The organism is Stenotrophomonas koreensis (assembly GCF_001431525.1).
Classification (GTDB): domain Bacteria; phylum Pseudomonadota; class Gammaproteobacteria; order Xanthomonadales; family Xanthomonadaceae; genus Stenotrophomonas; species Stenotrophomonas koreensis.
Genome location: NZ_LDJH01000026.1, coordinates 1 through 56,804 on the forward strand (window position 1 = coordinate 1; position 56,804 = coordinate 56,804).

At 63.7% G+C, this 56,804-nt stretch carries 50 protein-coding genes, 12 tRNA genes and 1 pseudogene (1 of these 63 running past the window's edge); 48 read left to right on the forward strand and 15 right to left on the reverse strand.

The window, feature by feature from the left end:
• Positions 1-1,182: 2,4-dienoyl-CoA reductase FMN-binding domain-containing protein (locus ABB25_RS12020; RefSeq protein ID WP_484600286.1), on the reverse strand; the 1,182-nt coding region annotated here is incomplete at its 3' end.
• Between the two features lie 495 nt (positions 1,183-1,677).
• Positions 1,678-2,700 (reverse strand): zinc-binding alcohol dehydrogenase family protein, encoded by a 1,023-nt coding sequence (locus tag ABB25_RS12025; RefSeq protein WP_057667151.1) that lies wholly within the window; start codon positions 2,698-2,700, stop codon positions 1,678-1,680.
• 303 nt (positions 2,701-3,003) lie between these two features.
• Between ABB25_RS12025 and ABB25_RS12030 the strand changes: the two genes are divergently transcribed.
• From ABB25_RS12030 to ABB25_RS12045, 4 genes are all read left to right on the forward strand, one after another.
• Complete coding sequence (locus ABB25_RS12030) at positions 3,004-4,107, forward strand: OmpA family protein (RefSeq protein ID WP_057667154.1); 1,104 nt, start codon at positions 3,004-3,006, stop codon at positions 4,105-4,107.
• A gap of 181 nt (positions 4,108-4,288) precedes the next feature.
• Positions 4,289-4,780, forward strand: coding sequence for a hypothetical protein (locus ABB25_RS12035; protein ID WP_057667156.1), 492 nt, complete (start codon positions 4,289-4,291; stop codon positions 4,778-4,780).
• A gap of 28 nt (positions 4,781-4,808) precedes the next feature.
• Complete coding sequence (locus ABB25_RS12040) at positions 4,809-5,663, forward strand: pseudouridine synthase (RefSeq protein ID WP_057667157.1); 855 nt, start codon at positions 4,809-4,811, stop codon at positions 5,661-5,663.
• 88 nt (positions 5,664-5,751) lie between these two features.
• Positions 5,752-6,069 carry a hypothetical protein gene (locus ABB25_RS12045; RefSeq protein WP_057667159.1) on the forward strand — a complete coding sequence of 106 codons (318 nt, stop codon included), beginning with the start codon at positions 5,752-5,754 and terminating at the stop codon, positions 6,067-6,069.
• Between the two features lie 419 nt (positions 6,070-6,488).
• On the opposite strand, the gene kbl is transcribed toward ABB25_RS12045, so the two are convergent.
• A complete protein-coding gene (kbl, locus tag ABB25_RS12050; RefSeq protein ID WP_057667161.1) occupies positions 6,489-7,703 on the reverse strand; it encodes a glycine C-acetyltransferase in 1,215 nt (404 codons plus the stop codon).
• Between the two features lie 230 nt (positions 7,704-7,933).
• Between kbl and ABB25_RS12055 the strand changes: the two genes are divergently transcribed.
• The 3 genes from ABB25_RS12055 (at position 7,934) to ABB25_RS14605 (ending at position 10,334) form a co-directional block, all read left to right on the forward strand.
• Positions 7,934-8,620: a TorF family putative porin gene (locus tag ABB25_RS12055; RefSeq protein WP_057667163.1), complete on the forward strand. Its 687-nt coding sequence runs from the start codon at positions 7,934-7,936 to the stop codon at positions 8,618-8,620.
• Positions 8,621-8,907: 287 nt separating this feature from the next.
• Entirely contained in the window at positions 8,908-9,315 is a 408-nt protein-coding gene (locus tag ABB25_RS14600; protein WP_152981208.1) for a hypothetical protein, read from the forward strand.
• 188 nt (positions 9,316-9,503) lie between these two features.
• On the forward strand, positions 9,504-10,334 hold the full coding sequence (locus ABB25_RS14605) for a zinc metalloprotease (protein WP_160319440.1): 831 nt from the start codon (positions 9,504-9,506) through the stop codon (positions 10,332-10,334).
• Between the two features lie 136 nt (positions 10,335-10,470).
• Here the strand turns inward: ABB25_RS14605 and ABB25_RS14610 are convergent.
• A pseudogene (locus tag ABB25_RS14610) lies at positions 10,471-10,644 on the reverse strand (L-threonine 3-dehydrogenase); the annotation flags it as partial.
• 82 nt (positions 10,645-10,726) lie between these two features.
• On the opposite strand from ABB25_RS14610, the gene ABB25_RS14615 reads away from it, so the two are divergent.
• Both ABB25_RS14615 and ABB25_RS14620 read left to right on the forward strand, forming a co-directional pair.
• Positions 10,727-11,311 (forward strand): hypothetical protein, encoded by a 585-nt coding sequence (locus ABB25_RS14615; RefSeq protein WP_152981210.1) that lies wholly within the window; start codon positions 10,727-10,729, stop codon positions 11,309-11,311.
• Between the two features lie 34 nt (positions 11,312-11,345).
• Positions 11,346-12,332, forward strand: coding sequence for a hypothetical protein (locus ABB25_RS14620; RefSeq protein ID WP_152981211.1), 987 nt, complete (start codon positions 11,346-11,348; stop codon positions 12,330-12,332).
• 140 nt (positions 12,333-12,472) lie between these two features.
• Here ABB25_RS14620 and tdh read toward each other — a convergent pair whose 3' ends face one another.
• Positions 12,473-13,507, reverse strand: a complete 1,035-nt coding sequence (gene tdh, locus ABB25_RS12075; RefSeq protein ID WP_057667172.1) for an L-threonine 3-dehydrogenase — start codon at positions 13,505-13,507, stop codon at positions 12,473-12,475.
• Between the two features lie 161 nt (positions 13,508-13,668).
• Here tdh and ABB25_RS12080 point away from each other — a divergent pair, with 161 nt between their 5' ends.
• From ABB25_RS12080 to ABB25_RS12125, 10 genes are all read left to right on the forward strand, one after another.
• Entirely contained in the window at positions 13,669-15,834 is a 2,166-nt protein-coding gene (locus ABB25_RS12080) for a S46 family peptidase (RefSeq protein ID WP_057667173.1), read from the forward strand.
• 188 nt (positions 15,835-16,022) lie between these two features.
• Positions 16,023-16,667: a histidine phosphatase family protein gene (locus tag ABB25_RS12085; RefSeq protein ID WP_057667174.1), complete on the forward strand. Its 645-nt coding sequence runs from the start codon at positions 16,023-16,025 to the stop codon at positions 16,665-16,667.
• A 106-nt stretch (positions 16,668-16,773) separates the two neighbouring features.
• Positions 16,774-17,013: a TonB family protein gene (locus tag ABB25_RS14785; protein WP_160319441.1), complete on the forward strand. Its 240-nt coding sequence runs from the start codon at positions 16,774-16,776 to the stop codon at positions 17,011-17,013.
• Between the two features lie 138 nt (positions 17,014-17,151).
• Positions 17,152-18,423, forward strand: a complete 1,272-nt coding sequence (gene folC / locus ABB25_RS12095) for a bifunctional tetrahydrofolate synthase/dihydrofolate synthase (RefSeq protein WP_057667178.1) — start codon at positions 17,152-17,154, stop codon at positions 18,421-18,423.
• A gap of 61 nt (positions 18,424-18,484) precedes the next feature.
• A complete protein-coding gene (locus ABB25_RS12100) occupies positions 18,485-19,483 on the forward strand; it encodes an SPOR domain-containing protein (protein WP_057667179.1) in 999 nt (332 codons plus the stop codon).
• A gap of 66 nt (positions 19,484-19,549) precedes the next feature.
• Positions 19,550-20,314, forward strand: a complete 765-nt coding sequence (locus tag ABB25_RS12105; protein ID WP_057667180.1) for a CvpA family protein — start codon at positions 19,550-19,552, stop codon at positions 20,312-20,314.
• A 45-nt stretch (positions 20,315-20,359) separates the two neighbouring features.
• Complete coding sequence (purF, locus tag ABB25_RS12110) at positions 20,360-21,826, forward strand: amidophosphoribosyltransferase (RefSeq protein WP_057667181.1); 1,467 nt, start codon at positions 20,360-20,362, stop codon at positions 21,824-21,826.
• A 20-nt stretch (positions 21,827-21,846) separates the two neighbouring features.
• Entirely contained in the window at positions 21,847-22,674 is an 828-nt protein-coding gene (locus ABB25_RS12115) for a ferritin-like domain-containing protein (RefSeq protein ID WP_057667244.1), read from the forward strand.
• Positions 22,675-22,773: 99 nt separating this feature from the next.
• Entirely contained in the window at positions 22,774-22,989 is a 216-nt protein-coding gene (locus ABB25_RS12120; RefSeq protein ID WP_057667246.1) for a DUF3565 domain-containing protein, read from the forward strand.
• A 405-nt stretch (positions 22,990-23,394) separates the two neighbouring features.
• The gene (locus tag ABB25_RS12125; protein ID WP_152981212.1) at positions 23,395-23,814 is read left to right on the forward strand and encodes a COG3650 family protein; all 420 of its coding nucleotides are present in this window, start codon (positions 23,395-23,397) and stop codon (positions 23,812-23,814) included.
• Positions 23,815-23,879: 65 nt separating this feature from the next.
• Here the strand turns inward: ABB25_RS12125 and lpxH are convergent, their stop codons facing one another.
• The 6 genes from lpxH to ABB25_RS12155 all read right to left on the reverse strand — a co-directional run bounded on the left by lpxH (position 23,880) and on the right by ABB25_RS12155 (position 32,191).
• Complete coding sequence (lpxH, locus tag ABB25_RS12130; RefSeq protein ID WP_057667183.1) at positions 23,880-24,629, reverse strand: UDP-2,3-diacylglucosamine diphosphatase; 750 nt, start codon at positions 24,627-24,629, stop codon at positions 23,880-23,882.
• 59 nt (positions 24,630-24,688) lie between these two features.
• The gene (ppx, locus tag ABB25_RS12135; protein WP_057667185.1) at positions 24,689-26,215 is read right to left on the reverse strand and encodes an exopolyphosphatase; all 1,527 of its coding nucleotides are present in this window, start codon (positions 26,213-26,215) and stop codon (positions 24,689-24,691) included.
• Between the two features lie 52 nt (positions 26,216-26,267).
• Positions 26,268-28,352, reverse strand: a complete 2,085-nt coding sequence (gene ppk1, locus ABB25_RS12140; protein WP_057667186.1) for a polyphosphate kinase 1 — start codon at positions 28,350-28,352, stop codon at positions 26,268-26,270.
• A complete protein-coding gene (gene phoR, locus ABB25_RS12145) occupies positions 28,349-29,686 on the reverse strand; it encodes a phosphate regulon sensor histidine kinase PhoR (RefSeq protein ID WP_057667187.1) in 1,338 nt (445 codons plus the stop codon). The genes ppk1 and phoR overlap by 4 nt, the downstream gene beginning before the upstream one ends.
• A gap of 98 nt (positions 29,687-29,784) precedes the next feature.
• The gene (gene phoB / locus ABB25_RS12150) at positions 29,785-30,474 is read right to left on the reverse strand and encodes a phosphate regulon transcriptional regulator PhoB (protein WP_057667188.1); all 690 of its coding nucleotides are present in this window, start codon (positions 30,472-30,474) and stop codon (positions 29,785-29,787) included.
• Between the two features lie 70 nt (positions 30,475-30,544).
• Complete coding sequence (locus tag ABB25_RS12155) at positions 30,545-32,191, reverse strand: M48 family metalloprotease (protein ID WP_057667189.1); 1,647 nt, start codon at positions 32,189-32,191, stop codon at positions 30,545-30,547.
• Positions 32,192-32,343: 152 nt separating this feature from the next.
• Here ABB25_RS12155 and grxC point away from each other — a divergent pair, with 152 nt between their 5' ends.
• The 3 genes from grxC (at position 32,344) to ABB25_RS12170 (ending at position 34,155) form a co-directional block, all read left to right on the forward strand.
• Positions 32,344-32,619, forward strand: coding sequence for a glutaredoxin 3 (grxC, locus tag ABB25_RS12160; protein WP_057667190.1), 276 nt, complete (start codon positions 32,344-32,346; stop codon positions 32,617-32,619).
• Positions 32,616-33,014: a carboxymuconolactone decarboxylase family protein gene (locus ABB25_RS12165; RefSeq protein WP_057667191.1), complete on the forward strand. Its 399-nt coding sequence runs from the start codon at positions 32,616-32,618 to the stop codon at positions 33,012-33,014. The genes grxC and ABB25_RS12165 overlap by 4 nt, the downstream gene beginning before the upstream one ends.
• A 136-nt stretch (positions 33,015-33,150) precedes the next feature.
• Positions 33,151-34,155, forward strand: a complete 1,005-nt coding sequence (locus ABB25_RS12170; protein ID WP_057667192.1) for an isocitrate dehydrogenase — start codon at positions 33,151-33,153, stop codon at positions 34,153-34,155.
• 263 nt (positions 34,156-34,418) lie between these two features.
• Here ABB25_RS12170 and ABB25_RS12175 read toward each other — a convergent pair whose 3' ends face one another.
• Positions 34,419-35,180, reverse strand: coding sequence for a Bax inhibitor-1/YccA family protein (locus tag ABB25_RS12175; RefSeq protein ID WP_057667194.1), 762 nt, complete (start codon positions 35,178-35,180; stop codon positions 34,419-34,421).
• Between the two features lie 150 nt (positions 35,181-35,330).
• On the opposite strand from ABB25_RS12175, the gene ABB25_RS12180 reads away from it, so the two are divergent.
• The 17 genes from ABB25_RS12180 (at position 35,331) to ABB25_RS12260 (ending at position 45,491) form a co-directional block, all read left to right on the forward strand.
• Positions 35,331-35,407 (forward strand) — tRNA-Pro (locus ABB25_RS12180).
• A gap of 45 nt (positions 35,408-35,452) precedes the next feature.
• Positions 35,453-35,529 (forward strand) — tRNA-Arg (locus ABB25_RS12185).
• A gap of 36 nt (positions 35,530-35,565) precedes the next feature.
• Positions 35,566-35,642: transfer RNA gene (locus tag ABB25_RS12190), tRNA-His, on the forward strand.
• A gap of 82 nt (positions 35,643-35,724) precedes the next feature.
• A tRNA-Lys gene (locus ABB25_RS12195) sits at positions 35,725-35,800 on the forward strand.
• A gap of 112 nt (positions 35,801-35,912) precedes the next feature.
• Positions 35,913-35,988: transfer RNA gene (locus ABB25_RS12200), tRNA-Lys, on the forward strand.
• Positions 35,989-36,063: 75 nt separating this feature from the next.
• Positions 36,064-36,148, forward strand: a tRNA-Leu gene (locus ABB25_RS12205).
• Positions 36,149-36,321: 173 nt separating this feature from the next.
• Positions 36,322-37,617, forward strand: a complete 1,296-nt coding sequence (tig, locus tag ABB25_RS12210; protein WP_057667196.1) for a trigger factor — start codon at positions 36,322-36,324, stop codon at positions 37,615-37,617.
• A 76-nt stretch (positions 37,618-37,693) separates the two neighbouring features.
• A complete protein-coding gene (gene clpP, locus ABB25_RS12215) occupies positions 37,694-38,320 on the forward strand; it encodes an ATP-dependent Clp endopeptidase proteolytic subunit ClpP (RefSeq protein ID WP_057667198.1) in 627 nt (208 codons plus the stop codon).
• Between the two features lie 129 nt (positions 38,321-38,449).
• Complete coding sequence (clpX, locus tag ABB25_RS12220; RefSeq protein WP_057667201.1) at positions 38,450-39,736, forward strand: ATP-dependent Clp protease ATP-binding subunit ClpX; 1,287 nt, start codon at positions 38,450-38,452, stop codon at positions 39,734-39,736.
• A gap of 89 nt (positions 39,737-39,825) precedes the next feature.
• Entirely contained in the window at positions 39,826-42,309 is a 2,484-nt protein-coding gene (gene lon, locus ABB25_RS12225) for an endopeptidase La (RefSeq protein ID WP_057667203.1), read from the forward strand.
• A 202-nt stretch (positions 42,310-42,511) separates the two neighbouring features.
• Complete coding sequence (locus ABB25_RS12230) at positions 42,512-42,784, forward strand: HU family DNA-binding protein (protein ID WP_057636485.1); 273 nt, start codon at positions 42,512-42,514, stop codon at positions 42,782-42,784.
• Between the two features lie 12 nt (positions 42,785-42,796).
• Positions 42,797-42,871 (forward strand) — tRNA-Val (locus tag ABB25_RS12235).
• Between the two features lie 31 nt (positions 42,872-42,902).
• Positions 42,903-42,979: transfer RNA gene (locus tag ABB25_RS12240), tRNA-Asp, on the forward strand.
• Positions 42,980-43,054: 75 nt separating this feature from the next.
• Positions 43,055-43,131: transfer RNA gene (locus tag ABB25_RS12245), tRNA-Asp, on the forward strand.
• A gap of 67 nt (positions 43,132-43,198) precedes the next feature.
• A tRNA-Asp gene (locus ABB25_RS12250) sits at positions 43,199-43,275 on the forward strand.
• Between the two features lie 58 nt (positions 43,276-43,333).
• Positions 43,334-43,410: transfer RNA gene (locus ABB25_RS12255), tRNA-Asp, on the forward strand.
• A gap of 119 nt (positions 43,411-43,529) precedes the next feature.
• The gene (locus ABB25_RS12260; protein WP_057667204.1) at positions 43,530-45,491 is read left to right on the forward strand and encodes a peptidyl-prolyl cis-trans isomerase; all 1,962 of its coding nucleotides are present in this window, start codon (positions 43,530-43,532) and stop codon (positions 45,489-45,491) included.
• A 328-nt stretch (positions 45,492-45,819) separates the two neighbouring features.
• Here ABB25_RS12260 and ABB25_RS12265 read toward each other — a convergent pair whose 3' ends face one another.
• A complete protein-coding gene (locus ABB25_RS12265; RefSeq protein WP_057667206.1) occupies positions 45,820-47,037 on the reverse strand; it encodes a lytic transglycosylase domain-containing protein in 1,218 nt (405 codons plus the stop codon).
• Positions 47,034-47,795, reverse strand: coding sequence for a hydroxyacylglutathione hydrolase (gloB, locus tag ABB25_RS12270; protein ID WP_057667207.1), 762 nt, complete (start codon positions 47,793-47,795; stop codon positions 47,034-47,036). Before gloB ends, ABB25_RS12265 begins: the two co-directional genes overlap by 4 nt.
• Before the next feature lie 198 nt (positions 47,796-47,993).
• On the opposite strand from gloB, the gene ABB25_RS12275 reads away from it, so the two are divergent.
• From ABB25_RS12275 to dnaQ, 3 genes are read left to right on the forward strand one after another with little or no spacing between them, the layout of a single operon-like run.
• The gene (locus tag ABB25_RS12275; RefSeq protein WP_057667208.1) at positions 47,994-48,437 is read left to right on the forward strand and encodes a hypothetical protein; all 444 of its coding nucleotides are present in this window, start codon (positions 47,994-47,996) and stop codon (positions 48,435-48,437) included.
• Entirely contained in the window at positions 48,434-48,883 is a 450-nt protein-coding gene (rnhA, locus tag ABB25_RS12280) for a ribonuclease HI (RefSeq protein ID WP_057667210.1), read from the forward strand. Before ABB25_RS12275 ends, rnhA begins: the two co-directional genes overlap by 4 nt.
• A gap of 5 nt (positions 48,884-48,888) precedes the next feature.
• On the forward strand, positions 48,889-49,611 hold the full coding sequence (dnaQ, locus tag ABB25_RS12285; RefSeq protein WP_057667248.1) for a DNA polymerase III subunit epsilon: 723 nt from the start codon (positions 48,889-48,891) through the stop codon (positions 49,609-49,611).
• 9 nt (positions 49,612-49,620) lie between these two features.
• On the opposite strand, the gene ABB25_RS12290 is transcribed toward dnaQ, so the two are convergent.
• Positions 49,621-50,325 (reverse strand): PP2C family protein-serine/threonine phosphatase, encoded by a 705-nt coding sequence (locus ABB25_RS12290; protein WP_057667212.1) that lies wholly within the window; start codon positions 50,323-50,325, stop codon positions 49,621-49,623.
• 158 nt (positions 50,326-50,483) lie between these two features.
• Here ABB25_RS12290 and ABB25_RS12295 point away from each other — a divergent pair.
• The 6 genes from ABB25_RS12295 to ABB25_RS12320 all read left to right on the forward strand — a co-directional run.
• Positions 50,484-50,574 (forward strand) — tRNA-Ser (locus ABB25_RS12295).
• Between the two features lie 722 nt (positions 50,575-51,296).
• Entirely contained in the window at positions 51,297-51,512 is a 216-nt protein-coding gene (locus ABB25_RS12300; RefSeq protein ID WP_244477819.1) for a DUF4258 domain-containing protein, read from the forward strand.
• 2 nt (positions 51,513-51,514) lie between these two features.
• On the forward strand, positions 51,515-53,356 hold the full coding sequence (locus ABB25_RS14385; RefSeq protein ID WP_083488322.1) for an N-6 DNA methylase: 1,842 nt from the start codon (positions 51,515-51,517) through the stop codon (positions 53,354-53,356).
• A gap of 125 nt (positions 53,357-53,481) precedes the next feature.
• Positions 53,482-54,978, forward strand: a complete 1,497-nt coding sequence (locus ABB25_RS12310; RefSeq protein ID WP_057667216.1) for a type I restriction-modification system subunit M — start codon at positions 53,482-53,484, stop codon at positions 54,976-54,978.
• On the forward strand, positions 54,966-55,328 hold the full coding sequence (locus tag ABB25_RS12315; protein ID WP_152981213.1) for a hypothetical protein: 363 nt from the start codon (positions 54,966-54,968) through the stop codon (positions 55,326-55,328). The genes ABB25_RS12310 and ABB25_RS12315 overlap by 13 nt, the downstream gene beginning before the upstream one ends.
• Positions 55,325-56,804 carry the 5' portion of a type I restriction-modification system subunit M gene (locus ABB25_RS12320; RefSeq protein WP_057667221.1) on the forward strand. It continues 32 nt past the right edge of the window, so only the first 1,480 of its 1,512 coding nucleotides appear in the window; the start codon lies at positions 55,325-55,327; its stop codon lies beyond the right edge, outside the window. Before ABB25_RS12315 ends, ABB25_RS12320 begins: the two co-directional genes overlap by 4 nt.

Genomic DNA, 56,804 nt, shown 5'->3' on the forward strand with positions numbered 1-56,804 from the left:
GGCCAGCCCGGCCGGGCCGGCACCGACCACGGCAATCCGCTTCGGGGCGCTGGTCGGCAGGTAGTTCAATTCGGTTTCGTGGGCCGCGCGTGGGTTGACCAGGCAGCTGACGGCCTTGTTCTCGAACACGTGGTCCAGGCAGGCCTGGTTGCAGGCAATGCAGGTGTTGATCCGGTCCGCCCGGCCGGCGCGCGCCTTGTTGGGCCATTGCGGGTCAGCCAGCAACGGGCGGGCCAGCGAGACCAGGTCGGCCTGGTTGCTGGCCAGCACCTGTTCGGCCACGTCCGGCGTATTGAGCCGGTTGACCGCGATCACCGGGATGCCGACCAGCGGCCGCAGCTTGGCGGTGGCGCCGACAAAGGCCGCGCGCGGTACCGAAGTGGCGATGGTCGGCACGCGCGACTCGTGCCAGCCGATCCCGGTATTGATGAGCGTCGCCCCGGCCGCTTCCACGGCCCGGGCCTGGGCCACGATCTCCTCCCAGTTGTTGCCGCCTTCCACCAGGTCGGCCAGCGACAGCCGGTAGATGATGATGAAGTCCTCGCCGCAGGCCTGGCGTACCTGGCGTACGACCTCCACTGCAAAGCGCATCCGCCGGGCGGCATCGCCACCCCAGGCATCGTCGCGGCCATTGGTGCGCGCGGCGGTGAACTGGTTGATCAGGTAGCCTTCCGAGCCCATCACCTCGACCCCGTCATAACCGGCCTGGCGGGCCAGCCGGGCGGCGCGGGCGAAGGCCTTGATCTGGCGCTGGACACCGGCGGCAGTCAGCTCGCGCGGGGTGAACGGGTTGATCGGCGCCTTGCGCTTGCTCGGTGCCACCTGCAGCGGGTGGTAGCCATAGCGCCCGGCATGCAGCAGCTGCATGCAGATCTTCGCCCCGTGCGCGTGCACCGCTTCGGTGACCTGGCGGTGGCGGCCGACTTCCCAGGGCATGGACATCTTCGAGCCGAACGGGGTCAGCCAGCCGGCCACATTCGGGGCAAAGCCGCCGGTGATGATCAGGCCGACGCCGCCGGCGGCGCGTTCGGCGAAATACGCCGCCAGCTTCGGAAAATCACGCGCGCGGTCTTCCAGCCCGGTGTGCATGGAGCCCATCACGATACGGTTGCGCAGCTGGGTAAAGCCCAGGTCCAGCGGAGCAAACAGGTGGGGGTAGGCAGCAGCGGCAGTGGTGGTCATTGGCATGCGGATACGGATACGTATGGATTGGCGCAGGGTGCCTGCTTGGCTGGCCAAGGGCAAGGGATATGTCCGCTGGCAGCGGGCGCATCGGCCTCCAGGCAATGGCCGGGCTGCCGATCATGGCAGCTCCCTTTGCCTTGGCGGTGTCTTCTGTCCTGGAAACTGGCGCGGCCATCGGTGTTGCATCGGCCGGTCCGAGCATTGGCACTTGGCAGGGAAGGCGCGTGCGGTGACAGCTGTCGCACGCTGCTGATCATCTGCACGCCCGCGGCAGCGCGCCCCGGCAGCGATGCTGCTCCGTGCCCTGGCTGTCTGCCGGATGGCGGGGTGCACCTGCCGGAACGGATGCCTGCGGGCCTTGTCAACGCCGGCCGGTGGGAGTGGGGGCGGCAGTGTCCTGGGGCGTGATCGCTGGTCTGCCGGAGGTGAGCCACCATCCGGGCCTGGATGGTGGCCAAGGCCCGGCACGAGGCACCTGCCCCGGACGCCGGCTCAGTCCCAGCCGGCCAGGGTCAGTTTGCCGATCGTGGTGCCACTTTCCACCGCTGCGTGGGCCTGCTGCAGGTTGGCCAGATTGATCGTGCCCAGCGTGCGGGTATGCGGCGTCAGCAGGACCCCGGCATCGACCATGCTGGCGGCGCGCTTGAGGATGCGGTGTTGCTCGGCCATATCGGCGGTGGCAAAGCGCGAACGGGTGAACATGAATTCCCAGTGGATGGAGACGCTCTTGGCCTTGTAGGGGTCACCGATGCGCAAGGCGCCGGTTGGCTCGACGATCAGCCCGACATGCCCCTGCGGCGCGATCAACTGCCCGATTTGATCCCAGTAACCGTCCGTGTCGGCCAGGTTCAGCACCACCTCGACCTGTTCCACCCCCAGGGCGGCCAGCTGCGGGGCCAGTGGCTGGTGATGGTTGATGACCGCCTCGGCTCCCAGCTGCAGGCACCATTGCCGGGAGTCTGTACGCGAGGCGGTGGCAATCACCCGGAAGCCGGCATGCCGGGCCAGCTGGATGGCCATCGAGCCGACCCCACCGGCGCCGCCAATCACCAGCAGGTGCTTGCCGCGGGCACGGCTGCAATCCACCTGGAACGGCATCCGGCAAAACAGCAGCTCCCAGGCGGTCAGGGTGACCAGCGGCAGCGCGGCGGCCTGCGCAAAATCCAGGGTGGTCGGCATCGGCGCGACCAGGCGGCTGTCCACCAGCTGCAGCTGCGCGTTGCTGCCGGGCTGGGTGATGTCGCCAGCGTAGTAAACCCGGTCGCCGATCTCGAAATCCTCGGCCAGCGGGCCAACGGCCAGGACGGTGCCAGCGGCGTCAAAACCGAGAATGCGTGCTGGCGCATCGGCCGGATGGTTGCGGCGCAATTTGGTATCCACCGGGTTGACCGAGACCGCCTGCACCGCGATACACAGCTGATGGCCCTGCGGTGACGGTGGCGCCGGTGCGCTCTGTTCCAGCAACGAGGGCCCCGCGGCACCGTGCTGAGGGTGATGCACGACAATCGTTTTCATGTGCTGGGCCCTTCAATGCGATCGGACCTGAATGATGGCCCATCCGGCTGGGGACTTGCCAGACAAGCGTGCTCTGACGCTAAAATAGGGAGCGAGGTCATAAACCTGAACGCTCTATTTATTCAGCAGGCCCGGAAGGTGGCGTTGGCTGTACATGTTATGGTCGAGTTAACATCGCCTTCACATTTGCGCGCATAATCTGCGCGGCGATGGCAACACGGTAAGGCGGTTCAGTCTGACAGGAACCTCTGTGCTGGATATCGCCGTACCGGTTTCCAAACCCCGACACAAGGAGTTGTACCGATGAACAAGAAGCTTCTCGCAGCAGCACTGCTGGGTGGTCTGGCTGTTGCCCAGGCGGCCAGCGCACAGGATTTCGATGACCGTTGGTACCTGACCGGCGCCACCGGCTTTAACTTCCAGGACAGCGACCGTGGCACCGATGACGCTCCGTTCGTTTCGGTTGGCCTGGGCAAGTTCATCAGCCCGGTGTGGTCGCTGGACTTCGATCTGAACTATCAGAACCCGAACATGGACGCCAACCAGGACATGAACTGGTCGCAGTACGGCGCTTCGCTGGACCTGCGTCGTCACTTCGTGACCGAAGGCCGTGGCTGGAACCCGTACATGTTGATGGGTCTGGGCTACCAGAAGTCGGAAGAAGAGTTTGACGCTTCGCCGAGCCCGAATTCCCCGGGCCAGCGTGAAGACGGCAACTTTGCTGCCAAGGTTGGCGTTGGCATGCAGACCACCTTCGACAAGGCGGTTGCCGTGCGTGCCGAACTGGCTTACCGCGCTGACTTCGACGATCAGAGCTACAACTCCCCGAACGAAGACATGTTCGGCGACCTGCTGGCCTCGGTTGGCGTGGTGATCCCGCTGGGCCCGAAGGCTGTTGCCGCCCCGGCCCCGGCTCCGGCCCCGGCTCCGGTTGCTCCGAGCTGCGCCGACCTGGATGACGACGGTGACGGCGTCAACAACTGTGACGACAAGTGCCCGAACTCGCAGCCGGGCCAGACCATTGGTCCGGACGGTTGCCCGGTGCCGATCTCGATCGACCTGAAGGGTGTCAACTTCGACTACGACAAGTCGACCCTGCGTCCGGATGCGGTCTCGATCCTGGGCGAAGCGGCTGAAATCCTGAAGCGTTACCCGGATCTGCGCGTCGAAGTGGCTGGCCACACCGACTCCAAGGGTACCGATGCCTACAACCAGAAGCTGTCCGAGCGTCGTGCCACTGCCGTGTACGACTACCTGACCTCGCAGGGTGTGGCTGCTTCGCGTCTGACCGGCCCGATCGGCTACGGTGAGTCGCGTCCGATTGCTCCGAACACCAATGCCGATGGTTCGGACAACCCGGAAGGCCGTGCCAAGAACCGTCGTACCGAGCTGAACGTCCAGAACTGATCCTTCCCGGTCGGTTTACTGGAAAAGGCCCAGCGCAAGCTGGGCCTTTCTTGTTGCCGCAGGTCCACGAAGCCGTCGACTTGACCGATATGGGCAGGAGCAGGCCGGCAGCCGCAATGGCGGGCTTTGGCCGCCCGGCACCACTGTTACACTGCACCTTCCCTATCGCGAGCACTTGCCCATGCTGCGTCCTGACTGTCTTTTTGTGCTGGCTCTGGTCGGCATCAGTCCCTGGGCACAGGCCGCAGTGGATTGCTCGGCAGCGGTGGGCAGGCAGCCGCTGGTCTTGCCGGCAACAGTCAGTGCGCCTGTGGCTGCGGAGTTGTACCTGCGCAATGCCCAGCTGGGGATGCCTTCTGGTGGTCTGGCGGCGCCCTTTACTTTCGAACAGTCCGCCGAGCGGGTGTTGCAGCGCCTGCATATCGAGGGGTGCGACAGCACGGCCGCAGCCATGGTTGCACCCAGCGTCAGTGCGCTGGCTGCCGCAGCGGATCCGGCGGCCTATCGGCCGCAGACCGCGCATGACAACACCCCGTGGCGGTTTGACATGACCCAGGGCGGCAAGCAGATGACGGCAGAAGAATTTGATGCCTGGATGAAGGCCCGCGGGGTTCGCGTTGTGCGCCCGCGCGCTGAAGCGGCTCCGGCTGCTGTCGAGCCCTTGGTCAAGTAAGCCGCCGTTGGCGGTTGTGAATCGTTGTATGCCCAGACACCCGCCAAAACCCAGCAAGCCCACCAGCAGATCAAGCAGGCCAGGCCAGGCACCGGTGGGCCGGCCGGCTCGTGACCTGCGCCAGGCAAAGGCAGGCCTGGGAGATGCCGGCCCGCGCCATGGCGTGGCCCGGGTGCTGTCCAAGGCCGGTGTCTGCTCACGTACCGAGGCGGCGCGCTGGGTGCAGGCCGGACGGGTCAGTGTGGATGGCAGGAAAGTGCTGGACCCGGAGTTTCCGGTGCGCAGTGGGCACAGCAAGGTTCGCGTCGATGGCCAGCTGCTGGGGCAGCGCGAACACCTGTATCTGATGCTCAACAAGCCACGCGGCCTGGTTACCACCACGGTCGATGAGCGCGGGCGCGATACGGTGTATCGCTGCTTTGAGGCGGCCCAGCTGCCGTGGCTGGCCCCGGTGGGGCGTCTGGACAAGGCCAGTGAAGGCCTGCTGCTCTTCAGTAGTGATCCGGAATGGGCGGCATTGATCACCTCGCATGTCGGCGGGATACGCAAGACCTATCATGTACAGGTCGATGCCGTGCTCAGTGACAATCAGGTCGCCGCCATTGCCGCTGGCGCCGAGCATGAGGGGCAGTGGTTGTCAGCGCTTTCGGTGCGCCTGCTGCGCCAGGGCCAGCGCAGCAGTTGGCTGGAAGTGGTGCTGGAGGAGGGGCGCAACCGGCATATCCGGCGTCTGATGCAGGTACATGGGTTGGAAGTACAGCGCCTGCTGCGCACGGCCATTGGCGAGGTATCCCTGGGTGAACTGCCCAAAGGCCAGTGGCGTCTGCTTACTGCCCAGGAGATCAATGCCTTGCGCAGCCCCTGTCAGGTCACTATTGCGTGATTGCTATCGCGGATTCTCAAACAGCCGGCTGGCTTTTCCGGATGATCGGATTAGACTTGGTCACCTTCCGCTAACAAAGACCCATGTCATGTCCACGCTGATCCGTTCCCTGACCTGTTCTGCTGTGGTGGCATTGGCCCTGAGTGCGTGTGCAAGCGCCCCGGCCCCGGTTGCCCAGGCGCCGGTGGAGCCGAAGGTGGTCGAGGTGGCGGCGCAGCAGCCGACCGCCGAGCGCGATGTCCACGGTGCTTACCGCTTCAACATGTCCGAAGGCGGCAAGAAGATGAGCGCCGACGAATTTGATGCCTGGATGAAGGCCAATGGCATCCGTGTGGCCCGTGGCAATGCTGCGCCGGCAGCCGAGCCGGCCAAGGCCGAAGCCGCCGAGAGCAGTGCCATCCATTGATCTGGCCGACCTGAAAAAAGCGCCGCCCTGCGGCGCTTTTTTTGTGGCCGCGGCTCCGTCCAGCAGAGCCGGGGCAATGTTTCCCTGCTGCTGATCCACTGCCGCTGGACGCTGGTCTTGCTGCGCGGCTGGGTGGGGAAGGCGACAGTGGCTGGACGGTCGCGGCCGCTCACGCAGCGATGGGCCTGCCTGGCATTTGACCGTCGCTGGCTGTTTGGCTGGCGGTGGCATCGTCCGTACGGCGCCGCCGTCCGCTCCAGGTGCGGCAGGCAAACGCGAGGACCAGGCCCTTTCTGCGCTATGGGAACAGGGGGCGGCGCCACGGGCGCCGCGCAGCGGCGGGCGCTGGCTGGCACCCGGCAGCCGTGTTGTGGTCAGGGCAGGGCGGGGCACGTAGCCGCCGCCCTGCCGGTCAGCGGTCAGCCCTTGATCACTCCCAGTTCGATGCCGATCCGGGTGAACGCAGCGATGGCGCGGTCCAGGTGCTCACGGGTGTGCGCGGCGCTGATCTGGGTGCGGATGCGCGCCTGGCCCTTGGGCACGACCGGAAAGAAGAAGCCGATGGCATAGATGCCTTCCTCGAGCAGGCGCTCGGCAAACTTCTGTGCCAGCGGGGCGTCGTACAGCATCACCGGGCTGATCGGGTGCACGCCCGGCTTGATGTCAAAACCGGCGGCGGTCATCTGGCTGCGGAAGTAGGCGGTATTTTCCTTCAGCTGCTCGCGCAGGTCGCCGGCGGCATCGAGCATCTCGAAGGCCTTGATGCCGGCGGCCACCACGTGCGGCGGCAGCGAGTTGGAGAACAGGTACGGGCGCGAGCGCTGGCGCAGCATCTCGATCACTTCGGCGCGGCCGGTGGTGAAACCGCCCAGCGCGCCGCCCATCGCCTTGCCCAGGGTGCCGGTGATGATGTCGATCTTCTCCAGCACGCCCTTGACCTCGGCCGAGCCACGGCCGGTATCGCCGAGGAAGCCGGTGGCATGGCATTCGTCGATGTGCACCAAGGCGCCGTACTTTTCGGCCAGGGCGGTGATTTCATCAAGCGGGGCGATGAAGCCGTCCATCGAGAACACACCATCGGTGGTGATCAGGATGGTCTGTGCGCCGTCGGCCTTGGCCTGCTTGAGCTGGGCTTCCAGATCGGCCATGTCGCAGTTGGCATAGCGGTAGCGCCTGGCCTTGCACAGGCGCACGCCGTCGATGATCGAGGCATGGTTCAGGGCGTCGGAGATGATCGCATCGTTCTCGCCCAGCAGCGGTTCGAACAGGCCGCCGTTGGCGTCGAAGCAGGCCGCATACAGGATGGTGTCGTCCTTGCCGAAGAAGCCGGCAATCTGCGCCTCCAGCTGCTTGTGCAGGTCCTGGGTGCCGCAGATGAAGCGTACCGAGGCCATGCCGAAGCCGTGGCTGTCCAGTGCGTCCTTTGCGGCCTGGATCAGGTCCGGGTGGTCGGCCAGGCCCAGGTAGTTGTTGGCGCAGAAATTCAGCACCTGGCGGCCATCGTCCAGGGTGATTTCGGCCGACTGCGGGCTGGTGATGATGCGCTCGGACTTGAACAGGCCCTGTTCGCGGATGGCGTCGAGCTCCTGCGCATAACGGGCAGTGAGCGGTGCGGCGGTGCGAGCGTCGGTCATGGCGAAGAATCCGGCAGGAAAAGCCCAATTCTACCGCTGCCGGGCAATTACGGGTCTGGCTGCTGAACAGCGGGGACGGCGGACGGATGCCAAACCGGCCGCAAGCCGTTATTGTTGCGTCGCAAAAGCACCTGGGTTAAAAAACCGTAAAGCAGAAGCATCTGTGCTGTAGAGCGATCTGCCATGTGTTCCAAGTGCTGTACCCACCCACGTCCTGCTGGAGAGAACCCATGAACCATCGCATCACCGCCCTGGCCTGTGCCGTCCTGCTTGCTGCCCCGTTGTCGGCCCTGGCCGCCGATGAGTCGCCCTACAGCTGGGAAGTGGCTGCCGTATCGGACTACGTGTTCCGTGGCGCCTCGCAGACCGACGAGGACCCGACCGTGCAGGCCGGTTTCACCTACACCACCGCCCCGGGCATCTATGCCAATGTCTGGGCATCGGGTGTGGATTTCGGCACCGACAAGCCGGATTACGAAGTGGACGTGACCATCGGCTGGAACACCGACCTCACCGAGCAGGTCAACTTCGATGCCGCGCTGACCCGCTACCTGTACCCGGATGCCGGCAGCAACAACTACAACGAGCTGATCACCACCACCACCTTCGCTGACACCTACAGCGCCACCGTGGCCTACTCCAACGATGTCTGGAACACCGACACCGACGGCTGGTACGTCGCCGTGGGCGGCGAGTGGGAACTGCCGCAGGAGTTCAGCCTGAACGCCGGCCTGGGCTACAGCACCTTCGAAAAGGATGTGGCCGAGGATTACCTGGACTGGAGCCTGGGCGTGAGCCGCGCGTTTGGCCCGGCCACTGTCGGCCTGACCTACCACGGCACCAACAGCCGCGGCGAGTACAACTTCGGCGAGACCGCCGATGACCGCGTCGTGCTGAGCGTTTCCTTCGGTAACTGAGTCAGCGCTCCGCTGCATGAAAAAGGCGCCGCAAGGCGCCTTTTTCATGTGCTCGAGTTATCACTACGGGGCAGGGCTCTTGATCGGAGCGTCCCGTTAGGGGTAATTACAATGGCTCCAAGCGCGCGATCAAGGATCGGAAGGTGCCCTACACATCGTTGGTTCTACGCTGCACTGTCCTGGCCGTTGTAGTGATATTGGTGGGATGTGGCGTTGCACCGCCGCAAAGTGTCAGGCGCGCGGGTGTCGACAATCATCCCAATGGTGCTGTTGGTAGGAGCAATATCGTGAGCGAAGGATTCAAGCGGGGCATTCAGGAGTTCACCAAGACGTCGTTGGGTGATCTCGCCTTTGTGCAGCGTATTTTAGGTACGACGTTGAGCGAAGGGAGCCAAGTGCAGGGGTCACTGGTGAGGAAGTCGGATCAGGGAACTTTTGAAGGTTATCCAGTTCGCGATATAGAGCTGAGGAGTGGTTTGGGTGGTGAGGGGCCTCACGTGCTGCTGTTCACGATTACTCCACCAGGCGTGCCGTTCGCAACCAAGCAATGGCCTGAGGCCATGCCAAGTCCTCCAGATCCTGGGGCCAACGACTCCAAGGGTTATTGGAAGGTCCCGGGAGATGGAGTGAGTGTTGTGTTTGGGATGAATGCAGAAGAAAGCCACATCGTTCAGGTTGCTATCAATAACCGTTGAGTGCTTTCCGTGTCGATGATTGAAGGGCCAAGGGCTAACTGGAGGACATCTGAATGGAAACTTCGCCCCCACCTGGACGAGCGGCCCCGAGCACAATTTCTTCATCCCTTCCTTCAACGCCATTGGAAGATCCCGCACTTGCGCCGCTTCTGGCTCAGTCAGCAACATTGCGGTCAGGAGTGGCTTTGGTGCGTGCGGACCGCTTCAGTGTGCAGTGGGGGAGGGCTGGCGGTGGAACATACTATGATGAGATCAATGATCGGATCATAATCGACAGAAACTCCATGGGGGACGGCAAAAAGCTGGCAAAGTCCTTGTCTCATGAAATAGGCCACCACAAGTTTCAGGGGGCTGAGGATTACAGTTCGCGTGCTGCTTATGTGCATCGGCAGCTTCGTAATGAAGGTGCGGCGACGCTGGAGAATGCGCTTGTGCGCGCGGAAATTCTTGCAGCGGGTGGGCCTGATATCGGTGTATCTGGAAGAAACTCCGCGGCATACGAGTGGATAGCAGGAGAGTATTCGGCAGGGCGTATCGATCGTGATTCTGCGTTGAATCAGATTGCTGGGGTATTCGGGGCTGAGGTGCCGTCTACCGATCCCACGAAGAACTATCTTGATTATTATGGCGATCATTACGATCGCAAAATCGTTCCCTGGCTGAAAAGTATCGGAAAAGTTCCTGAGCCTTTTTCTGAGGGGCAGATTCACCTCGGGCATGGTTACCCAGCGGCTGGGATGTACGCGTCTTTGCGTGAGAAATTTTCTCCTGAAATTTCTGACGCCGCGGTGCTTGATGTTGCGGTGAAAGCGCGGGAGGTGGGGATCAAGCCGGGAGATGCCGAGTTGCATCTGCAGGGAGACAGGGTCTGGGTTTTTTCGAGCCAGACCCCTGGCTTCAGATTTCAGGCAGACCTCGCAGTGTCTCCGCCTTCGGTACGGGAGTCTCTTGAGCGCAGCACGCAGCTGGATGCTCAGCAAGTTGTGCAGCAGCAAGCGCTGTCTGGTGTTTCGCGGTGAGTTGCTGCTTTAGGTTTGCCTTCCGGCGTTACTCTGAATTGGAAAAGCGTGGTTGAAATTTACGTCACCACTCCAGCTAAAAACAAAGGCGCCTGAAGGCGCCTTTGTTTTGCATCAATGGACGATTCTTTTCGAGTCAGTTCCAGCTCAGCACGACCTTGCCGGCCTTGCCGGCTTCCATCAGGTCGAAACCTTCCTGGAAGCGGTCGATAGGCAGCTGGTGGGTCATCACCTTGCCCAGCGGGAAGCCGGACAGTACCAGCTGGGTCATCTTGTACCAGGTCTCGTACATCTTGCGGCCGTAGATTCCGTATGGAGATCGTTGGAGTACGCAGTCCGCATTCACGATGCGCGCGCTCTTTTCGTGTAGGTTTGCATGAAAGATATTCCCGATGAAGAGTCAGCCGATGCGCTTTACTTCGTTGCCGTTACCTTTATGTGGTGCTGTGTGCGTCGCTTCGTTGGTTGCTTGCTCCGGCTCTATCCCAGAGGCGCTGAGGCATGAAGTTGCTCAGCGCGGTGATGTCGCCGAAGATCATTCAATAGATGCAATGAGCAGGAGTGACGCAGTGAATAACGAGTTCAGGGAGGCGCTTGAGTCGCTTAGCAAGATTCGATTTGGTGACTTGAGCGGAGTTCAAACGGCACTGGCGACAACCTTTAGCGATGCTGAAAATGTTCACGGCTTGATAGTCAGGAAATCCGACAGGGGTGTGCTTGGCCGCACTGGCTTGCGGAATATCGAGTTGCGAGCCGGTGCTGAAAATAGCGGCGCGCATGTTCTTCTCTTTTCGTTGGAAGCACCTGGCGCACCGTTTCGTGGAAGCGAATGGTCAGAAGCAATGCCCCACCCGCCGGATCCTGATGCGAGAGGTTCTAAAGGATATTGGACTATGCAGATGAATGGTCGGAATGTCGTCCTGGGCTTGGACGAGGGCGAAACACATATCGTTCAAATTTCCATTAGCGATCGCTGACGGGTTTGGGCGGAAGCTGGCAGGGAGAGCCTGTGTGAGCACTTTTCATTCGGATGAAAATCCTTCTCCGGGAGGCAGCGCAAGCGCTGCATCTGCTCGGTCGACCGCCCGGGCTGCAACTCCGCTAGATGACCCGGCGGTTGCACCGCTATTGGCACAATCTGCAACTCTTCGAGCAGGTCTGGCTGTGTTGAATGCCGATGGCTATGCGGTGGAATGGGGTGCTGCGGGAAAGGGGGCTTATTACGATGCCCGTAATAGAAGGATAGTTGTTGATTCAAACGCTATGGGGGATGGTGGGCGGGTTGTTCGTTCTCTTTCTCATGAGCTGGGTCATCACAAGTTCAAAGAGCCTCAGGAATATAGCTCTCGCTCCGCTTACGTCCATCGGCAGTTTCGTAATGAAGGTGCGGCGACGTTGGAAAATTCGCTCGTTCGCGCTGAAATTCTTGCGGCGGGCGGACCTGATATAGGCGTGTCTGGCAGAAATTCTGCGGCTTACGAGCGGATAACTGGAGAATATTTGGCAGGTCGTATCGATCGCGATTCCGCCTTGAATAGGATTGTTGGTGTCTTCGGGGCGGAGGTGCCGTCTACCGATCCTACGAAGAACTATCTTGATTATTACGGCGATCATTACGATGCCAAGATCGTTCCTTGGCTCAAAAGTATTGGGAAAATCCCGGAGCCTATTTCTGATGTTCAGTCCGATCTGGATCGAGGGCATCCCGCGGCTGGGATGTATGCATCCTTGCGTCGGCAATTTGCAGCTGAAGTGTCTGACGCCACAGTGCTTGCTGTGGCGGTGAAGGCGCAGGAGTCAGGAATCAAGGCCGGAGATGCGGAGTTACGGATGCAGGGAGATAGGGTCTGGGTCTTTTCCAGCCAAACCCCGGGCTTCCGATTACAGGCCGATTTCACAGTGCCTCCGTCTTCCGTGCAGGAGTCCCTGGAGCGCAGCGCGCAGTTGGATGGTCAGCAAGTTGCACAGCAACAGATGCTGTCTGGTATTTCGCGTTGAGGTCAATCGCATTTGCAGGTCCAACATCCGGCGCGTCTCTGAAATGACGATATGCAGGCTGGGTTCGGGCCATCATTCCCCCTAACGACAAAGGCGCCTTGCGGCGCCTTTGTTCTGTACTGCTGGATGATTCGATTCGATCAATTCCAGCTCAGCACGACCTTGCCGGCCTTGCCGGCTTCCATCAGGTCGAAACCTTCCTGGAAGCGGTCGATAGGCAGCTGGTGGGTCATCACCTTGCCCAGCGGGAAGCCGGACAGTACCAGCTGGGTCATCTTGTACCAGGTCTCGTACATCTTGCGGCCGTAGATGCCCTGCACGGTCAGGCCCTTGAAGATGATCTTGTCCCAGTCACAGCCGGCGCCCTTGGGCATGATGCCGAGCATGGCGATCTTGCCGCCGTGGTACATGCAGTCGAGCATGTCGTTGAAGGCGTGCGGGTTGCCGCTCATTTCCAGGCCGACGTCGAAGCCTTCCATGTGCAGCTCGGCCATCACGTCCTTGAGCGAGGTGTTGGCGACGTTGACCACGCGGGTGGCGCCCATGTCGGCGGCCAGCTTCAGGCGGAAGTCGTTGACGTCGGTGACCACCACGTTGCGCGCACCGATGTGCTTGCAGATGCCGGCGGCGATGATGCCGATCGGGCCGGCGCCGGTGATCAGCACGTCCTCGCCGATCACGTTGAATTCCAGCGCGCAGTGGGCGGCATTGCCGTAGGGGTCGAAGAAGGCGGCCAGCTCGGACGGGATCTGGTCCGGGATCGGCCACAGGTTGGTGGCCGGCATCACCATGTATTCGGCAAACGCGCCATTGACGTTGACGCCGATGCCCACCGTGTTCGGGCACAGGTGCTGGCGGCCGCCGCGGCAGTTGCGGCAGTGGCCGCAGACGATGTGGCCTTCGGCCGAGACGCGCTGGCCGATTTCATAGCCGGTCACTGCCGAGCCGAGGGCGGCGATGCGGCCGACGAACTCGTGGCCGATGGTCAGGCCCGGCTTGATCGTGCGCTGGCTCCACTCGTCCCACAGGTAGATGTGCAGGTCGGTACCGCAGATGGCGGTCTTTTCCAGTTTGACCAGTACCTCGTTCGGGCCCGGGGTCGGGACCGGAACCTCTTCCAGCCAGATGCCCTTGGCTGCTTCGCGCTTGACCAGCGCTTTCATCATCTGTGCCATCGACGGCATACCACTTAAGGGAATGGGAGGGGGTCGATTATAAGCTTTCAGCTGCAACCAACGTGTTGCAGGACGGCATGGCCGGGCCAACGCATGACACTGCGCCAAGCCCGCGCGCACGGCTACAATCGGGCACTTTCCTGATTTCCCGGAGCCGCCTGATGCGTGCCAACCTGCTTGCCCTTTCTGTTCTTGCCGGCCTTGGCCTGGCCCCGCTGGCCACTGCTGCCGAAGGCATGTGGGTGCCACAGCAACTGCCGGAAATTGCCGGCCCGTTGAAGGCCGCGGGCCTGCAGCTGTCGGCCGAGCAGATTTCCGACCTGACCGGCAACCCGATGGGTGCGGTGGTCTCGCTGGGTGGCTGCACCGCCAGCTTTGTTTCCCCGCAGGGCCTGGTGGCAACCAACCACCACTGCGCCTATGGCGCCATCCAGCTCAATTCCACTGCCGGGAACAACCTGATCCGCGACGGCTTCTATGCCGACCGCCGGGAGCAGGAGCTCAGCGCCGGCCCGAATGCGCGCATTTATGTGCTCGACAAGATCACCGATGTCACCGCACAGGCCAAGGCGGCGATCGAGGCGGCAGGCAAGAATGGCCTGGCCCGCATGCAGGCACTGGAAACCTTTGAAAAGGAACAGATTGCCGCCTGCGAAACCGATCCCGGTTTCAACTGCCGCCTGTACAGCTTCTCCGGTGGCAACACCTACCGCCTGTTCAAGAACCTGGAAATCCGCGATGTGCGTCTGGCCTATGCGCCTCCGGGCAGCGTCGGCAAGTTCGGTGGCGACATCGACAACTGGATGTGGCCGCGCCACACCGGCGATTTCGCCTTCTACCGCGCCTATGTCGGCAAGGACGGCAAGCCGGCCGCCTACAGCCAGGACAACGTGCCCTACCAGCCAAAGCACCACCTGCAGTTCGCCGACCAGCCGCTGGGCGCCGGTGATTTCGTGATGGTGGCCGGCTACCCGGGCCGCACCAACCGCTATGCGCTGGCCAGCGAATTCATCGACACCGCCGAGCACGCCTATCCGCTGACCATCAAGCACGTGGGCGAAGTGATCGCGCTGGTGGAAAAGGCCGGTGAGCAGAACCCGGACATCCAGGTCAAGTACGCCAACTCGATGGCCTCCTGGAACAACGTCACCAAGAACTACGCCGGCCAGCTGGAAGGCTTCGTGCGGATCAATGCCGCTGCCACCAAGCAGGCCGAAGAAGCCGCCGTACTGGCCTGGCTCAAGGGCCAGGGGCGTACCGGCAAGGCCGCGCTGGACGCGCACGCGCAGCTGGTCGGCCATGGCCGCAGCGTCAGCAGCACCCGTGAGCGTGATTTCTTCGTCGGCCAGTTCAACAACACCCCGCTGGTTGCCTCGGCCATCACCCTGTACCGCCTGGCCATCGAAAAGGCCAAGCCCGATGCCGAACGTGAGCCGGGTTACCAGCAGCGCAACCTGGCCACCATCGAAGGCGGCCTGCGCCAGATGGACCGCCGCTACCACCCGGCGATGGATCAGCAGATCCAGGCCTATTGGCTGAACCAGTACGCCGCGCTGCCGGCCGAGCAGCGCAACAACCCGGTGCTGCAGCAGTGGCTGGGTGGCAATGATGCGGCAGCAGTCAATGCGCTGGTGGCCCGTCTGGGTGGCTCGCAGCTGGGCAGCCTGGAAGAACGCCTGAAGTGGTTTGCCGCCGACAAGGCCGCCTTCGAGGCCAGCACCGACCCGGCCATCCAGTACGCGGTGGCGGTGATGCCGTCGCTGCTGGAGCAGGAAAATGCGCGCAAGACCCGTGCCGGCGAGGCGCTGACCGCGCGTGCCACCTACCTGCAGGCGGTGGCCGATTACAAGGCCAGCCAGGGCCAGTTCGTGTATCCGGACGCCAACTCCTCGCTGCGCATCACTTTCGGCAACGTGATGGGCTATGCGCCGCGTGACGGCGTGGCCTATACCCCGTTCACCACGCTGGAAGGGGTGGTGGCCAAGGAAACCGGCGTTGATCCGTTCGATTCGCCCAAGGCCCTGCTCGATGCGGTGGCGGCCAAGCGCTACGGCGGCCTGGAAGATGCCCGCATCGGTTCGGTGCCGGTCAACTACCTGTCCAACCTGGACATCACCGGGGGCAACTCCGGCTCGCCGGTGCTCGATGCCCATGGCAAGCTGGTCGGCCTGGCCTTTGATGGCAACTGGGAGTCGGTCAGCTCCAACTGGGTGTTCGATGAAGCCATGACCCGGATGATTTCCGTGGACAGCCGCTACATGCAGTGGATCATGCAGGAAGTCTATCCGGCACCGGCCCTGCTCAAGGAGCTGAACCTGGTCAAGTAAGCCTGGCCTGCGCTGCAAGACAATCAACGGCCGGCAGGTAACATCCTGCCGGCCGTTGTTGTGTGGGGGCTTGATGACGGTTACCTACGACACGGTTGCGTAGCGGCGAGGTGGCGAGCGGGTATGATGCCGGCACCGCGCGGCGTTGCCGTCGCGGTGTTTTCACTCCCCACTGGAACTTACGCTGCATGCGCATCCTGCTTGCCCGCCATGGCGAAACGCCGTGGAACGCCGAAGGCCGCTACCAAGGCCAGATCGACATCCCGCTGTCTCCCGTTGGCCAGGCCCAGGCCGCGGCGCTGGGCGCCCGCCTGGCCGATCTGCCGATTACCCGTGCGGTGGCTTCGCCGCTGCTGCGCGCGCAGGCCACCGCCAAGGCGGCACTCGGCCCGGCGCGTGAAGCCATGCTGCTCACCGATGCCGACCTGCAGGAAATTGCCCACGGCGAGTGGGAGGGCCTGTTGGCCAGTGAAATCCACGAAAAGGACCCCTCACGGCTGAAAGCCTGGCGTGAGGAGCCGGACACGGTACTGATGCCCGGCGGTGAATCCCTGCGTCAGGTGCTGGAGCGTTCCTGGCGGGGATTGGCCAAGGCGACCGAGGGCCTGGGCCAGGACGATACCCTGCTGGTTGTCGCCCATGACGCGGTCAACCGGGTGATCCTGTGCAAGGTGCTGGGCCTGCCGCTGAGCAAGCTGTGGACCTTCCGCCAGGCGCCGACCACGCTGAACCTGCTTGAAGGGCCGGATGTGGAGCAGCTGGAGCTGGTACGGCTCAACGACTGCGCCCACCACACCCCGTTCTTCGGCGAAGCCAGGCACCGCGCGCTGTAACCAGCCCCGGTGCTGCCGCTACGGCGCGGATGCAGTGGCGGATCTGCCGCCCGGTCACCGGCCCTGCGCAGGCGTTTTGATGCGTGGCGGGTGGCAGGTAGCGCTGTTGTCCGCTGCTGTGCTGGCCGGTTCCAACGCCGTGGCGCAGGCAGCGGACCATCCGTTGCGTCCGCTGGTCTACCCGCCGGCGCTGCGGGCGAAGAACATCGGTGGCCAGGTCATCCTGCGCGTCCAGCGTGATGCGCAGGGTCGCCTCCGGGATGTCCAGGTCGAGCGCAGCTCCGGCCATCCGGAACAGGACCAACAGCACCCGCGCGTTGCCGGGCAGCCAGGCCGGCTGCCCTGACGGCCTGCGTGGACAGGGAGGGGCTGCCTGAACGGCGTGGCGAAGCCAGCGGGCGGGCCCTGTAGAATGGCGCCCCCCGACGCCTGCATGCGTCACGCCCGGACCCGAGGGCGCTACCTGTCAGTGAGGCACTGTTGCATGTCCCAGCCCGTTCCGACCACGCTCGCCGCCTGGCTCCAGTTCATCGAACAGCAACACCCGGCCAGCATCGCACTGGGCCTGGAGCGTGTACGCGAGGTGGCCGCCCGCCTGCAGCTGGACAAGCCGGGCAAGCGGGTGATCGTGGTGGCCGGCACCAATGGCAAGGGCTCCACGGTGGCGTTCATTGAAGCCATTGCCCATGCGGCCGGCTGGAAGGTCGGTGCCTATACCTCGCCGCACCTGGAGCGTTACAGCGAGCGCGTCCGCATTGCCGGGGTGGAAGTGGAGGATGCGGCGCTGGTGGAGGCGTTCGCTGCCATCGAGGCTGCGCGCGGTGACACTGCGCTGACCTATTTTGAATACGGCACGCTGGCGGCACTGTGGCTGTTCCAGCGCGCCGGGCTGGACCTGACCGTGCTGGAAGTGGGCATGGGCGGGCGGCTGGATGCGGTGAACATCGTCGATGCCGATGTGGCGGTCATCACCAGCGTAGATGTCGACCACCAGGCCTTCCTCGGCGATGACCGCGAGAGCATCGGGGCGGAAAAGGCCGGGGTGATCCGTGGCTGGAAGCCGGTGGTCTGCGGCGAGATCGACCCGCCATCCAGCGTGCTGCGGCGGGCCTACCAGCTCGGCGCCAATGCCTTGCGTTTTGGCAGCGACTTCTTTGCCGAGGTGATCGACGATCGCCGTTGGCGCTGGCGCGATGTCGGCCTGCGGATGGAGCTGCCGATGCCGGCGCTGGTCGGGCCGATGCAGCTGGCCAATGCCGCCAGTGCGATTGCCGCGCTGCGTGCGCTGGACCGGCGGGTGCCCCGCACGGCGTGGGCGCAAGGCATTGCCGCGGCACGCAACCCGGGGCGGATGGAGGTGTTTGCGCACAAAGGCATCGATGTGCTGCTGGATGTCGGCCACAACCCGCATGCGGCCAGGGCGGTCGCACGCACCCTGGCCAGCCGTCCGTGCACCGGCAAGACCCATGTGCTGCTGGCGATGCTGGCCGACAAGGATGCCGCGCAGGTGGCCGGCGTGCTGCAGGAGCATGCCACCAGCTGGTGGCTGGCGGGGCTGGCCGGCGAACGCGGCCGCAGCGCGCAGGAGCTGGCCGCGGCACTGGCCGGGCAGGGCATTGAAGGCCGCACTTATCCCGATGTGGCCGCAGCCCTGGCCGCGGTGCTGGAACAGGCCATGCCCGGTGACCGGGTGCTGGTCACCGGCTCGTTCCTGACCGTCGCCGCTGCCCGTCGTTGCCTGCTGCCTGCCGGCTGAGCCAACCCGGCGGCGGCCTGCGCCTATAATCGACCCTTCTTCACGCTCGAGCCGGATCCACGTGGACAACTCCCTCAAGCAACGCCTGATTGGTGCCGCCGTGCTGGTGGCGTTGGCGGTCATTTTCCTGCCGATGCTGATCAAGGGGCCAACAACCGATACCGGGGCTGAGGATATTTCCCTGCGTGCGCCCGATGCCCCCGGCGATGGCCGGATGCAGACCCGCGAACTGCCACTGGTGGTGCCGGCGGCACGCAGCGGTGAGTCGGTCAGCGGGATGCCGGCAGCCATTGTCGGCGGCGAACCGGCCGCACCGGCGGCGGTTACGCCGGCGCATGCCGCTGCTGGCGACTTTGCGGTCAATTACGGTGCCTATGCCAATGCCGATGATGCGCAGACCGTGATCGCCAGCCTGGCCAAGGCCGGCTTCAGTGCCTTCAGTGAGCCGACCACGATCAACCAGCAGCCGGCCTGGCGGGTGCGTATCGGCCCGTTTGCCGACCGTGCGGCGGCTGAATCGGCGCGCCTGCGTGCCGCGGCCCTGCGTGCCGATGTCAGCCCGCAGGTGGTGGTGCTCGATGGCCAGGGTGGTGAGCAGCAGGCGGCGGTGGCCGCCGCGCCTTCGCCGGCGCCAGCCGTTGCCCCGGCCGCAGCCGCCACCACCCAGGCCGCCGTGCCCGCCGCCCCTCCGTCCACACCGCCGCGGCCCAGCGTCCCGGCGGCCAATGCGCCGGCGACGACCCCGGCGCCCAAGCCGGCTGCCACGGTGGCCAAGCCGCAACCCGCACCGGCCCCGTCGACGCCCCGGGCGCCGGCCGCCAGTGCCGTGGGCTGGGTGGTGCAGCTGGGGGCGTTCTCCAATGCCGCCGAGGCCGAAGCACTGCGCGAGCGGATGCACGCTGCTGGTTTCAGCGCGTTTGTCGAGCAGGTGCCGACCGATCGGGGCAGCCTGAGCCGGGTGCGGGTCGGGCCGGTGGCCAGCCGCGAGGCGGCCGAGCAGTTGAAGGCACAGCTGGCTGCGCGCACCGGCAGCAGCGGCATGGTGCGTCAGCACCCTTGATGATGCCCATCCGAGTCCTGGCGCAGGGGGCGCCTGCTCATACCCCTCGCCATGGAGGCAGGAAGCATGTTTGACCTGGTCTTGCTTGCAATCATTGGCATCTCGGCCCTGCTGGGCTTGATGCGCGGCTTTGTCGGCATCGTCGTGGGTGCCGCCAGCTGGTTGTTGTCCGGCTGGGCCGCCTTCCAGTTCGGTGGTGCCGCTGGCCGCTGGCTGGCCGAAGGACAGGCAGTGCGGGTCAGCCACATGCTGGGCGGCTATATCCTGGTGTTCGTCTGCGTGATGCTGGTGGTCTTCATGGCCGGCTGGGCCGCGCGCAGTGCGATGGAGTCGATGCGCCTGAGCGGCACCGACCGTGCGCTGGGCTTCGGCCTGGGAGCCTTGCGTGGGCTGTTCTTCGCCGCGGTGCTGGTGGTGATGGCCAGTTTCACCCCGCTGCCGCGTGAGCCGGTATGGCAGCAATCGGCGGTATTGCCGTTCATCAGCCCGGTAGCCAGCTGGATGCGCTCCCAGCTGCCGGACCTGAGCGTGCCGGAAATGCCGGCCTTGCCCGGTCTGGAGGCACTTCCCGGTCTGAATGGGGTGGATTTGTCCGACCTGGGCCAGTTGGGCGTGGGCAAGGGCGCTGCGACAGGCGATAATGCCGCACTCAATGACAGCAAATTGGGCAGTGGGATGGAGCAGATGGTGCGTCAGGCGCTGGGCGGCAGGCCAGCGGCGGCTGCAGCTCCGCCCAAGCAGGACCCGGCGCGGGTGCTGCCCACCAATATCGACCCGGCGCAGGTGCGCCCATCGCCAGACCCGGCACGGGTCGACGCCCACGGCCATTGATGGCCTTTTCCCCCGTTACGGTTTTTCCGCGGAGAACGCGCAAGCATGTGTGGCATTGTCGGAATTGTTGGCACCTCGAACGTCGCCGGTCAGTTGTATGACGGCCTGACTGTCCTGCAGCACCGGGGCCAGGACGCGGCCGGTATCGCCACCGCAAACGGAACCCGGCTGCGCGTGCACAAGGGCAACGGGCTGGTACGCGATGTGTTTGATGAAGCGCGCATGTCGATGCTGCGCGGCCATGTCGGCATCGCCCATGTGCGCTATCCCACTGCCGGTTCGGCGGGCATGGACGAGGCGCAACCGTTCTATGTCAACTCGCCCTACGGCATCGCGCTGGCCCACAACGGCAACCTGATCAACACCGAAGCGCTGCGCCAGCAGGTGTTCGAGGCCGACCGCCGCAACATCAATACCGATTCGGACAGCGAAGTGCTGCTGAACGTGTTTGCCTACGAGCTCGACGCCCAGCGCATGCTGACCCCGGAAGCGGCCATCCGGGCCGTGGCCGGCGTGCACCGCCGCTGCAAGGGCGGCTATGCGGTGGTCTCGCTGGTGCTGGGCCTGGGCCTGGTGGCCTTCCGTGACCCGCATGGCATCCGCCCGCTGGTGCTGGGCAAGCGCGAAACCGAGGCCGGTGAGGAGTACATCGTGGCCTCCGAATCGGTGGCGCTGGACGTACTGGGCTTTGCCCGCGTGCGCGATCTGGCCCCGGGCGAAGCGATGGTGATCACCAACGACGGCCAGCTGCACAGCGAGGTCTGCGCCACCGCGACCAAGATGTCGCCGTGCATCTTCGAGTATGTCTACTTCGCCCGTCCCGATTCGATGATCGACAACGTCTCGGTACACAAGGCGCGCATGCGCATGGGCACCAAGCTGGGCGAGAAGATCCTGCGCCTGAAGCCCGACCACGACATCGACACCATCATCCCGATCCCGGACACCTCGCGCGATGTGGCCCTGGAGATGTCCAACGTGCTGGGCGTGAAGTACCGCGAGGGCTTCGTCAAGAACCGTTACGTCGGCCGCACCTTCATCATGCCCGGCCAGGGCGAGCGGGTGAAATCGGTGCGCCGTAAGCTCAACCCGATCCATCTGGAGTTCCGCAACCGCGTGGTGCTGCTGGTGGATGACTCGATCGTGCGTGGCACCACCAGCCAGCAGATCGTGCAGATGGCCCGCGATGCCGGCGCGCGCAAGGTCTACCTGGCCAGTGCCGCACCGCCGGTGCGCCATCCCAACGTCTACGGCATCGACATGCCGGCGGCCGAGGAGCTGGTGGCCCATGGCCGCAGCGTGGAAGAGATTGAACAGCACCTGGGCTGCGACTGGCTGATCTACCAGGACCTGGAAGACCTGGAAGCGGCCGTGCGCGAAGGCAACCCGGCGCTGACCCAGTTCGATTCGTCCTGCTTCAACGGCGAGTACGTCACCGGGATCGAGCCGGGCTACTTCCAGCGCATCCAGCAGCTGCGCAACGACGGCGCCAAGCAGAAGCGCGAAGGCTGAGGGCGGTTGGCGCAGTGAACGTGCAGTGGGACCAACTGGCCGGCGGCGATCTGTACCTTGCCGCGCAGGCCTGCCTGGCCGAGCCTGACCCGGTCAGCAAGGCGGCGATGACCCGGCATTTTGCTGCCGCCTTCCGCGATGGCCGGCTCAAGGCCCCGGCCGAAGCTGCGCCGCCGGCGCCGATCTGCATGCCCGGCCGGCCAGCCCGACTGGAGCTGGTGCACCCCAGCAGGCTGCCGCGCCGCGGCCTGGGCTCGGCCAGCGGACGGGCGGCCTTCATCCACGCCATTGCCCATATCGAACTCAATGCGATCGACCTGGCCTGGGATGCGGTCTACCGCTTTCGTGGCCTGCCGGCCAGCTTCCAGGCGGACTGGGTGAGCTGCGCCGATGACGAGGCGCGCCATTTCGGCCTGCTGCGTGCGCGGCTGCTCGCCCACGGCCACGACTATGCCGATTTCCCGGCCCACAACGGGCTGTGGGAGATGTGCGAGAAAACCGCCCACGATGGCCTGGCGCGGATGGCGCTGGTGCCACGGGTGCTGGAGGCACGCGGGCTGGATGTCACCCCGGCGATGATCGACAAGCTGCGCGCGCTCGGCGATGGCGAAACGGCCGATGTGCTGGAGATCATCCTGCGCGAGGAAGTGGCGCATGTGGCCGCCGGTACCCGCTGGTACCACTGGTACTGCCGCCAGGCCGGGGTGGAGCCGCGCAACCGCTTCCGCGAGCTGTTGGGCGAGTACGCCGGCGGTTACCTGCACGGGCCGTTCAATGACGAGGCGCGCCTGCTGGCCGGTTTCGATGCCGATGAGCTGTTGCTGCTGGTCGAACCGTCTGCCGGCTGACGGACCGCGCTGCCTGCCGGCCATGTCCAGCCTGCCGCAGCGCCGGCGATGCCCGCTTGCGCGTACGCTGGGTGATGAGGATCAGTGCAGGGCAGGGTGATGCAGCAACCGATTGTCGGTTTTCATCTGGACGCCGCCCAGGACTGGGTGGCCGAGCTGGCATGCGGCCATGACCAGCATGTGCGGCATGCCCCACCGTGGATCGAGCGGCCCTGGACACAGACGCCGGCCGGTCGGCAGTGGGCGCTGGGGCAGTGTCTGGAGTGCCGCAAGTGCGACCGGCAGTGCCCGCCGGATCGTGCGCGCAGCACTTGACCTGCCGCGCCCGGGCAGTGTCCTGCGACGATGGCGCGGCGGGTCGCCAGGCTTTCAATACAGCGCGGGCGAGGCAGCAATCCACTGCAGGCCAGATCAGCGCCCCCGCCTGGTGCCGCCGATTGCACGCACGCCGCTGCCCGCTGCCGCCGCCCCATGCGCCGCAGGAATGGCGCCTGTCGCTGGCAGCTGCCGCGGCAACCGTGGCAGCGCGCACGCAGGGCCTGTTGTCGGCCACGCTGCCGGCGGTTGCGCCGCTCTGCCGCGGTGATCTGCGGGCAGGCCGCTGGCCAGCAGCTGCCGTCTTGCTGGGGATGCGTGTGCTTGCTCGGGGCCAGTGGCGTGCTGCCTGGCGGCGCGGTTCATGGCATGGTGGGCACTGGTTACCCCCTGGAGATGCTTCCGATGTGGCAACGCGTACTGATGTCAGTGATGGTGATCGGCTTGGCCGCCTGTGCCGAGCCCACGCCAGCCACTGCCCCTGCCGCTGCACCCGGTGATGCCGCCAGCACTGGCGCAGGCAACGCACTGGCCTTGCCGACGCAGTTCATCGCCTTCGGCAACGAGCCGTTCTGGAGTGTGCGCGTGGATGGGCAGGCCCTGCACTGGAGCTCCCCGGACAACCTGGACGGCGTTGATTTCGTGGCCCGGGTCGAGGCGATGGACAACGGCCGGCGCTATGCCGGTGAACTGGAGGGGGCCGCGGTGACCTTGAGCATCAGTGCCGGTCCCTGCTCCGATGGCATGTCCGATGCGTTGCATCCGTGGACGGCCCGTTGGCAGCATCAAGAGCGGCTGTTGCAGGGCTGTGCGCGGCCGCTGTAAGAGGCGCGGCCGTTTGCACGCTGCAGGCCCCGCGGTCTGCGGGCCTGCCTGCCGCTGCCGTGGGCTCAGCGCTGCGGCTGCAGCTGGATCAGCGCCATGCCATCGGCATCCACTGCCAGCACCGAACCGTGTTGATGCCAGTCACCCAGCACCACGCGGGTGCACAGACGGCCATTGACCAGGTGCTGGTGGATGGCCGGGCGATGGGTATGGCCGTGGATCATGCGCTGGCAGCCAAAGCGGGCGAAGGTGTCGGCGATCGCCTCGGGCGTGGCATCGGTGATGGTCTCGAACGCGCTCTGGTTGCTGTCCTTCATTGCCGCCTGGCTGGCGGCACTGGCCTGGCGGGCTTTCTGGGCAAAGGCAAGGCGCTGGGCCGGGCTTTGCGCCAGGAAGCCGGCGATGAAAGCCGGATCACGCGCCTGGGCGCGGAAGGCCAGGTAAGCGGTGTCATCGGTACACAGCAGGTCGCCGTGCTGGATGATCGTCGCGGTGCCATACAGGTCAATCACGGCGGGGTCCGGCAGCAGGCGGATGCCGGCACGTGTGGCGTAGTCGGCACCGAGCAGGAAGTCGCGGTTGCCGTGGATGAAATACACCGTCACCCCGGCATCGTTCAGCGCCTTCAGTGCCTGCGCGAGCGCATCGGCAGGGGGCTGGATGGCGTCATCACCGATCCATGCCTCAAACACGTCGCCCAGCAGGTAGATGGCATCGGCCTGGAGTGCCGGGCCACGCAGGAATGCCAGGGCCAGTGCGGTGATTTCCGGGCGGCTGGGGTCCAGATGCAGGTCGGATAGAAAAAACGTACTCATGGGGGGCTATTGTACCGGCAGGCTGCGGCGGCGGCCGGCGTGCCCGGCCGGTGGTGGTATCAGTCCAGCCCGGGGTGGAAACGGAACCCCAGGCTGGCACTGGCCTGGGTCTCGCCCAGCAGGTCGGCCTGCAGCAGCGGGCGGGTACTCAGGTAGCCCGGGTCCAGCTGCAAGGTGATGCTGTCCTCATCGACCAGCAACTCCAGCTGGCTGATCGGGTCGGCTTCATGCGAGCGGTGCAGCAGCACGGCAAGGCGCAACAGCATGCTGAGCCGGCGCGCGGTGACCAACAGGCGGTCAGGCAGGGCTTCAAAGGCATGCCTGCTGACATTGCGGCGATGGCTGCGCACCAGCGCGGCCAGCATCTGCTGCTCCTGGCGGGAGAAGCCGGCGATGTCGGAGTGCTCGAGCAGGTAGGCGCCGTGGGTGTGGTAGCCGTTGTGCGAGATCACCAGGCCGATTTCGTGCAGGCGCGCGGCCCAGCGCAGCATCTGGGCATCATCGGCCTCCAGCTGCCATGGTCCGGCCACCTGGTCAAACAGGCGCAGGACGGTTTCCTCCACCCGCGCCGCCTGCACGGTGTCGATCCCATAGCGCTGGCACAAGGCCGCCACCGAGGCATCGCGCATGTCGTTGTCGCCATGCCGGCCGAGCAGGTCATACAGGATGCCTTCGCGCATCGCCGCCTTGCTGACACTGAGCTTTTCCAGTGCCAGCGCGCGGAACGCCGCCTCCAGCACCAGCACGCCGCCGGCAATGATCGGCCGGCGGTCATCGGACAGGCCGGGCAGGTCGATCTGGTCGATATGGCGGGCCTGCAGCAAGGCGTCGCGTAGCTGCGGCAGGGCCTGGGCGGTGATCGCGCCCTTGGACAGCTTCATCTTCTGGCAGATTTCGCTGATCGCCTTGTGTGTGCCCGACGAACCCACCGCCTCATCCCAGCCCAGTGCGCGGTAGCGGCTGGAAATGGACTGGAACTCGGCGCCGATGGTGTTCAGGGCGTCACGCCAGCGCTTGCGGCTGAGCTTGCCATCGGGGAAAAAACGCCGGGTCGAGGCGATGCAGCCGGCCTGCAGGCTTTCACGCTCGATCGGCAGGAAGCTGCTGCCGATGATGAATTCGGTCGAGCCGCCACCGATATCGATCACCAGCCGGCGCTGCCCCGGCTTGGGCGGTTGGGCATGGGCAACCCCCAGGTAGATCAGGCGCGCTTCCTCACGCCCGGAAACCACTTCCACCGGATGGCCCAGCGCGGCCTCGGCGGCAACCAGGAAGGCGCGCGGGTCGCGCAGCTTGCGCACCGTATTGGTGGCCAGTGCCCGTACCCGGACGTCGGGCAGGTCACGGATGCGCTGGCCAAAGCGTGCCAGGCACGCCAGTGCCCGCTGCTGCGCCTGCTCGGACAAGCCGCCCTTGGCATCCAGACCGTCGGCCATGCGCACGGTTTCGCGCAGCCGGTCGACAACGCGCAACTGCCCGAGCAGGTAGCGCGCAATGATCATGTGGTAGCTGTTGGAGCCAAGATCGATGGCCGCCAGCAGGTCGCCCTCCTGGATCGGTTCTGGGGTCTGGAAAGTATTGGGCATGGCGCAATGGTAGCCGAAGGCCTCGGCAGGGCGTGACCGTTTCAGGAGCTGCTCAGATGCCTTCCAGCAGGGTCAGCTGGGCCGAATGCGGGATCTGCCCGGGTGCCGGGCTTACCGGCAGGTAGCTGCCATCGGCCTGCAGTTGCCAGGCATTGAGGTTGTCCTCCAGGTAGTTGAGCAACACCTCGTTGTAGACACGCCTGGCCAGCTTCTGGTCGCGGATCGGGAAGCAGGTCTCCACCCGTCGCAGCAGGTTGCGCTCCAGCCAGTCGGCGCTGGCGCAGAACAGCTCCGGGGCACCATCGTTGCCGAACCAGTAGACCCGGCTGTGTTCCAGGAAGCGGCCGACGATCGAGCGCACGCGGATGTTTTCCGAGACCCCGGGCACCCCCGGCCGCAGGGTGCAGGCGCCACGCACGATCAGGTCGATCTGCACCCCGGCCTGCGAGGCGGCATACAGGGCACGCACCACCTGGGCCTCGTTGAGGGCGTTCATCTTGGCGATGATGCGGGCCGGGCGGCCGGCCAGGGCATAGCGGGTTTCGCGCTCGATCCGTTCCAGCACGCCGCTGTGCAGGGTGAAGGGCGACTGCAGCAGGCATTTGAGCTTCATTTTCGGGCCCAGCCCGGACAGCTGCAGGAACAGCAGGTGGACGTCGTTGCCGATGTCTGCATCGGCGGTGATCAGGCCGATGTCGGTGTAGGCGCGGGAGGTGCCGGAGTGGTAGTTGCCGGTGCCCAGGTGGACATAGCGGCGCAGCTTGCGGCCTTCGCGGCGTACGATCAGCAGCATCTTGGCGTGGGTCTTGTAGCCGACCACTCCGTAGACCACCTGTACCCCTGCCTCCTGCAGGCGGTCGGCCACCCCCAGGTTGGCGTCCTCGTCGAAGCGGGCGCGCAGTTCCACCACCACGGTGACATCCTTGCCGTTGCGCGCGGCCTGGATCAGCGCATCGACGATGGCCGAATCCTTGCCGGTGCGGTACAGCGTCTGCTTGATCGCCAGCACGTTGGGGTCGGTGGCGGCCTGGCGGATCAGCTCGATCACGCTGGAGAAGCTGTCAAACGGGTGGTGCAGCAGCAGGTCACGCTGGGCCACGGTGGCGAAGATCGCCTCCGGTTCGACCACCGTGCGCTGGCTCATCGGCGGGTATTTCAGGTCCGGGCGGTCGGCCATGTCATACACCTGGATGACCCGGTTCAGGTTGACCGGGCCATCGATGTAGTAAGCGGCGTTGTCGGGCAGCTCGAAGTTCTGCAGCAGCTGGCGCACGATCGGACGCGGGCAGTCATGGGCGATTTCCAGCCGCACCGCCGGCCGGTAGCCGCGGGTCACCAGCTCGTCGCGCAGGGCCAGCGCCAGGTTCTCCACTTCTTCTTCGTCGACGATCAGCTCGGAGTTGCGGGTGACCCGGAACTGGTAGGCACCTTCGACCTCCATGCCCGGGAACATCTCCTCGACGAAGGCCGACAGCACCGAGGACAGGAACACGAAGCTGTGCGGGCCGGCCACGCGCTCGGGCAGCTTGATGATCCGTGGCAGCGAGCGCGGGGCGCGCACGATGGCCATGTGGCCGGCACGCCCGAAGGCATCCACGCCCTTGAGCATGACCACGATGTTCAGGGTCTTGTTGAGGATGCGCGGGAACGGGTGGGCCGGATCCAGCCCCAGCGGTGAGAGCACCGGCAGGATTTCATGGCGGAAATACGCGCGCAGCCAGCGCCGTTGGCGGGCATCCCACTGGTCGCGGGCAATCACTTCCACCCCGGCCTCGGACAGGGCCGGGCGCAGCACGTTGTTCCAGCAGTCGTACTGCTCCTGCACCAGGCGGGCGGAGCGGTCGTGGATGGCGCCCAGGATCGCCTGCGGGCTCATCCCATCCGGCGCCGGTGGCAGGCCGAATTCCTGCGCATGGCGCACGGTGGCGGCGCGGATCTCGAAAAACTCGTCCAGGTTGGTGCAGGAAATGCACAAAAAGCGCAGCCGCTCCAGCAGCGGCACGCGCTCGTCGCGGGCCTGGGCCATGACCCGGAAGTTGAAGTCCAGCTGTGACAGCTCGCGGTTGATGTACAGCGCCGGGTCACGCAACAGGTCGTTGTCGGGGCGTGGCTGGGTGGGGCTGGGCGCTGAAATCATGGTGTTGCGGGCTCCTTCGGGACGCTGTCGGTATCGTTGCGCACGGTGACGTGGCTGGCATCAAACCGGCAGGAAAACTCGCTGCCTTTACCGACTTCACTATGGATCACCAGGTGTGCGTTGTGTAGGCCCAGGATGTGCTTGACGATGGACAGGCCCAGCCCGGTGCCGCCGCTCTCGCGTGAGCGGCTGGAAGACACCCGGTAGAAGCGTTCGGTCAGCCGCGGGATGTGCTGGCTGGCAATGCCGTAACCGGTATCACGCACGCTCAGGGTGGCGCCCTGGCCTTCGCGGGCCAGCCGGATGGCGATGCTGCCGCCTTCCGGGGTATAGCGCACCGCATTGCTGACCAGGTTGGAGAAGGCGCTGTGCAGCTCGCGCACCGAGCCGAGCAGGTCCACCGTGCCGTCATCCTCGAGCGTGACCCGGTGCCGCCCCTGGCTCAGCGCGTTGGCCTCGCGCTGCAGGGTGGCCAGCACCGGCGCCATCGATACGTTGTCCAGTTCGCCCGGTGACTGTGCCTCCAGCCGCGACAGGGTCAGCAGGTCCTCCACCAGCTGGGTCATGCGCTGGGACTGTTTGCGCATTTCCTCCAGCATCGGCCCGGTACCGGGGAAATCCTCCGGTTCCATCATGTCCAGGTAGCCATGCACCACGGTCAGCGGGGTACGCAGCTCATGCGAGACATTGGCGACAAAATCGCGGCGTACCCGCTCCAGGTGCAGCAGCTTGGTGACATCACGGGCAACCAGCAGCCAGCGGTGGTCCGAATACGGCACCAGGCGCAGGTGCAGGCGGATATTGGGATCGTGTGGCGAGGTGGCATCCAGGATCGGTTCGGCATGACGGCCGGCGGTCAGCCAGTGCGCCAGCGGCATCGGCTGCAGGCGTTGTACCAGGGCCTTGCCGCGATCGGCCATGCCCTGCAGCCCGAGCAAGGGCCCGGCGGCCTGGTTGAACCATTCGATCCGTTGCGTATTGCGGTCCACCACCACCACAGCATCGGGCAGGGCGTCGGCGGCGGCACGGTAGGCCTGCAGCATCTCCAGCAGCCGGCGCTTGCGCGCACGGGTCTGGCGCTGGTTGTGGGCAATCAGGTTTTCCAGCGCGTCCCAGCTGCTGCTGCCGGTGGCTGGCGGTAGGCGTCGGCGCGACAGGCTGCGCAGGATCAGCCCGCGCAGCCGCCAGTGGTGCCAGCCTAGGGTGAGGATGGCGACAATGGCCAGCGCCATCCACACCTGCCCGGCCAACGCGCCGACAAGTGCGGCAAGACAGAGCCACAGGAAGGAATAGGCCAGCGTTCTGAGCCAGGCCGAACGCAGATGACGCTGCATGGGACGTCCGTCAAACAAGTTCACTTCAGGGCCGGGTCAAGGAGCTCACCCGGTTATAGCACCGCACCCCGGCAATGGCACGGGGCATCGGGGCGTGCTCAGGCCGCGGCAGAAAAGCGGTAGCCGGCGCCGCGCACGGTCTGCACCATCTCCTGGGCGGCAAACGGCTCCAGGGTCTTGCGCAGGCGGCGGATATGCACATCGATGGTGCGTTCCTCCACATAGACACTGCCGCCCCAGACGTGATCGAGCAGCTGGCTGCGGCTGTAGACGCGGTCGGGGTGGGTCATGAAGAAGTACAGCAGGCGGTACTCGGTGGGGCCGATCGGCACCGGGGTGTCGTTGCAGTACACCCGATGGGCGGCGCCATCGATGCGCAGGTTGCCGACGGTGACATTGCCGTCCTCATCTTCCTGGCGGTTACGCCGCAGCACCGCGCGGATCCGTGCCAGCAGCTCGCGGGCCGAGAACGGCTTGACCACATAGTCATCGACGCCGGCTTCCAGCCCGCCCACCCGGTCATTTTCCTCACCGCGCGCGGTCAGCATGATGATCGGGATGTCGCGGGTCAGTGCTTCACGCCGCCAGCGACGGGCCAGCTCCAGCCCGCTGGTGCCCGGCAGCATCCAATCCAGCAGGATCAGGTCCGGCACCCGTTCGGCGATGGCATTTTGTGCCTGGCGGGCATCTCCGGCATGCACCGGGTCATATTCACCGCGGCGCAGGGCGAAGGCCACCATGTCACGGATGGCAGGTTCGTCATCAACGATCAGAATGCGCTTGAGCACGTTGCACCGGCTGGATATTTAAGTAACCGCCGCCATTTAGCGACAGTTTGGTGACACCACGATGACAGGGTCAGCCGTTCGGTTCCAGATCCCGGTCGTAGATACCCTGCCGTTTGCGCTCCAGGACCTCCGGGGTGAGGGCCTCGATCCGGGCATCTATGCGCGCCTGGCTGATGTAATCCAGCTGCTGCTGGTGCTTGAGGGTCTGCAGCTGCAGCAGCGCCTGCTCGGCGCGGCCGCTGAGCCAGCTGGCTTCGGCATGGGCCTCGCCGGCACGTACCGGGTCGCCGGCCAGTTCCCAGGCCCGGGCCAGTTGCCGCTGCAATTCCGGGGTGCTCTGGCCATCGCCGGCAAGCGGACGCAGCAACGCCAGCGCCTGTTGTGCGGCAGCGGTACTGCCGCGGGCATTGAGGATCTGGGCATGGGTCAGTGCCACGGCACGGTTGCCGGGCAGGCGCCGGGCCGCGCGCTGGAGGATGGCATCGGCGCGCTCGGCCTCGCCGGCGCGGGCCCAGGCCTGGGCCAGTGGCAGCTCGATCCACAACGTGTCCGGGTGTTCCTGCAGCAGGGCCTGCAGGGACAGGGCGATGTCACGCGGATTGCCACCGGCCTGCAGCCGGGCCAGGGCGACGCCGTGCTGCTGCGCCGGGTCCAGGCCCTCGGCCTGGCGCTTGGCCAGCGCTTCATATTCGGCCAGGGCCGCTGCGGTGGTCGGTGCACTGAGTACCCGCAGACGCTCCTGCGCCCAGCGGAACTGGCTGCCCGGGGCTGGGCGCTGGATCTGGCTCAGGTCCATGCTCAGGCCCGGCAGCTCAGGCAGCAGCGAACTGCGCTCCAGCTCCGGCAGACGGCCACTTTCAGTCGCTGACGATGGCGGTGGCGGCAGGGCCGGCAGCGCAGGGATCACCAATGGTTGTTCGTTGCGGATCTGCTCGGCGCGCTGCTTGGCCTCGCTGATGCGGGTGACATTGACCGGGTGGGTGCGCAGGAACTCCGGTACCTGGTAGCCACCGGTATTGGAGCGGGTCGCCGCCTCCATGCGCTGGAAGGCGCCGGCCATGGCATCGACGTCGTAGCCGCTGCGCGACAGGGTGCGGATGCCCAGCCGGTCGGCTTCGGATTCATTGGAGCGGGTGTAGTTGATCTGGCGTTGCTGCATCAGTCCCATCGCGCTGGTGATCGAGGCCATCGTCGCCTCGCCGGCTGAGCTGCCGCCGGCTTGCTGGGCGGCGATCACCGCGGCCAGCATCCCCAGCAGGATCGGGATCTGGTCGCGCTGCGCCCGTTCGACCCCGCGCAGCACATGCTGCTGGGTCACGTGTGCCACTTCGTGGGCCAGCACGGCGGCGACCTCGTCCTCGCGCTCGGCCATCAGCACCAGCCCGGCGTTCATGCCGATATAGCCGCCGAGGGTGGCAAAGGCGTTGATCTGGCGGTCGCGCAGCATGAAGAAGGTATAGCGCTGCTGCGGCTGTGCCGAGGCCGCCCCCAGTGGGCGGCCGACATCCTCCAGCCACTGGTCGGTCAGCGGGTCATCCAGCAGGTAGCCGTAGTTGCGCAGCTCGCGCTGGAACATGGCGCCGTATTCGGCCTGCCTGGCCGGGGTCAGCAGCTCGCCGGCCGAGGAGCCGATGTCCGGCAGGCCCTGTGATTGCGCCAGTGCGCTGGGCAGGCCCAGGCAACAGGTGAGGGCAGTAGCAAGCAGCAGGCGTCGCACGATGTTTCAACTCCAATCGGTCAAACAAGGGTGCGGCCTTTGCGCCCGCAACGGGTGAAGTGATGGTCAAGACGCAGTTTTCCAGGCTTGGCCATGGTTTTCGGCGCCGACCGCTACCATAGTGACACCCATGATCCCCAGGAGTTCCCGCTGTGAGTAGCCAGCCGCCCATTACGATTTATTCCACTCTGGTCTGCCCGTACTGCGTGGCAGCCAAAAACTTCCTGCAGAGCAAGGGGGCGCAGTGGACCGAGGTACGCATCGACCTGGACCCGGAGCAGCGGGAAAAGATGATGGCGCTGACCCGTCGCACCAGTGTGCCGCAGATTTTCATTGGCGATTTCCATGTCGGTGGTTATGACGACATGATCGCGCTGCACCGTCAGGGCAAGCTGGAGCCGCTGCTGGCAGGGCAGGCGCCGGCATGAGTACCGCAGCAGGGGATGGCCAGAACGACCGCCTGGCCGAGTTCACCGCGTTCCGCAAGCGCATGAACGAGCGCATCCTGGCCGAGCCCAACCAGGTGGTGCGCCGCTTCTTCGCCCTCGACACCCAGACCTACCAGGCCGGCGCGCTTGATGTGAAGACCAAGGAGCTGCTCGGCCTGGTCGCCTCGCTGGTGCTGCGCTGTGATGACTGCATCAGTTACCACGTGGCCCAGTGCAAGGAGGCCGGAGTCAGCCGCGAGGAGTTCTTCGAGACCTTTTCCGTGGGCCTGGTGGTGGGTGGTTCGATCGTGATCCCGCATCTGCGCCGGGCAGTGGACTTCCTGGACCAGCTCGAAGCCGGGGCGCCGGCACCGGCGGTGCACGACCACAGCTGAACCTGCGACCAAGGTCGGTTTGGGTCAAACCGGCCGGATCGGGCATAATTGTCAACTGAAACCGCTTTTGCGGCCCCTTGCCTGCCGTGGTCGGCGGCAAGGGCGCATTTCCTTCCCCGTTTCGGAAAATCCAACAATGACCCAGACAATCACCGTTATCCGTGGCGACGGCATCGGCCCGGAAATCATGGATGCCACCCTGTTCATCCTCGACAAGCTGGGCGCTGGCCTGCAGTACGAAGAAGCCGACGCCGGTGTGGTTGCTCTGGAAAAGCACGGTGACCTGATGCCGCAGGTGACCCTGGACTCGATCGCCCGCAACAAGGTGGTGCTGAAGTCGCCGCTGACCACCCCGGTCGGTGGTGGTTTCACCTCGATCAACGTCTCGCTGCGCCGTCACTTCGACCTGTACGCCAACGTGCGTCCGGTGGTGTCCTTCCCGAACACCAAGTCGCGCTACGAAAACATCGACATGATCACGGTGCGTGAAAACACCGAAGGCGCCTACATCTCCGAAGGCCAGGAAGTCTCGGCTGACGGCGAGACCGCCGTGTCGATCACCCGCGTGACCCGCAAGGGCTCCGAGCGCGTCGTGCGCTACGCCTTCGAGCTGGCCAAGGCCAACGGCCGCAAGAAGGTCACTGCGGTGCACAAGGCCAACATCATCAAGTCGACCTCGGGCCTGTTCCTGAAGGTGGCGCGTGAAGTGGCTGCCGAGTACCCGGAAATCGAATTCCAGGAAATGATCGTCGACAACGCCTGCATGCAGCTGGTGATGCGCCCGGAACAGTTCGACGTGGTCGTGACCACCAACCTGTTCGGCGACATCCTGTCTGACCTGTGTGCCGGCCTGGTCGGCGGCCTGGGCCTGGCCCCGGGTGCCAACATCGGCAAGGACGCGGCGATCTTCGAAGCCGTCCACGGCACCGCCCCGGACATCGCCGGCCAGGGCAAGGCCAACCCGTGCGCCCTGCTGCTGGCAGCGGTGCAGATGCTCGAGCACATCGGCCAGCAGGCCAATGCCGAGCGTCTGCGCAAGGCGATCATTGCCACCATGGAAGCCAAGGACTCGCTGACCGGCGACCTCGGTGGCACCGGTTCGACCATGGACTTTGCCAAGGCCATCGCCAGCCGCCTGTAACCGGCTGCTGACCCTGCCAGGTTACGAAGGGGCGCCGCGAGGCGCCCCTTCGTTTTGTCGGCGATTCCTTTTCTCATCCGTTGTCCGTCGCTGTGACAGGTCGTTTACGGCGGGGAGGGTGGGCGCCGGGCGGCGCCTGCCAGCTCGGGCACTCGGGTGCTGTGGGCTGAGGGCCCGGTCCCGGGCAGGAAATTTACTTCTCGTAAAAGACAAGGGCGCCTTGCGGCGCCCTTGTTGATGCTGCCGGCCTGACGCTGCCGGCGTCAGTCGCGTGACTGCAGCTTGGAGAGCAGGCGCAGGAATTCCAGGTACAGCCAGACCAGGGTGACCATCAGGCCGAAGGCGGCATACCACTCCATGTACTTCGGTGCCCCGGCGTCCACCCCGGATTCGATGAAGTCAAAGTCCAGTACCAGGTTCAACGCGGCAATGACCACGACGAACAGGCTGAAGCCAATCCCGATCAGGCCGGATTCGTGGATATAGGGGATGTTGATGTCAAAAAAGCCCAGCACGATGGTGGCCAGGTAGACCAGGGCAATGCCGCCGGTGGCAGCGACCACGCCGAGCTTGAAGTTCTCGGTGGCGCGGATCAGGCCGGAGCGGTAGGCCGCCAGCAGGGCCAGCAGCGTGCCGAAGGTCAGGATCACCGCCTGCAGCACGATGCCGTCAAAACGGGCTTCGTACATGGCCGAGACCGTGCCCAGGAAAAGCCCCTCCACCAGCGCATAGAGCGGCGCGGTGACCGGGGCCCATTGCTGTTTGAAGATCGTGATCAGGGCCAGGATCAGGCCGCCAATCAGGCCGCCGTACAGGTACAGCGTGGCCGCTGGCAGCAGCTGGCCAGTGGCATCAAAGCTGGCATGCCAGGAAAAAGCAGCCGTGAGAACGGCAAGCAACAGCAGCAGGCCGGTCTTGTTGACGGTGCCATTCAGGCTCATCGCCTGGGCGTTGCGGCCGACGACAGTGCCGCTGTGCAGGTCCAGGAAAGTGTCTTCCTTCAGTGCGGGGTTGCCACTACGCATAGTGCCTCAATGTGATTGAGCAGGTGCTGCAGTTCCAAGGCTCCCGCAAGCTTAGCCGAGTTTGGCTTGTGTGAAAAAAACCGTTGACAGGCGGCAGGGGGAACGACACAATAGCCGCTCTTCGGGGGATGACCTCGGGGGATTTACCGCCGGGGTATAGCGCAGTCTGGTAGCGCGCCTGCTTTGGGAGCAGGATGTCGGGGGTTCGAATCCCTCTACCCCGACCAATTCGCCATCTTTTCGGGTGTGAGTTGGCTGCGACATCCAGAAGGGCGCCCGTAGCTCAACTGGATAGAGCACCGGCCTTCTAAGCCGGCGGTTACAGGTTCGATTCCTGTCGGGCGCACCAGTTCTGGTTGTACGCGGCGGGGACAAAAATTCAATGGTGGCTGTAGCTCAGTTGGTTAGAGTACCGGATTGTGATTCCGGTGGTCGGGGGTTCGAATCCCCTCAGCCACCCCATTGTTTCAAGTGGTTCTGAATTATTCAGGGTCATGGCTTGCAAAGGCCAAAGAGTTCACTATAATGTGACTCGCATGTTTCAGGGCTGTTAGCTCAGTTGGTAGAGCAGTTGACTCTTAATCAATAGGTCCAAGGTTCGAATCCTTGACAGCCCACCAAACAAGAAGCCATTCGCCAGACGAATGGCTTTTTACATCCGCAAGAATGGCCCGCTTTTTGAAGGCGGGCGCCTGATCCGCAGAGGTATTGACTTGGCGGGTCAAGATTTCAGGGCTGTTAGCTCAGTTGGTAGAGCAGTTGACTCTTAATCAATAGGTCCAAGGTTCGAATCCTTGACAGCCCACCAAGACCAAGGCATCTGCATCGAGCAGATGCCTTTTTCTTTGCCAGTGAAGCTGCGACAATGCGGCCCCTCGCAGTTGCGAAAGTGGCGGAATTGGTAGACGCCCTGGATTTAGGTTCCAGTGTCGCAAGACGTGGGGGTTCGAGTCCCCCCTTTCGCACCAGTCCCAGGCCCGTCACGGCCTTGTTGAAGTCGGGCACGTTGCCCGCTGGCGGCCAGCGGCGTTATACGCCAAACTACAGGGCTGTGAAGGGTTTTACTGATTCCCTTCGTCTTTAAACCGTTTCTCTTCCACATCGAGCCGGCGGCAGAGAGCTGCCGGTGGCAGGAGTCAACATGCAAGCTTCGATTGAAACCACCGGCACGCTGGAGCGCCGCCTGTCCATCACCCTGCCGGAAGACCGCCTGCAGTCCCTGGTTGCTGGTCGACTGGCCGAAATCGGCCGCAATGTGCGCATCAAGGGCTTCCGCCCGGGCAAGGTGCCGGCCAAGGTGGTTGAGCAGCGTTTTGGCGCACAGGTTCGCGGTGAGGCAATCGAAGGCCTGTTGCGTGAAAGTTTTGATTCGGCCATCCGCAGCAATGAGCTGCGGGTTGCCGGCATGCCGCGTATCGAGAAGGCTGGCGAAAGCGAGCTGGAGTTTGTTGCCACGGTTGACCTGGTTCCCGAATTCGGTGAGATCGATGTCAGCAAGTTGACCGTTGTGCGGGATGTTGCCGAGATCACCGATGCCGATATCGAGCAGATGATCGAAAACCTGCGCCTGCAGCGTCGCAGCTTTGTCCCGGTCAGCCGTGCAGCAAAGGAAGGCGACCTGGTTGCGGTGGAGACCTTCTCGGTCGTTGATGGCGAGCGTCTGCCTGCCGAGGGTGCCGAAAAGGGCCAGGTGTTGATCGGTGGCGGAATGATGTTCGCTCCGATCGAGCAGGCCCTGGTGGGTCTTGCCAAGGGTGAGGAAAAGACCCTGGATGTCGATTTCCCGGCTGACTGGCGGGTAGCCCAGCTGGCAGGCAAGACCGCCCAGGTCACTGTCAAGGCAGTCGATGTGGCCGAAGCCGTGCTGCCGGAAGTCGATGCCGAGTTCATCAAGAGCTTTGGCGTGAAGGGCGGCGATGTCGAGCAGTTCCGCGCCGATATCCGTACCAACCTGCAGCGCGAGCTCAAGGGTGCGCTGATGAACCGTCTGCGTCGTGAAGTCGGCGAACAGCTGATTGCCGCGTATGCGCACATCGAGCTGCCGGCGCGCCTGGTCGAGAACGAGGCCCGCAATATGCTGGCCCAGCAGCTTGAGCAGATCCGTCGCCAGGGTGGCAACCCGGGCGAGATCCCGGCCGATGCGCACAACGGCTTCATGGACGCGGCCCGCAAGCGCGTGTTGGTGGGGCTGCTGGTTGGTGAAATCGCACGTCTGAACCAGCTGCGCCTGGAGCCTGCCCGTCTGAATGAAACCCTGAACCTGATCGCCTCGACCTATGAAGAGCCGGAGCAGGTGGTTGAGATGTATCGCAAGGACCCCCAGATGATGCAGAACCTGCAGGGCCGTGTGATGGAAGAGCAGGTCATCGACTGGATTGCCGAGCGCGCGCAGCACACCGAGCGCAGCCTGAGCTTCCAGGAAGCGATCCGCCCGTAACACTGGCCAGCACAAACGGCCAACGCCCCCGCGCCCGATGGCGTGGGGCGATTCCTTCAGATACAGGTGCCCGTGAATGGACAACCGAACCAAAGCCTTGAACCTGGTTCCGATGGTGGTCGAACAGACCGCTCGTGGAGAGCGTTCGTACGACATCTACTCGCGTTTGCTCAAGGAGCGCCTGATCTTTCTGGTCGGCCCGATTGACGACCATATGGCCAACCTGGTGGTGGCGCAGCTGCTGTTTCTGGAAGCAGAAAATCCGGAAAAAGACATCAGCATCTACATCAACTCGCCTGGTGGCGTGGTTACCGCCGGTATGGCCATCTACGACACCATGCAGTACATCCGCCCGGATGTGAGCACCATCTGTGTCGGCCAGGCCTGTTCGATGGGCGCGCTGTTGCTGGCTTCCGGTGCGGCGGGCAAGCGGTTTGCACTGCCCAATTCGCGGGTGATGATCCACCAGCCGCTGGGCGGCTACCAGGGCCAGGCGACCGACATCGATATCCATGCCCGTGAGATCCTGACCCTGCGCTCACGCCTGAACGAAGTGCTGGCCAAGCACGCCGGGCAGGGCCTGGAGACCATCGCACGCGATACCGAGCGCGACAATTTCAAGAGTGCCTTCGAGGCGCAGGCCTATGGCCTGGTCGACCAGGTACTGGAACGTCGCCCCGAGGAATCGATCCAGCCGGTGTAAACACTTGGCAAGTGATTGAAAATAAAGTGGTAAAGGCAGGGTCGGGGTAGGGCGGGAGTCCTCCCGGCCCTGTGCTATTCTCGAACATATACCTCTGCATCTTGCAGGGAGCAACTGGATAAGCGAAGCATGACTGAAGACCGGCAAGGGCGTTCCGCAGACGGCGGCAAGATCCTCTACTGCTCGTTCTGTGGAAAGAGCCAGCACGAGGTCCGGAAGTTGATTGCCGGCCCCAGCGTATTCATCTGTGATGAATGCGTAGCGCTGTGCAATGACATCATTCGTGAGGAGCTGGAAGAAAAGGCTTCCTCGGCGCGCAGCTCGCTGCCCAAGCCGAAGGAAATCCTCGAGGTCCTGGACCAGTACGTGATCGGCCAGAACCGCGCCAAGCGCACCCTGGCGGTGGCGGTGTACAACCACTACAAGCGCATCGAGAGCCGCCAGAAGAGTGATGACGTCGAGCTGGCCAAGTCCAACATCCTGCTGGTCGGCCCGACCGGTTCGGGCAAGACGCTGCTGGCCGAAACCCTGGCGCGCATGCTCAATGTGCCGTTCACCATGGCCGATGCGACCACGCTGACCGAAGCCGGTTATGTCGGCGAGGACGTGGAGAACATCATCCAGAAGCTGCTGCAGAAGTGTGATTACGACGTCGAAAAGGCGCAGCAGGGCATTGTCTACATCGATGAAATCGACAAGATCTCGCGCAAGAGCGAGAACCCGTCGATCACCCGTGATGTCTCCGGTGAAGGCGTGCAGCAGGCGCTGCTCAAACTGATCGAAGGCACCGTGGCCAGCGTGCCGCCGCAGGGTGGGCGCAAGCATCCGCAGCAGGAATTTTTGCAGGTGGACACCAAGAACATCCTGTTCATCTGTGGCGGCGCGTTCGCCGGGCTGGACAAGGTGATTGCTGCCCGTTCCACCGATGCCGGCAGCATTGGCTTTGGTGCCAAGGTGAAGTCGAGCGAGCGCAAGCAGGAAGTAGGCAAGGTGCTGGCCCAGGTCGAACCGGAAGACCTGGTGAAATTTGGTCTGATCCCTGAGTTCGTCGGCCGTCTGCCGGTGGTGGCCACGCTGGAAGAGCTCGATGAGGCGGCGCTGGTGCAGATCCTGACCGAGCCCAAGAACGCCATTACCAAGCAGTTCAAGAAGCTGTTCGAGATGGAAGGCGTCGAGCTGGAATTCCGCCCGGATGCGCTGTCGGCAATCGCCAGGAAGGCACTCAAGCGCAAGACCGGCGCACGTGGCCTGCGCACCATCGTTGAATCGGTGTTGCTGGACACCATGTACGAGCTGCCGTCGGCTGAAAATGTCACCAAGGTGGTGGTGGATGAATCGGTGATCGAGCAGAAGTCCGAGCCGTATCTGATCTATGCCACGCCGGAGGCTCCGGCCAAGGCAGCTTCAGGCGACTGAGCTGCATCTTCGCCCCTTGCAAGTAGACGCCGATGGCCCCATAACGGGGCCATCGGCGTTTATTGCCTCACCAGTCCGAGAGAATCCCCATGGCTGCTTCCCGTAACGACGTTATCCACCTGCCCGTGCTGCCTTTGCGCGATGTGGTGGTGTTTCCGCACATGGTGATCCCGCTGTTTGTGGGGCGTGATAAATCCATGCGTGCCCTGGAATTGGCGATGGATGCAGACAAGCGCATCCTGCTGGTTGCCCAGACCTCGGCCGACATCGATGACCCCACCGGGGAGCAGCTGTTCCCGATCGGCACCCTGGCCCAGGTACTGCAGCTGCTCAAGCTGCCCGACGGTACCGTCAAGGTGCTGGTGGAAGGTGTGGCCCGTGCCGCAGTGGACAAGGTGGTCGAAGAGCACGGAGCCCTGCACGGCGATGGCCGTGAGCTGGCCGATACCGAGGGCGAGGACAGCCGGCAGGTGCGTGCGGTGGCCCGTTCGCTGATGTCGCTGTTCGAGCAGTACGTCAAGACCAACCGCAAGCTGCCGCCGGAGTTGCTGCAGACCCTGGCAGGCATCGAGGAACCCGAGCGCCTGGCCGATACCGTTGCTGCGCACCTGGGGGTACGCCTGGCCGACAAGCAGAAGCTGCTGGAGACCCTGTCCGTCGCCGAGCGTCTGGAAATGCTGGTCGGTCTGGTCGACGGCGAGCTGGATGTGCAGCAGCTGGAAAAGCGCATCCGCGGTCGGGTCAAGTCGCAGATGGAAAAGAGCCAGCGCGAGTACTACCTGAATGAACAGATGAAGGCCATCCAGAAAGAACTGGGTGACCTGGATGATGCGCCCGATGAGCTGGAGACGCTGGCGCGCAAGATTGGCGAAGCAGGGATGCCCAAGCCGGTGGAGACCAAGGCGCGCGCCGAGTTGGCCAAGCTCAAGCAGATGTCACCGATGTCCTCCGAGGCGGCCGTGGTGCGCAATTATCTGGACTGGCTGCTTGGGGTGCCGTGGAACAAGCGCAGCAAGGTGCGCAAGGACCTTGCGGTTGCCCAGGAAACCCTGGATGCCGATCACTACGGCCTGGAAAAGGTCAAGGAGCGCATCCTGGAATATCTGGCGGTACAGTCGCGGGTCAAGCAGATGCGCGGGCCGATCCTGTGCCTGGTTGGCCCGCCTGGCGTGGGCAAGACCTCGCTGGGTCAATCCATCGCCAAGGCGACCAACCGCAAGTTCGTGCGCATGAGCCTGGGCGGGGTGCGCGACGAAGCCGAGATCCGCGGTCATCGCCGCACCTATGTCGGCTCGATGCCCGGCCGCGTGGTGCAGAACCTCAACAAGGTCGGCAGCAAGAACCCGCTGTTCGTGCTCGATGAGATCGACAAGATGAGCATGGACTTCCGTGGCGACCCGTCCTCGGCGTTGCTGGAAGTGCTTGATCCGGAGCAGAACCATGCGTTCAACGACCATTACCTCGAGGTCGACCTGGACCTTTCCGAAGTGATGTTTGTCGCTACCTCCAACTCGCTCAACATTCCCGGTCCGCTGCTGGACCGCATGGAAGTGATCCGAATTCCCGGCTATACCGAGGATGAAAAGCTCGCCATTGCCAGCCGCTACCTGCTGCCCAAGCAGCTCAAGGCCAATGGCCTGAAGGATGGCGAACTGGAGGTGGAGCAGGAGGCGCTGCGCGACATCGTGCGCTACTACACCCGTGAATCGGGGGTGCGCAACCTGGAGCGAGAGATTGCCAAGATCTGCCGCAAGGTGGTCAAGCAGATCGCACTGGCCGGGCCGAAGGGGATCAAGCCGGTCAAGCGTGGTCGAGGCAAGAGTGCAACCAGTGTGCTGGTGGTGGTGGATCCGGCCAACCTGGATGCCTACCTGGGCGTGCGGCGTTTTGATTTCGGCCGTGCCGAAGAACAGAACGAAATCGGCCTGGTCACCGGTCTGGCATGGACGGAAGTGGGCGGCGAACTGCTGCAGATTGAATCGGCCCTGGTGCCGGGCAAGGGTGCGGTCACCCTGACCGGACAGTTGGGCAATGTGATGAAGGAATCGGCCACTGCGGCGTTGTCGGTGGTGCGTTCGCGTGCTGCCCTGCTCGGCATCAATGTCGATTTCCTGCAAAAACATGACCTCCACGTCCACGTGCCCGATGGCGCCACCCCAAAGGATGGCCCGAGTGCTGGTATCGCCATGGTCACCGCCCTGGTGTCCTGCCTGACCAAGGTGCCGGTGCGTGCGGATGTGGCGATGACCGGTGAGATCACCCTGCGTGGCCGTGTCACCGCCATCGGTGGATTGAAGGAAAAGCTGCTGGCCGCACTGCGTGGCGGGATCACCACGGTGATCATCCCGGAGGAAAACCGCAAGGACCTGGCCGATATTCCGGCCAATGTCACCGAGGGCCTGACCATCGTGCCGGTGAAGTGGATTGATGAGGTGCTTGATATCGCACTTGAACGTCCGACCCGGCCCAAGGTGCGCAAGGCCGCCAGGAAGCCTGCGGCGAGCAAGACTGCGCAGCGTGTCACGGTGCGTGGCAAGGGCAAGGGTGGTACGGGGACGCGTGTCAAGCATTGAAGCTTGCCGGCATAAACCGCCAAAACCCGCGTGATTCAAGGCTTTTCCAGCTTGCGCGGGGTAGGGGGCGCTGGTATAAAAGCAGCTCTTGTAAGTTGGCCAACGGCCGCTGACACCTAAAAAACCTTCAGCCTGTTGGTATCGCGTATCCCGACAGGCTGTCATCCGATTCCGCGGCAAACCGCACAGGGAGCTTTACCAAATGAACAAGACCGAATTGATCGATGGCGTCGCCGCTGCAGCTGATCTGACCAAGGCCGAAGCCGGTCGTGCCGTCGATGCGATCATCGGCGAAATCACCAAGGCCCTGAAGAATGGCGAAGCGGTGACGCTGGTCGGTTTCGGTACCTTCCAGGTGCGTGAGCGCGCCGAGCGCACTGGCCGCAACCCGAAGACTGGTGACACCATCAAGATTGCCGCTTCCAACAATCCGTCGTTCAAGGCTGGCAAAGCCCTGAAGGATGCTGTAAACTAATCTGCTCAGCACGGGTGCTTAGCTCAGCGGTAGAGCGTCTCCTTTACACGGAGAGGGTCGGGGGTTCGATCCCCTCAGCACCCACCAGGGCTAAACCCCGATAGCTGTTTTGAAATGTGGAGCGGTAGTTCAGCTGGTTAGAATGCTGGCCTGTCACGCCGGAGGTCGCGGGTTCGAGTCCCGTCCGCTCCGCCAGTTTCAAGAAAGCCCCTGATACGTCAGGGGCTTTCATATCTCCAGGAGCGTGCTTCTGGGGAAGGTTTCAAGTACGGAGCGGTAGTTCAGCTGGTTAGAATGCTGGCCTGTCACGCCGGAGGTCGCGGGTTCGAGTCCCGTCCGCTCCGCCACTTGAATAAAAGCCTTCCAATATAATGATTTGCCATGTAAAATGCGCAAATTGACAGTTTCAAGTGCGGAGCGGTAGTTCAGCTGGTTAGAATGCTGGCCTGTCACGCCGGAGGTCGCGGGTTCGAGTCCCGTCCGCTCCGCCAGTTGTATCCGGTCATGCCGGTCCAGGTGACGTTCGCGTTGCTGGTAAAGAATTGATGTGGAGCGGTAGTTCAGCTGGTTAGAATGCTGGCCTGTCACGCCGGAGGTCGCGGGTTCGAGTCCCGTCCGCTCCGCCATCTTTTTCAAGCCCCCGCCCAGTGCGGGGGCTTGTTTTTTTGCGTTATCTGCTCGCGGCCGTGAGTACAGGCAGGAAGCGGGTTACACTGACCGGCTCGACATCAGGCCTTTGGTCACAATGCTGCAGAAACTTCGCGACAAGAGTTCAGGCTGGATCGCTACCACGATCATTGTCCTGCTGATGATTCCCTTCCTGTTTGTCATCGACTCCAGCTATCTGGGCGGGGTTGGCGCAAACAATGTGGCCCGTGTACAGGCTCCGCCGACTTGGTGGAAGGGTGCACCTTCGTTCTGGCCGGTATCGCTGCTGTGGCGCAATGCGGAGATCACCTCGGATGATTTTCGTACCCGCTTTGAGCAGGCGCGGATGAGCGCCCGCGAGCAGGCGGGAGATGAATTTGATCCGCGCCAGTTCGAATCACTGGAAAACAAGCGGCTGATCCTGGATCAGCTGGTGGACGAGCAGGTTGTGCGTCTGGCGGCCGATGAGGCCGGGATCGTTATCGGCGATGCGGCGGTGGCGCAGTACATCCAGCAGATTCCCGCATTCCAGCGCGATGGCAAGTTCGATCCGGACCAGTACCGGCTGGCCATCGCCCAGGGCGGTGTGGCACGTACCCCGGCTGCCTTTGATGCGATGGTGCGTGATTCGCTCAAGCAGGCCGTCATTCCCAGTGCGCTGGCCGGCAGTGGTTTTGTCACAGCCGGTGAGGCGGACCGCCTGTTCAAGCTGCTTGGCCAGACCCGCGATGTGCAGCTGGTAGTGATTGATGCGGTGCCTGCCGACGTGAGCAAGGTGACCGATGCGCAGATCACCCAGTGGTATGCCGAGCACGGGCAGGACTTCCGTCAGCCCGAGCAGGTGAGCGTGGAATACGTGGAAGTGCTGGCAAGCCAGCTGCCTGCGCCGACGGCTGCCGACGAGGCGACCCTGCGCGCGCGTTACGAGGCGGAAAAAGCCCGCTTTGTGGCCCCCGAGCAGCGGCGTGCTGCGCACATCCTGATCGAGGCCGGTAGTGACAAGGCTGCCGCACGGGCCAAGGCCGCGGCCCTGGCCGAACAGGCGCGTGGTGGTGCCGATTTCGCCCAGCTGGCGCGCGAAAACTCGGCCGATCCGGGCTCCAGGGACAGCGGTGGCGAGCTGGGTTGGGTCGAACGCGGTGTCATGGTTGGTGCCTTTGAAGACGCGTTGTTTGCGATGCAGGCGGGTGAGATTGCCGGCCCGGTGGAAACCGACTTTGGTTTCCACGTGCTCAAGCTGGAGGAGGTCAAGGGCGGTCAGGGCAAGCCGTTCGAGGAAGTCCGTGACCAGCTGGCGGCAGAGCAGCTGCGCGCCGATGCCGAAGGGGCTTTCAATGCCCTGACCACCAAGCTGGTGGATGAGGTCTACCGCAACCCGACTGCCCTGGCACCTGCCGCTGCCGCTGCCGGCCTGGAAATGAAGACCGCCGGGCCGTACAGCCGTGATCAGGCGGTAGGCATCCTGGCGCATCCGCAACTGCTGCGGCAGGCCTTCTCCGAGGTGCTGATTGCCGATGGCACGGTCGGTGAGCCGGTGGAGATCGCACCGGGCCATACCGTGATGCTGCGGGTCAGTGCGCATCAGGCCGAAGCAGCACAGCCGCTGGAGCAGGTGCGCGATCAGGTGGCCGCTGCGGTGGCCGCCGATGTTGCCGACAAGGCCATGCTGGCCAAGGCCGATGCCCTGCTGGCCGCCGTAGCCGATGGCAAGACCAGCTTGAGCGATGCAGCTGGCAAGGCTGGCTTGAGTGCGCAGGCACTGGACCAGCTGCCACGTGGTGTTCCGGTTCCTGGTACACAGGCCAATGCCACCATCTTCCGCGCACAGCCACCGGCAGAAGGCAAGCCGGGTCATGGCAAGCTGAAGCTGGATGATGGCCGGCATGCGGTGTTTGCATTGACTGCAGTCATTGCCGGCGATGTGCAGCAGGTGCCCGAGGCGCAGCGTCAGATGCTGGTCCAGCAGCTGAGCCAGATTGATGGCAACAATGCGGCTGAAGCCTTTGTGCGCGGGATCCGCGAGCGTTTCAAGGTGCAGGTCAACGAAGACCAGCTGTAAGCCAGTGACTCGTTGAGCACTCCCAGGCCCGGCAACAAAGCCGGGCCTGTTTTTTTGGGGATGCCTGCGTAGCAAGGGCGTGAACAGGTGTTGGCTTGCCGGCATGACAGCGCCGGGCCTGTCTGATGGGGAGCGGATCGAGTGAGCGGTCAGCTCTGGTCCGTCCAGTCCACCATCCCGGGGCGGGGTAGGTAACGGCTGCCTCTGCCCAGCTGCTAAGGCTTGGCCTGCTGTCCTTGTGCGGCCCACGGGTTTGCCACCTGCATACGCAACAGGCCCGGTATTGCCGGGCCTGTTGCTTGCCAGCTGCAGCAATCAACTTCCTGCCTTATTGGGCAGTTTCTATCTGCAGTTCCATGCCAGGTTTGAGAATGGCGTTGTTGCTCAGGCCATTGCTGGCCAGCAGACGCGCCAGTGGGATGCCGTGGCGGCGCGCGATGGCCCAGAGCGATTCGCCCGCGCGGACGGTGTGCCGGCTTGTTTTACCGTTGTCTGCACGGGCAGACGTGGCGCTGGATGCCGACGTGCTGGTGCCGGTCTGGATCGATGAGGATGTGGTGGCCACGGCCTGGGTGCTGCCGGACGCGGGGGGCAGTTCTGGCAATGCCGCATGGCGTGGTGCCAGCACCCCGACGGTGCGGCCTGGCGTACGCTTGTCCAGCAGCGGGTTGAGCCGGGCCAGCTTGTCAGCATCCAGATCCCGTGCATCGGCCCAGCGCTGCAGGGACGTGCCTGCTGGCAGCTGGTAGGGCGCCAGGTAAGGTACTTCGCGGTCCAGGCGTGCCATCAGGTTGCCGTTGTCGGCAGCCTCCTCCAGCACGCAGCTCAGCGCATGCAGTTTTTCCACATAGCTGTAAGTCACCGGCGAAAGCCCGGACAACTGTTCGGGTGAGGCATTGCCGGCGTTGAGGCCCTGCCGGCGCAACGCCTGCAGGATCCGGTATTCGCCGGCGTTGTAACCCATGACCGCCAGTTCCCAGCGCCCGCCGAACATTCCGTACAGGGTCTTCAGGTAGCGTACGGCGGCGGTGGTGGATTCACTGGCCGAGTAGCGGCCATCCACGCCCTGGCTCATCGGCACCTTGTGATTGCGGGCGGTATTGGCAATGAACTGCCACAGGCCGGCCGGGCCGGCATTGCTGCGGGCATCCGGGCGATAACCGCTTTCAACAAAGGGAATCAACGCAAATTCGGTGGGCAGGCCTTCGGCACGCAGCTGATCCACCACGTACCCGAACAGCGGCAGCAGGTTGTCATCGTGCTCGCTCATGCGGCTGGCCGCATGGCGGAAGTGCTGCTTCCAGCGCTCGGAGGTGGCCGAGCTGTCACATTGTGGCTGGGCCAGGCCCTCACGGAACTGACGGAAGATCTCCTGCCCGTTGCGGGTAGTGGGCTGGGGTAGCTGTGTGGCCTGGTATGGCGGTTGGGCCAGGCTCGGGAGCAGGGCCGGCAGGTTGCTGGCCTGGGCCAGCAGCGGAGCGCTGATCACCAGTGTCCCGCTCACCGCCAATGCCAAGGCTGCCGGCCAACGACGCCGGCCACTCATGCGGTAAATCCGTCTTTCCAGCGGCGCAGGGCCGCAAACACTGCGACGCGGTCGTCACAGCTGTCGGTGGTTGCTGCCACCGCAGTGGCAACAGTTGCCACATGGGTGCGCAAGAACGGGTTGCAATCCAGCTCGCTGCCGATGGTGCTGGGCAGGCTGGGGCGATGCGATATGCGCATGGCCTGTGCCTCCTTCAGTCGGTGCTGCAGCGCCGCGTTGTGCGGCTCCACTGCCAGTGCAAAGGCCGCATTGGCCAATGTGTATTCGTGCCCGCAACACACCAGGGTGTGGGCGGGCAGTGCGGCCAGACGGTCCAGGCTGGCCAGCATCTGAGCCGGCGTACCTTCGAACATTCGTCCACAGCCCAGGCTGAACAAGGTATCGCCGCAGAACAGATGGTCAGCCACCAGATAGGCCAGATGGCTTGCGGTGTGGCCCGGAACGGCCAGCACCTGCACCTGCCAGGGGCCGATCGTCAGGCGCTGCCCATCCGTCAGCGGGCGGGTGCCTGCCGGCATGCGCGGATCGTCCGGGCCGTAGACCGGAACCTGCGGCCAGTGCTGCAGCAGCTGCTTTACCCCGCCAACGTGGTCACCGTGATGGTGGGTCAGCAGAATCGCCAGCGGCGGTCGGTCCTGGCGATAGGCCAGCACCGGTTCGGCTTGTCCGGGGTCGACAACCAGCCACTGGCCCTGATCTTCTTCGTTCAGGCACCAGATGTAGTTATCGTCAAATGCGGGCAGGGGGGTGGCTGGCATAGAATGGCGACCATGCCTGTCAATCCGCGCCCCCGTCAAGTTAGCGTCGCAGATTGGTTTGATACCGATGCCGGCAGGGCACTGGCAGCCGCGCAGTCGCCGTTGCTGTTCCAGCGCCTGGCCGAACGCCCGCATTTGCCCCTGCTCTGGTGTGGACCGGCACCGGGCTGGCCCGCTGTCAGGCCCCCTGGGCCGCGGTTGATCGCGCTGCATGGCGATGGCCAGCACTGGCGTGGCGACCTGCAGGCGGTACTGCCGCTGCCGTTGGCCACCGCCAGTGTGGGTACGGTGGTGCTGCAGCATCCGCCTGCCGGATGCGCCGCGCTGTTGCTGGCCGATTGCCAGCGCATGCTGCTGCCAGGCGGTGTGTTGCTGTTGACGGTCGGGCGCCGGGTCTGTGCCAGCCGGGTGCTGCATCCGAGGCTGCCGTTGTGGGCGGCGCCGGCAGGGGGCTGGCGCTGCCTGCTGGCCAACAACGGCCTGCAGCTGCGGGCGGTGCATCGCTTTGGTGGTGATTTACAGCTGGCCAGTGCCTGCGTGGTGCTGGAGGCGGAAAAGCGCACGTTGGCCCCGGTCGGGCCGTGTCCTACGCGCAGGCTTGCCGTGCAGGTGGCTTCGCGGAAACGTTTGAAGGTGACATGAAACAAATACAGATCCACACCGATGGCTCCTGCCTGAGTAACCCCGGTCCCGGTGGCTGGGGGGCGTTGCTGCGTTACCGCCAGCATGAGCGCGAGCTTTCAGGTGGCGAGGCGCAGTCCACCAACAACCGGATGGAGCTGATGGCCGCGATCATGGCCCTGGAGACCCTGACCGAGCCCTGCCATGTCGTTCTGTATACCGATTCGCAGTATGTGCGTCAGGGTATTACCGAGTGGATGGGCGGTTGGCTGCGCAGGCAATGGAAGACCGCCGGGGGCGACCCGGTGAAGAACCGCGACCTGTGGGAGCGGCTGCACGCCGCTACCGCACGCCATCAGATTGACTGGCGCTGGGTCAAGGGGCACTCGGGTGACCCGGACAACGAACGGGTGGATGTATTGGCGCGTACCGCCGCTGAGCGCATGCGTGCCGGGGTGAGTGCATGAGCGCGCTGCGACAGATTCTGCTGGATACCGAAACCACCGGCCTGGATTGGCGCAAGGGCAACCGGGTGGTGGAAATCGGCTGCGTGGAGTTGATCAAGCGCCGGCCGACCGGCAACAATTTCCATGTCTATCTCAAGCCGGATGTGGACTTTGAAGAAGGCGCGGCCGAGGTCACCGGGCTGAGCCTGGAGTTCCTGGCCGACAAACCGGTGTTTGCCGAGGTGGTCGATGACTTCCTGGCCTATGTCGATGGCGCCGAGCTGATCATCCACAACGCCAGTTTCGACATGGGCTTTCTGGAAAACGAGCTCAGCCTGGCGGGGCGGCCCCGGTTGGCAGACCGGGTCACGGTGACCGACACCCTGCTGATGGCTCGGCAGAAGTATCCGGGCCAGCGCAATTCGCTCGATGCGCTGTGCAAGCGCCTGGGCGTGGACAATGCGCACCGCACCTTGCACGGGGCCTTGCTGGATGCGCAGATCCTGGCCGATGTGTACATCGGCCTGACCTCCGGTCAGGAGGAGATCGGCTTTGCCGAGCCGCAGGCGCAGGGCGATGGATCGATCGAGCTGGTGGTGCAGGATCTGTCTGCATTGCCGCCGCGGCCGTCGGTACAGGTCCCGGCCGAAGACCTGGCCGCGCACGAGCTGCGGCTGGCGGCATTGCGCAAGAAGGCCGGGCATGCCCTGTGGGATGGCCCGGTGCCGGAGGCGGTTGCCGAAAGCTGAGGCGTCGGCTTACAGCCCGCGCACCAGGACCGCAGTGATGTTGTCACTGCCGCCGGCATCCAGCGCGGTAGCGACCAGGATGTCCACGCACTCCTGGGCGCTGCATTCGTTGTCGGCCAGGATGGCGGCGATGGTCTGTTCGGGGACTTCCTCGGTCAGGCCGTCGCTGCACAGCAGCAGCTGCATGCCCGGGCGCCAGGGCCCGCTCAGCGTGGCCACGTTCAAGTGTTCCGGTGCGGTGACCCCGAGCGCCTGGGTGACGACATTGCGGTGCGGATGCAGCCTGGCCTGCTCGGCGGTCAGTGCCCCCTTGGCGATCAACTGGTGCACATAGCTGTGGTCACGGCTGAGCTGGGTGAGCTGGCCGTCCTGCCACAGATAGGCCCGGCTGTCGCCGACCCACGCCAGCTCGAAGCTGTCGCCGTTTACCCGCGCGCAGACCACGGTGGTGCCCATCGGCAGCCGGTCATTGCGCTGGCGCGTCTGGGTGATGATCTGCCCGCCGGCCTGGTTGATCGCCGTGACCAGGTCGTTGCCATTGCGCACGTGGCGGACAATGGCCTCGCGCGCCAGGGCGCTGGCAACCTCGCCGCAGGCCTGTCCGCCCATTCCATCAGCCACCAGCCAAAGCCCCAGCCGGGTGTCGCCGTAATAGGTGTCTTCATTGAGCTGGCGGCGTAAACCCGGATGGGTAAGGTGGCCGAATTCGATCATGGAATGGGCGGGAATCGTAAAGGGGCGCTGTGATGATCGGCCGCGCGGCGTCGGCATACAAGTCGCGTGGATCAATCAGGCAAGCCGTCAAAAAAGACTTGTGCAGCGGCTTTTATCGCCGTATCATGCGCACCCCGGCCAAGCGCTGGGGACCACCCGGAGAGGTGGCAGAGTGGTTGAATGTACCTGACTCGAAATCAGGCATGCGTTTATAGCGCATCGGGGGTTCGAATCCCCCCCTCTCCGCCAGATACTTGAACTAAGCCCTTGATATTCAAGGGCTTTTTTCATTTATGGCCTGGCTGGTATGCCATCTGGTATGCCATGAGGAGCTGGCTGCTGCTGGATCACTCTGGACGTCTGCACGCCTGCAATTAGCGCAGATATGCCTTGCTGAAAGGGGCGTTTGCATGCCATGGATCGCTAGACTGGGCAGTTCACGACGCTGTGCGCCTTGCGACTGGCTCCGCTGGTCTTTACTCGTCCTGGCGAGCTGCGTAAGGCGGAGGTGCAGGCGTGGGCCGACTATCTGGACAGCCTGCGTGCAGGTAACGTCGCCCCCTAGACTCTAAACCGCCCCGCTACTGATGGCGGGTGACGTCGTTCTTTCGAGACGGGTCATGATGTCAGGCTAGAGCTCCGGGGCTTCAATGCGCCGTAGCGTTGCGCGACTGGTTGGTTGGCCCTTGGTCTCGACGCTTAGGATGCAGGCGAGCAGGCGCACCTTCATTCTCTCTCTTGGTCTGGCAAGCTTTGTGGACGGAGTAGATGAAGGGGGTCCTGTAGGTGCGTTGTTATCCTCCTTTAAAAATCAATAGCTTACAAAGAAATTCAGTCGATCAACTGCAGAAGTTGGGAAAATAACTGTGCTTTCTTGAAAAAAGTACCGCACCTAAGATCTTTGATGATGTATGCTTACATCATCAAAGATAGGAAGTGCTATGCGAAAGACAGTTCACTTCGAGAAGAGGATGTCCCAGCGGGGCATCAACAAGGACATGGTTCAGCTGGTCATGGAGTACGGCGAGCAGCAGGGGGACAAGCTCATCCTCAATCGCAAGGCCGCCGAGCGCCTGATGCATGCAGCACGCACGCTGGCCAAGATCCTGGACAAGGGCGGTTTGGTCGTTGTTGCTGCCGGCGAATCCCAGCTGACCACTTACAACTACGAAGGCCGGAGTCATTGAACATGACCGACAGCAAAGCAGGGCAGGTACTGTTTCAGTTGACCGATCAGTTGCGCGGGCCGCTACGCCCGGAGGACGCGCAACTGTTGGCATTTCAATTGCTGGTCTGGGCACATCTCGGCGAAGAACATCAGATTCATCCAGCCGATATGGCAGAGACGGCGCTCCACGGTGGCTCCCGGGAAATTGTCGAAGCGCTCAACCGTCTCTCCATGTCTGACGGTCTGCTGGGACATGCATTCAGTGGGGCGGCAAGCCATGCCCGTGCGGCGGGTACGGATATCGAGAGCGCCTTGTCTGCTGCCAAGCGTCTGGCCGATGGTGGCATCTTCGAGCGTTTCTCGCCGGCCGATATCGCGGCAGAACTGGCAACGCCACGCGATGCGTCACTTGGATTACCCAAGGAGCTGGTCGCCATGGTGGCCGAATTGGCCGTCGGGTTCGGAGCTCGTTCTGTCTACTGCCCGTGGGAGATGGAAGGGCAACTGATCAGTGCGACGCTTTGCGAAGCGATTGAAGTTTTCGTGGAAACGCCTTACCTGTCGCCGTTGGTTGCGCTTTTTGCCCTCTTCCACAAAGGCGAAATCCTTTGCGAGGTGGCTGATCCGTTGGCAACGCCCACAGCGATCAAAAGCGGTCGTCTGAAAAAATTTGATTCGGCGATGTCTTTCCCACCCTTCGGAATGCTACCGAAGAGCGAGGTGGCGAACCAGGACATTTATGGCCGTTTCCCGATCAAGCAGGCAACGGTTACGGGCCTGATGATCCAGCACATCCTGGCACAAACCGATGGCCGTGCCGTGATTGTTGTGCCAAACAGTTTCCTGTTTGGTCCCGGCAGGGATCGTGACTTGCGGCAGTACCTGCTGGAAAATGGCTGGGTGACGGCGGTCGTTGGCTTGCCAGGTGGGATCTACAAGAACACTGGCATCGGCAGTGGCTTGCTGCTTCTTGATACCCGTCGTTCCCATGATCGGGTCGGCTTCATCGATGCGGGCCAGCCCTATTTTTGCCAATCGATCAACCGCACCCGGAAGGCGCTGATCAACACCGGCGACATCGTTGCCTACTGCAATGCACTTTCTGAAGGTGACACTGAGCGGGCAAGTGCCCTGCTAGGCCAGGATCTGGCAGTGACTGCCTCCTTCGAAGAACTCCAGTCGAACGATTTTTCATTCGCTGTTGAGCGCTATGTGGTCTCGGAATCGCAGAGGCGTCTGCAGGGGCATATGCAGCGATTGGAAACGGCTGAGTTGGGTGAGGTCGCGGAGTTGTTGAACCCTGTGCCCAACAAGGATCGCAACCAGGAAGGCCCGGAGGCGATCGAGGTGCTGGAAGTCGGGGCCCAGGACCTACCTGCTAACGGCTACATCAAGACCCCGGAGAAAAAGGTCAATATCGTTCTGCCTGTGCGCCGCAGTGGCAGTGGTAACGATGTCTTTCTCCGTCCGGGCGATGTGGTGCTGATCACCAAGGGTAGTACCGGAAAGGTTGGCATCGTTCCGGAGGATGTGCCGCCAGCTGGGAAAGGTGGCTGGATTGCCGGGCAATCGGCCATCGTTCTGCGCAGTTCCGATGGCAAGGCAGACCTGCGCTGGCTGGGACTATGGCTGCGTTCGAAGATGGGTCAGGGTGTGCTGTCAGGTATTACTTCCGGTTCGACCATTCCGATGATTTCCATTCAGACCCTGCGCAAGCTGGAAGTTCCAGTGGTGGCCTTGGCTGATCAGTCACGCGCTGGCGAAGTCCTGCAGCACGAGATGCAGCTGCAAGCCCGTATTGATGAGCTGCGTGAAGAGCAGTCTGGCTTGGCAGAAAATCTCTGGGCTGAGCTGCTGGGCTGAATTGAGTACCTGCTTCCGGTGGCAATGATCCATCAGAAATCTTTAAATGTGCGCGTCTCGCGTTGTGAGATGCGTCACTCTAGAATCAACCAGCTGTCCAGCCGACTGAAGTCCAAGGGCGCTTTATGAGTACAGATTTGAATACTTCATCTGCATTGCAAAACCATCTGTGGGAGTCGGCGAACATCCTTCGCGGCCCCGTGGATGCCGCTGATTTCAAGACCTACATCTTCCCGCTGCTGTTCTTCAAGCGCATCTGTGATGTCTGGGACGAGGAATACCAGGAAATCGTCGATGAGACCGGCGATGAACAGTTGGCCTGGTACCCGGAATCCCATCGTTTCCAGATTCCTGAGGGCTGCCATTGGAACGAGGTGCGTGAGGTCGCCAGCAATGTCGGCGCTGCCCTGCAGCGCGCCATGCGCGAGATCGAAAAAGCCAACCCTGACACGCTCTATGGCGTTTTCGGTGATGCACAGTGGTCCAACAAAGAGCGTCTGTCTGATGCGCTGCTCAAGGATCTGATCGAGCATTTCTCGATGCAGCCCTTCGGCAACAAGGATGTAGATTCCGATCAGCTGGGTGATGCCTACGAATACCTGATCAAGAAGTTCGCCGACGCCACCAACAAGAAGGCCGGCGAGTTCTATACCCCGCGCAGCGTGGTACGCCTGATGATCGACATGCTGGACCCGAAGGAGGCAGACACGATCTATGACCCGGCCTGCGGAACGGGCGGCATGCTGTTGGCGGCCGTGGAGCACGTGCGCCAGACACACGGTGACGTCAAGCGTCTGTGGGGCAAGCTCTATGGCCAGGAAAAAAACCTGACCACCTCCTCTATTGCTCGCATGAACCTGTTCCTGCACGGCATCGAGGATTTCCATGTGGTGCGTGGTGACACGCTGCGCAGCCCGGCCTTCTTCGAGGGCGACCGGCTGGCCACCTTCGACTGCGTCATCGCCAATCCGCCGTTTTCGCTGGAAAAGTGGGGCGAGGACCTGTGGCTGAACGATCCCTTCGGCCGCAACTTTGCCGGTCTGCCGCCGGCATCCAGCGGTGACTTCGCGTGGGTGCAACACATGGTCAAGTCGATGGCCGACGTCAGCGGTCGGATGGCCGTGGTGCTGCCCCAGGGCGCCCTGTTCCGCAAAGGTGTGGAAGGCAACATCCGCCAGAAGCTGCTGGAGATGGATCTGGTCGAGGCGGTGATCGGTTTGGCGCCCAACCTTTTCTACGGCACCGGGCTCGCCGCGTGCATCCTGGTTCTGCGCAAGCGCAAGCCGGCCAAGCACAAGAAGAAGGTACTGATCGCCGATGCGTCGCGCCTGTTCCGCCGGGGCCGCGCGCAAAACTATCTGGAGCCCGAGCACGCCACCGAAATCCTCAGCTGGTATCGCGGCTTTGCCGATGTGCAGGACGCTGTCCGCGTGGTCAGCCTCGACGAGATCAAAGCCGAGGACTGGACGCTGAACATTTCGCGCTATGTCCTGCCGCCATTGCAAGAAGACATCCCACCGCTGCCCGATGCCATCGCGGCATTCAAGGACGCGCTCACCCGCTGCCGTGAAGCCGAAGAGCGGCTCGCGCAGGTCATGACTGAAGGGGGATGGCTCAAGTGACCAAACCCGCGCATCACCTCACGGATGACATCCTCGCCGCTCTCATGGCGCGCTACGAAACCGATCGCCTTGTCGTTTCAACCGCCTATGACGATGGGGGCACCGACTCCTTGAGAGGCCGGCTGGAGGGCGGACTGCTCAATCAGATGGAGAGCGGGGACGCCATGGCCGCGCGCTACGCCGTCTGGGCCAATACTGTCCGCGACAACATCATCACCGGCATGAATGCATTGAAGGCTGGCAAGTCGGACGAGGGCTATCGGCACCTGATTCACGCGGCCAACAGTTTGTCCGCTTTCTCGGACGCTCAGGCCTACCTTGATCCGCTCAATATGGGGAAGCGCACATGAGCCGCATCAGCCAACAAGAACTCGAAAGCTATCTCTGGGGCGCCGCCGTGCTGCTACGCGGCCTCATCGACGCCGGCGACTACAAGCAGTTCATCTTCCCGCTGCTGTTCTACAAGCGCGTGTCGGATGTGTGGGAGGAGGAATACCAGGCGGCCCTGGCCAACTCAGGCGGCGACCTCTCCTACGCGCAGTTCGCGGAGAACCACCGCTTCCAGATTCCTGAGGGCGCGCACTGGAACGATGTACGCCAGGCACCCAAAAACGTGGGCGCAGCCATCCAGAAAGCCATGCGCGCCATCGAAACCGCCAACCCGGATCTGCTCGACGGCATCTTCGGCGATGCCCCCTGGACCAACCGCGAGCGCCTGCCCGATGAAACGCTGAAAAACCTGATCGAGCACTTCTCGACGCAGACACTCTCGGTGGCCAATGTCCCCGAGGACGAGTTGGGCAACGCCTACGAGTACCTGATCAAGAAGTTCGCGGACGATTCCGGCCACACGGCTGCCGAGTTCTATACCAACCGCACCGTCGTCCACTTGATGACGCAGCTTCTAGCGCCGCAGACCGGCGAGTCGATCTATGACCCCACCTGCGGCACCGGCGGCATGCTTATCTCTGCGCTGGACGAAGTGAGGCGCTCAGGCGGCGAGTACCGCACGCTCAAGCTTTACGGGCAAGAGCGCAACCTCATCACCTCATCCATCGCCCGCATGAACCTGTTCCTGCACGGCGTGGAGGACTTCGAAATCATCCGGGGCGACACCCTGGCCGAACCCAAGCACATCGAAGGCGACCGCTTGCGTCAGTTCGATGTGATCCTGGCCAACCCGCCGTACTCCATCAAACAGTGGAACCGCGAGGCATGGAGTAGTGACAAGTGGGGCCGCAACTCGCTGGGTACGCCGCCGCAGGGCCGCGCCGATTACGCCTTCCAGCAGCACATCCTGACCAGCCTCACGGCCAAGGGGCGTAGTGCGGTGCTGTGGCCCCACGGTGTGCTGTTCCGTAACGAAGAGCAGTCCATGCGCGCCAAGATGGTCGAGCAGGACTGGGTCGAGGCCGTCATTGGCTTAGGCCCCAACCTGTTCTACAACTCCCCGATGGAGTCGTGCATTGTCATATGCAACCGCAAGAAGGTCGCCGCTCGCAAGGGCAAGGTGATCTTCATCGACGCGGTGAACGAGGTCACCCGGGAACGTGCGCAGAGCTTTCTGAAGCCAGAGCACCAGCAGCGCATCCTGAGCGCATACCAGACCTTTGCGGACGTGCCCGGTTTTGCCAAGGTCGCCACCCTGGCCGAGATCGGCGCCAATGCTGGCAACCTCTCGATCCCGCTGTACGTGAAGCGCATTGCCGCCGCCATCGCCACCGACAGCAATGGCGACGCGGTATCGCTACGCTCTACCTGGGAACAATGGCATACCGATGGGCGTGCATTTTGGCTTCAGATGGACGCATTGATGGAAACGCTTG

Excerpts from the sequence above, each read along its gene's own strand:
- ABB25_RS12025 (WP_057667151.1), bottom strand. The coding sequence starts at position 2,700 with ATGAAAACGATTGTCGTGCATCACCCTCAGCACGGTGCCGCGGGGCCC.
- ABB25_RS12030 (WP_057667154.1), top strand. The coding sequence starts at position 3,004 with ATGAACAAGAAGCTTCTCGCAGCAGCACTGCTGGGTGGTCTGGCTGTT.
- ABB25_RS12035 (WP_057667156.1), top strand. The coding sequence starts at position 4,289 with ATGCTGCGTCCTGACTGTCTTTTTGTGCTGGCTCTGGTCGGCATCAGT.
- ABB25_RS12040 (WP_057667157.1), top strand. The coding sequence starts at position 4,809 with ATGCCCAGACACCCGCCAAAACCCAGCAAGCCCACCAGCAGATCAAGC.
- ABB25_RS12045 (WP_057667159.1), top strand. The coding sequence starts at position 5,752 with ATGTCCACGCTGATCCGTTCCCTGACCTGTTCTGCTGTGGTGGCATTG.
- kbl (WP_057667161.1), bottom strand. The coding sequence starts at position 7,703 with ATGACCGACGCTCGCACCGCCGCACCGCTCACTGCCCGTTATGCGCAG.
- ABB25_RS12055 (WP_057667163.1), top strand. The coding sequence starts at position 7,934 with ATGAACCATCGCATCACCGCCCTGGCCTGTGCCGTCCTGCTTGCTGCC.
- ABB25_RS14615 (WP_152981210.1), top strand. The coding sequence starts at position 10,727 with ATGAAGAGTCAGCCGATGCGCTTTACTTCGTTGCCGTTACCTTTATGT.
- tdh (WP_057667172.1), bottom strand. The coding sequence starts at position 13,507 with ATGGCACAGATGATGAAAGCGCTGGTCAAGCGCGAAGCAGCCAAGGGC.
- ABB25_RS12080 (WP_057667173.1), top strand. The coding sequence starts at position 13,669 with ATGCGTGCCAACCTGCTTGCCCTTTCTGTTCTTGCCGGCCTTGGCCTG.
- ABB25_RS12085 (WP_057667174.1), top strand. The coding sequence starts at position 16,023 with ATGCGCATCCTGCTTGCCCGCCATGGCGAAACGCCGTGGAACGCCGAA.
- folC (WP_057667178.1), top strand. The coding sequence starts at position 17,152 with ATGTCCCAGCCCGTTCCGACCACGCTCGCCGCCTGGCTCCAGTTCATC.
- ABB25_RS12105 (WP_057667180.1), top strand. The coding sequence starts at position 19,550 with ATGTTTGACCTGGTCTTGCTTGCAATCATTGGCATCTCGGCCCTGCTG.
- purF (WP_057667181.1), top strand. The coding sequence starts at position 20,360 with ATGTGTGGCATTGTCGGAATTGTTGGCACCTCGAACGTCGCCGGTCAG.
- ABB25_RS12120 (WP_057667246.1), top strand. The coding sequence starts at position 22,774 with ATGCAGCAACCGATTGTCGGTTTTCATCTGGACGCCGCCCAGGACTGG.
- ABB25_RS12125 (WP_152981212.1), top strand. The coding sequence starts at position 23,395 with ATGTGGCAACGCGTACTGATGTCAGTGATGGTGATCGGCTTGGCCGCC.
- lpxH (WP_057667183.1), bottom strand. The coding sequence starts at position 24,629 with ATGAGTACGTTTTTTCTATCCGACCTGCATCTGGACCCCAGCCGCCCG.
- ppx (WP_057667185.1), bottom strand. The coding sequence starts at position 26,215 with ATGCCCAATACTTTCCAGACCCCAGAACCGATCCAGGAGGGCGACCTG.
- ppk1 (WP_057667186.1), bottom strand. The coding sequence starts at position 28,352 with ATGATTTCAGCGCCCAGCCCCACCCAGCCACGCCCCGACAACGACCTG.
- phoR (WP_057667187.1), bottom strand. The coding sequence starts at position 29,686 with ATGCAGCGTCATCTGCGTTCGGCCTGGCTCAGAACGCTGGCCTATTCC.
- ABB25_RS12165 (WP_057667191.1), top strand. The coding sequence starts at position 32,616 with ATGAGTACCGCAGCAGGGGATGGCCAGAACGACCGCCTGGCCGAGTTC.
- ABB25_RS12170 (WP_057667192.1), top strand. The coding sequence starts at position 33,151 with ATGACCCAGACAATCACCGTTATCCGTGGCGACGGCATCGGCCCGGAA.
- ABB25_RS12175 (WP_057667194.1), bottom strand. The coding sequence starts at position 35,180 with ATGCGTAGTGGCAACCCCGCACTGAAGGAAGACACTTTCCTGGACCTG.
- tig (WP_057667196.1), top strand. The coding sequence starts at position 36,322 with ATGCAAGCTTCGATTGAAACCACCGGCACGCTGGAGCGCCGCCTGTCC.
- clpP (WP_057667198.1), top strand. The coding sequence starts at position 37,694 with ATGGACAACCGAACCAAAGCCTTGAACCTGGTTCCGATGGTGGTCGAA.
- clpX (WP_057667201.1), top strand. The coding sequence starts at position 38,450 with ATGACTGAAGACCGGCAAGGGCGTTCCGCAGACGGCGGCAAGATCCTC.
- lon (WP_057667203.1), top strand. The coding sequence starts at position 39,826 with ATGGCTGCTTCCCGTAACGACGTTATCCACCTGCCCGTGCTGCCTTTG.
- ABB25_RS12230 (WP_057636485.1), top strand. The coding sequence starts at position 42,512 with ATGAACAAGACCGAATTGATCGATGGCGTCGCCGCTGCAGCTGATCTG.
- ABB25_RS12260 (WP_057667204.1), top strand. The coding sequence starts at position 43,530 with ATGCTGCAGAAACTTCGCGACAAGAGTTCAGGCTGGATCGCTACCACG.
- ABB25_RS12265 (WP_057667206.1), bottom strand. The coding sequence starts at position 47,037 with ATGAGTGGCCGGCGTCGTTGGCCGGCAGCCTTGGCATTGGCGGTGAGC.
- gloB (WP_057667207.1), bottom strand. The coding sequence starts at position 47,795 with ATGCCAGCCACCCCCCTGCCCGCATTTGACGATAACTACATCTGGTGC.
- rnhA (WP_057667210.1), top strand. The coding sequence starts at position 48,434 with ATGAAACAAATACAGATCCACACCGATGGCTCCTGCCTGAGTAACCCC.
- ABB25_RS12290 (WP_057667212.1), bottom strand. The coding sequence starts at position 50,325 with ATGATCGAATTCGGCCACCTTACCCATCCGGGTTTACGCCGCCAGCTC.
- ABB25_RS12300 (WP_244477819.1), top strand. The coding sequence starts at position 51,297 with ATGTCCCAGCGGGGCATCAACAAGGACATGGTTCAGCTGGTCATGGAG.
- ABB25_RS14385 (WP_083488322.1), top strand. The coding sequence starts at position 51,515 with ATGACCGACAGCAAAGCAGGGCAGGTACTGTTTCAGTTGACCGATCAG.
- ABB25_RS12310 (WP_057667216.1), top strand. The coding sequence starts at position 53,482 with ATGAGTACAGATTTGAATACTTCATCTGCATTGCAAAACCATCTGTGG.
- ABB25_RS12315 (WP_152981213.1), top strand. The coding sequence starts at position 54,966 with ATGGCTCAAGTGACCAAACCCGCGCATCACCTCACGGATGACATCCTC.